Genomic DNA, 41,571 nt, shown 5'->3' on the forward strand with positions numbered 1-41,571 from the left:
TCAGGAGAACAACGATGCCGAATCCTTTATACCACCGCGACATAATTTCTATTAATGACCTTGATCGCGCAGACCTTGAGCTCGTGCTCAAAGTGGCCGCCTCTTTAAAAAAACAGCCACAGCCTGAATTTTTAAAACATAAGGTTGTGGCCAGTTGTTTTTTTGAAGCGTCTACCCGAACACGTTTATCGTTTGAAACAGCCATTCACCGCTTAGGGGCTTCGGTGGTCGGCTTCTCTGATAGCACCAATACATCATTAGGTAAGAAAGGTGAAACTCTTGCCGATACGATTTCGGTTATCAGCCAATATGTTGATGCGATAGTCATGCGTCATCCTCAAGAAGGTGCTGCTCGTCTGGCCAGCCAATTTGCAGGGCAAATTCCAGTCATCAATGCAGGAGACGGCTCAAACCAACATCCAACCCAAACATTACTCGACCTGTTTACGATTCAAGAAACGCAAGGCCGCCTTGAAAACTTGCAAGTAGCAATGGTCGGCGACCTGAAATATGGCAGAACCGTGCACTCGTTAACACAAGCACTCTCTAAATTTAAAGGTAATCACTTCTATTTTATCGCCCCCGAAGTGTTGTCGATGCCAAGCCATATTTTGCATATGCTTGAAGAAAAAGGGGCGACTTATAGCCTGCATAGTAATATCGATGAAGTGATGCCTGAAATAGATATTCTGTATATGACTCGCGTTCAAAAAGAACGTTTAGACCCTTCCGAGTACGCAAACGTCAAAGCACAGTTTATTTTACGCGCCGAAGACTTACATACAGCAAAACCGAATTTAAAAGTATTGCACCCGCTACCACGCATCGATGAAATCACTGTTGATGTCGATAACACGCCATACGCTTACTATTTCCAACAAGCAGGGAATGGTATTTATGCGCGACAAGCCTTGTTGTCTCTGGTGTTAAATAAAGAATTAGCAATCTGAGGAGAAAATAACCATGACACATGATCATAAATTACAAGTTGAAGCTATCAGCCACGGTACTGTCATCGACCATATTCCTGCTCAAATTGGTTTTAAATTGCTAAAACTGTTTAAACTTACCAAGACGGATGAGCGTATTACCATTGGGCTAAACTTACCCTCAAGCAACTTAGGCAAAAAAGACATTATCAAAATTGAAAATACTTTTTTAACGCCTGAGCAGGCTAATCAGTTAGCCATGTATGCGCCAGAAGCCACAGTTAATCGTATTGAAGATTACCAAGTAGTCGAAAAACTTGAGCTCACATTGCCAGAACACATTGATAATGTGCTTATTTGTCCGAACAGCAACTGTATTAGCCACAATGAACCCGTATCAAGTAGCTTCCGCGTGAAGAAAATTGAGAAAGAGGTCGCACTTACTTGCCGGTTCTGTGAAAAAGAATTCGATAGAGACGCCGTGATCAATAATCAGTAGCTTATTTTGTGTATATACTCGTCATACTTCAAATTGCTTGGATATTGCATTCTCTTTGCACCGACAAGCAAATTGATATATTTGGAGTATAGTATCCAATAACTCATTGAATTATTTTCTTTATGTGATGAATCGGAGTAGTTATGTCATACGAAATCAATACAGACAACGCACCAGCAGCAATTGGCCCTTATGTTCAAGGTGTCGATTTAGGCAGTATGGTTATCACTTCAGGCCAAATCCCTGTTGATCCAAAAACAGGTGAAGTACCTGAAGATATTGCGGCACAAACTCGTCAATCACTGGCTAACGTCAAAGCGATCCTAGAAAAAGCCGGTTTAAGCGCTGCGGACATCGTAAAAACGACCGTATTTGTGAAAGATTTGAATGATTTTGCAACGGTTAATGCAACCTACGAAGAATTCTTCAAACAACACAATGCACCATTCCCAGCACGTTCATGTGTTGAAGTAGCTCGCCTGCCAAAAGATGTCAAAATCGAAATCGAAGCGATTGCAGTACGTAAATAATTACGTACTTGGCAAAGCAATTCGATGATTTGAGCTGCCCTCGACTATATCGATTTGAGGGCAGTATTTTTTATTTATTCCCTCTCTTTTTATTTTTATTTCTGCGCTTTTGATATTCATACAAATTATTTTTTTCCTTGTTTTGGATCAAACAATCACTATCTATAAAAAAGCAATAACCTATATATTGTGCTTTAATTACCACACAGGACACAATATGTAGTGTTTATTCACATTTTATCCACAGACTTAGCCAACACGAAAGCGATAACAAGCATATGGCATGTTTACGTCTGTGGATAACTAATCAAGGAGTATGATTGTGGGAACGGTTGTTATTAAAAGAGATGGTTGTCAGGTCAATTTTGACCTTCCGAGAATCCAAGAAGCGGTCAAGCGTGCTGCAGCTGCCGTGAATGTTAAGGATGACGATTACTGTCTTCAGGTTGCTTCTGCTGTGGCAGAGCAACTTTGCAGCCGTGACAAAGTGGATATTCGTGAGATCCAAGATGCGGTAGAAAACCAGCTAATGGCCGGTCCGTATAAAGATTTAGCACGTGCCTATATAGAATATCGCCATGATAGAGACAGTGAACGTGAAAAACGCAGCCAGCTCACTCATGACATTCGTGGGCTTATTGAGCAAAGCAATGTTTCTCTGCTCAATGAAAATGCCAACAAAGACAGTAAAGTGATCCCAACTCAACGCGACTTGCTTGCGGGCATTGTAGCTAAACACTATGCCAAACAGCATATTTTACCTCGCGATGTGGTACAAGCTCATGAAAAAGGTGAAATTCACTATCATGACCTCGACTATGCGCCATTTTTCCCGATGTTTAACTGTATGCTGATAGACCTTGAAGGCATGCTAACTAACGGTTTTAAAATGGGCAATGCGGAAATTGAGCACCCAAAATCAATTTCAACCGCAACAGCGGTAACGGCACAAATTATTGCACAGGTTGCTAGCCATATTTATGGCGGAACGACCATCAACCGTATCGATGAAATTTTAGCGCCTTATGTCACGACAAGTTACGAAAAACACTTAAAAGTCGCTAAAGAGTGGAATATTGCAGATGCTGAAGGATATGCACAAAGCCGCACCGAAAAAGAATGTTATGATGCATTTCAATCTTTAGAATATGAAGTCAATACACTGCACACCGCAAATGGTCAAACCCCATTTGTTACCTTTGGCTTTGGCCTTGGTACATCAAAAGAAGCCCGCCTTATCCAGCAATCTATCCTCAAGAATCGCATTGCGGGATTAGGTAAAAATCGTAAAACAGCGGTTTTCCCAAAACTGGTATTTGCCATTAAAAAAGGCTTAAACCACCAGCTCGGAGATCCTAATTATGATATCAAACAACTTGCTCTGGAATGTGCCAGTAAACGCATGTATCCCGATATCCTCAATTATGACAAAGTCGTTGAAGTAACAGGTTCATTTAAAACACCAATGGGTTGCCGCAGTTTCTTAGGGACTTATGAAGAAGATGGCAAACTCATTCATGATGGACGCAATAATATCGGCGTTATTAGCCTCAACCTGCCCCGTATTGCCATTGAAGCGCAGGGAAATGAAGATGCATTTTGGGCATTACTTGATGAGCGTCTTGTCATCGCTAAAAAAGCACTGATGACCCGTATTGCTCGACTCGAAAACGTCAAAGCACGTGTTGCGCCAATTTTATATATGGAAGGTGCATGTGGTGTAAGGTTAAAAGCAGACGATAACGTTGCTGAAATATTTAAACATGGTCGAGCATCCATTTCGTTAGGATACATTGGTTTACATGAAACCATCAATGCGTTGTTTGGCAACCAAACCCATGTTTATGACAGTGAACAGCTAAGGGAAAAAGCCGTCGCCATCATCAATCGCTTACGCCAAGCGACCGACGAGTGGAAAGCCAAAACCGGTTATGGCTTTAGCTTATATAGTACCCCTAGTGAAAACCTTTGTGACCGTTTTTGCCGTATTGATACTGCCGAATTTGGCGTGATCCCCGGCGTTACAGATAAGGGTTATTACACTAACAGCTTCCACTTAGATGTTGAAAAACAAGTTAATCCTTACGATAAAATTGATTTTGAAGCACCTTACCCACCACTCGCCAACGGCGGTTTTATTTGTTATGGCGAGTATCCAAATCTACAGCACAACGTTAAAGCGCTAGAAGATGTGTGGGATTATAGCTATGAGCACGTCCCTTACTATGGTACTAACACACCAATAGATGAGTGTTATGAATGCGGCTTCTCAGGTGAATTTTCTTGTACCAGTAAAGGCTTTACCTGCCCGGCTTGCGGTAACCACGATACTAATCGAGTCTCCGTGATCCGCAGAGTTTGCGGCTATTTAGGTAGCCCTGATGCAAGGCCATTTAATGCGGGAAAACAAGAAGAAGTTAAGCGCCGAATTAAACATTTAGGTAATGGTCAGTTAGGTTAACCGATGAATTATCACCAGTATTATCCCGTTGATGTGGTCAATGGCCCCGGTACTCGCTGCACGCTGTTTGTTTCAGGTTGCGTACACCAGTGCCGTGGTTGCTATAACCAAAGTACATGGCGTGTCGATTCAGGTATTCCATTTACTCAAGAAATGGAAGATCGGATCATTGAAGATTTGCAAGACACTCGCATCCGTCGGCAAGGGCTTTCCCTCTCCGGCGGAGACCCTCTTCATCCGGCGAATTTACCCGCCATACTTAGATTAGTGAAGCGAGTCAAAGCGGTTTGCCCCGATAAGGATATCTGGTTGTGGACCGGCTATAAATTGAATGAGCTAAGCCTAGAACAGCAAAAAGTGGCTCGGCTGGTCAATACCTTAATTGATGGGAAATTCGAGCAAGATTTGTATAACCCAAGCCTAGTGTGGCGCGGTAGCAGTAATCAAGTGATCCACAAACTTCGTTAAGCCTTACGTTCCCAATGCAACTTAGTACCAAAGCCTAATTTATTATCGACCATTTTGACTTTCTGCAAGTGAAGCTGCCAAACAGGCAGTTTCGCTGTCAATGCAATCGGAAATCGCTGGCAATAAAAGTCTCGAGCGGATTGTTCTGCTTCACCTTCCAATACTCTAATATTCCCAATAAACTGCACCCCTTGGATTTTACTGACATCTTTGGTTTGTGCCGATATGGTTCCTGCAACCTGCGGATTAGCTTGCATCAATTGACCATGTTTGGAATTTGGGTCTGTCATGAAAGTCAGGCTCATTGCCTGCGCATCAAATGCATAATAACAACTGGCAGGCCAGATATCATTGTCGTGGGATGTGAATAAGGAAAAGACGTGTTGGCGTGAAAAGTAACGCTGGATATGTTGTAGGGTCTGTTCTGAGGTCATCGTGAGTTCCAATGTTAAACCGTTCAGAACACGCTCATAAAAATACCTGAGCGTGTTTAAGCTGTTCTGAACGTTGGCACTAAATTCTCACTACTATACGCTAAATCATTCGAGCTTTTGCTCTAAAAATTAGCCTAAGCTTTTATTCTAAATATCAGCTTAAGCTTTTACTCTAAATAATTCGAGTTGCAGCTAGGCGGTAAGTGAGTAAATCCCTGGGAGCGTAGATAACTACGTTACTAGGGTTTACGAACGCGACCAACAACGCTGCGGCTCGAAGTATGACGAGTAAATTATTTATAAATTGCGGCAACACCATTCATTTCATTTTCGCCACCAGCAGAGATGACACGGAACGAAGTTGCACCAGCTTCATCAGCTTTTTTGGCTAATTGTGCGGTTAAGTCATTTACACTGACTGCACCCGTTACAGAAACATAGCCAGTTGCAGGTTGGCTAGAATGTTGAACTTCTTCAGCCGCCATTGAACCAAATGAAACAGCACCTAAAGCTAAAGCAGCAGCAAATAATGTTGATTTTTTCATGATATGTTCCTTTTGTGAATTTGATTTTTAACAGGGTTTTTTACTCTCTCCCTGTGATATGGATCATATTATGCGCTTTAATCCGGAATGAAAATTAGCTTATTTTGCTATAGTTATTCAATTTATTTGAATGATAACCTATATTGAGGTTACAAATTTATGACAGCTTAATACCCTTTTTTATTTATAATTTAGTATGTTATAAACATTTACTATCAAGAGTATATTCGACTTAAACCCTGATATTTTTCCTTATATATCAGCACAGAATGATAAAATCAGCCCATTAATATAACGCTATGACACAAAATAACTGGTATTTATATCTAGTCAGAGAGAAAAATAACGCATTGTATTGTGGGATCACCACCGATGTGCAGCGTCGTTTTACACAGCATAAAGAAGGAAAAGGGGCTAAAGCATTGAAAGGCAAAGCACCACTCACATTAGCCTTTCAATGTGTAATAGGCTCTCGTTCGGCAGCGTCACAGTTGGAGTATCAAGTTAAACAATTAAGTAAAAGCAAAAAAGAAAGGCTGGTCATTGACCAGCCTAATAATCTTATTGATTATTTGCAGCGCTATACACTGTCAAAATGAGCGGAATAAGTCACACTGCCTTTGTGTTCCCCTATTTCACCATTTTCTAACCCACAAAGCATAAAGTGAGCTTGTAAGTCAGGCCATTGGCAATGAACGCCATGATTTGATGCGGGCTCAAAACCAAAACGATTGTAATAATGTGCATCGCCCAATACCACGACAGCACCATAACCAAACTCATTTAAGCTATCTAAGCCTTCATAAACCAATTTTTCGCCAATACCTCTTGGTATGCTTTACTGACTGCAAGCGGCGCTAGGCCAACCCACTGCACATCTTCGCCATTTACATCAACAGGGGTGAACCCCACATAACCAATCACTTCACCATCATCGTTAGTCGCAACTACACCAAGGGTGAGCAAACCATCTTCCCGTAAACGCTGAACGAGATCAGCTTCCGCTTCTGTCGGGAAAGTATCGCGTAACAGTGTGTCGATCCCCATCGCATCTACAGGGATTTCCACTCGGATCAACATGATGTTAACACAGGTGATTTATGCTCTGCGCCCTCATCGTCTTGCACTGTTTTGATAATATCGGCCAGTTGCAATAGTGTGAAACGCAATGGTGACGGCATATTTTCAAGCTCGAAGGCATCCATTAAGTTTTTTACATACAAACCTAATTCAGTATCACCCTCAATAACTAATCTACGCTGAAAAAATAAGGTATCAGGGTCTTCTTTACGGGCAGCAATTAAAATGAGGTCATTGGCATTACCACAAACGCTGACATCTGCCTCAGCCTGTTTTTTAACCGTTAAATTACCCTCTTGCAGGCTAATAAACCACACTAGGCCTAAGTCATTTACTTCGACTTTTAGCCATTTACCTTCAAGAAAATCGAGTTCACCTTCTTTTACCGACTCACGAAACTGCCAACTTAATAGCTGTTCAAGTACCTGACGCTGTACGGCGAATGGGGTCACTTTTAAGGGTAGCTTCAGTAACGAAGGACCTTTAGTTATCAGTTGAGAACGAATTTTACTTAACACAGTACTGACTCCCGTATCAATTGACTGTTGTCCATTTTCGCGTAACTACTTGGTTGGAGTAGCAGCTCGAATTATTTAGGATAAGATATTGTACACTCAAAATAATTAAAGTCGCATATCATATACATGTAACAACCATGCAGCTTGAAGTATGAAAAGTATCTACTCAAAATAATTTAAGCTGCGTATAGGCGACAAGTAAAGCTATCCCGATGAGCATACATAAGTATGTGCTTCGGGTCGCTGAGCGCAGGCAACAGCTATGCAGCTTAAAGTATGAAGAGTATCTTGCCAAAAAATCACACAATAGGTTAGATCCTACATCAATTTTTGCGCATATCACCAATCTTTATTTTTAATCTGTCAGTTTGATAACGAATACGGATATCCATTAACAATTTCTCTGCTCTAAATCAAAATGCATAACAGTTTCTTTGACTAGTATGTGTGCTGTTAAATTTTATACAGGGATAGGTACAATGGAATTACTCTGTCCGGCAGGTAATCTACCTGCTTTGAAAGCTGCTGTGGATAATGGTGCCGATGCCGTCTATATTGGGCTGAAAAATGATACCAACGCTCGCCATTTCGCAGGGCTCAATTTTACTGAAAAAAAACTGCATGAAGCAGAACGATATATCCATAGCAGAAAACGAAAATTGCATATTGCGATCAATACGTTTGCTCATCCCGATGGCTACCAACGCTGGCAAAACTCGGTTGATCTTGCTGCCGATCTTGGCGCTGACGCCTTGATCCTAGCGGATATTGCGATGCTAGAATACGCCGCGAATAAATATCCACACATTGAAAGGCATATATCCGTACAAGCTTCGGCAACCAATACGGAAGCTATCCGCTTTTATCAACGTAATTTCCAAGTACATCGTATTGTTCTTCCTCGCGTTTTATCCATTCATCAAGTGAAACAACTGGCTAAAAATAGCCCAGTTCCACTCGAAGTTTTTGCCTTTGGCAGCCTATGTATTATGGCTGAAGGACGTTGCTACCTCTCCTCTTACCTCACCGGGGAATCACCCAATACGGTAGGCGCTTGTTCACCAGCGAAATTTGTTCGATGGCAACAAACTGAAAATGGCATGGAATCACGGCTCAATGACGTATTGATTGATCGCTATGAAAAAAATGAAAATGCCGGTTATCCAACCCTCTGTAAAGGGCGTTATCTCGTTGATGGTCAGAAATATCACGTATTAGAGGAACCAACGAGCCTGAATACTATTGAGCTACTTCCTGATTTAATGGCAGCCAACATTGCTTCTGTCAAAATTGAAGGCAGACAGCGTAGCCCTGCTTATGTTACCGAAGTCACCCGCATATGGCGCCAAGCGATTGATCGCTATAAATCCAATCCTGAGCAATTTGTTGCTGACCCTAAATGGATGAAAGTACTCGGTAATCTTTCAGAAGGAAGTCAAACCACATTAGGCGCTTATCACCGTAAGTGGCAGTAATCGAGGAGAACATCATGCAGTATGCTTTAGGGTCAGTTCTCTATTACTGGCCAAAACAAACATTAAGCGATTTCTACCAACTCGCCATGCAAAGTGAAGCCGATATTATTTATATTGGTGAAACTGTCTGTAGTAAGCGTCGTGAGATGAAGCCCAATGATTGGATAGAACTGGCGCGTCAACTAGCAAAAAGTGGAAAGCAGATAGTACTCAGCTCACTGGCTTTATTACAAGCGCCCTCCGAATTAAAAGAAATCAGTAAGTTAGTCGATAATGGCGAATTCCTCGTTGAAGCCCATGATTTCGGTGTAATAAATATGCTAGCAGAGAAAAAGCTACCTTTTGTCGCCGGTCATGGTCTGAACTGCTATAACGCACAGACGTTGAAAATTTTACTGCGCGAAGGAATGACCCGCTGGTGTATGCCTGTTGAGCTTTCTCGTGATTGGCTAGCCAATCTACTCAATCAATGTGATGAATTGGGGATCCGCGGTAAATTTGAAGTCGAGGTGATGAGTTACGGGCATTTACCCCTAGCCTATTCTGCTCGCTGCTTCACGGCCCGTGCGGAGAATAAACAAAAAGATGAATGTGAAACCTGCTGTATAAACTACCCGCAAGGCCGCGAAGTTTTATCTCAAGAACAGCAACAAGTCTTTACCCTAAACGGGATACAGACCTTAAGCGGTTACTGCTACAACCTTGGAAATGAATTGGAATCGATGAAAGACTTGGTTGATATCGTGCGTATTTCCCCTGAAAGTGAAGCATCACTGGATATCATCGCCCAATTTAAAGCCAACGAAACAGGACTGGCACCACTGGTTATCGCCGATAAAAGCTGTAATGGCTATTGGCGACAAATCCCGGGTCTCAATATGGCACCTTAGAATAGAGAAAGGCTGGATAATATATCTAGCCTTTATAGAAAGCCATACTTCAAGTTGTAGGATTGTTGGCTGTACGCATCTTGAGTTACTTTGGAATGATGGGTTAGGATCGAATCGGAGTTCATCACCAACAATAGTGACATACTTAACCAAATAGCTCGCTATGCGATCCAATATCAATAAATGTGACTAAATTCGTATTATCCGAGAGCCGATAAACCAGAAGAAAATCACCACCAATATGAAGTTCTCTTGCTCCCTTCCACTCACTGCCTTCTAACTCATGATCAAAATATTGTGCAGGAATCGTTTTTTGGGAAAATAAAATCTCCATGATGATTACTGCCTCATTCATATCCCTACGACCTGCTTTATTATATCTTTCCCACGACTTTTTAAATGTCGATGTATAAGCAATCTGCCTTGGCTGTTTAGCTCGCTTACTGTTTAGTTTTTGCATCACTTTTTGTTAGCTCCAACATCATCTCATCAAGGGAAGAATACTGTTGTTCAATGAGTGTCGCTTCCTCTAATGCGCGAGCTGTTTTTATAGATGGTTGCTTACGTTTAATCTCAAAAGGAATACATTGCTCCTGTACAACCTGTTCTAAGAACAAACGAATAGCAGCACTAATGGTTAACCCACAGTCCTGCAAAACACTTGCAGCCTCAGCTTTTAATTGCTTATCAATACGACTACGAACATCGGTAGTTTTTAATAGAGCCGTCATAGTATACCTCTCAAAAGCCAAATTGTAGCTACGATGTAGCTACATTAATTAATGAGTATATCACCAATGTATTTTATTGTCATTGACTGGATACGCTGACAATTACTTATGAACTCTTCTACGCCAGCGATTAAAAACATGGCTCAGATGACGCAATTCCCCGTCTCGCAACATCCCGATAAATACGCCAATTACCGTGTAAATTACCCCTAATATCAGCATCATCACAATATCCATTAAGATACCGCTAAAGGGTAGTCCCATTTGGTTAATACCCGCCATCGCACTTGTCGCCCATGTTGAAGGCAAAGCTGAGGCAATCATCCGAACCCAATCTGGCATGGCTTGCAACGGCCAAATCGTGCCTGACATGTAAAATACTGGTGTGGTAATAAACGCAAGCGTCAGATAAATCATTTCCACGCTACGTAAGCATTCGGTCACTAACTTGCCAAGACCGATAACCGCCAGCAAGAACGGGAAGGTTAACATCCAAATTTGATATAATGGTGCTTCTTGACGATAACCCAGTATCCATGGCCAAAGCGCAAAAAATACCGTCGATAAAAATAACCAAATCGGAATTAATGCTGATAATGCACCAAGATAGACCGCTAGCGGTGGTTTTCCTTTTGGCGTAGAACGAATGGCAATACTCACTCGTACACAGGCAATTAAGAGGGAATGCTGTAACAACATCACCAATAAACCAGGAAAGACAATCGCTGCAAAGCTCACGCCTGGGTTATACAAAGGCTCTGTTTCGCTACGAATCGGCGTAATAATGATTTTTGCCTGCTCTTTGCTATAGCCTGCTTTCTCTAATAATTGTGTATTAAAAGTATTCAGTAACGTTTGATAGGCTTTCGATAATTCCTGCTGAATTTGACCACTCGCTAAGCGGTTCGTCGCATCACCATACACCGGTACGGTAATGTTTTTGCCGCTGAGAAGATGCTGTTCGAAATCCGTTGGAATGATAACAATGGCAAATAAATGCCTTGCTATCATATCTTGTTTTGCTTGTGCTAAATTATCATAACCATGTAGCTGAACTTTTGGTGTTGCATCGAGATCACGAATTAATTCACGGCTTGCCGTGCTGTGATCCATATCGATAACTGCAACCGGTAAATCCCATAATACCGGTTTTGCATACACTAAACTCATCACACATAAAGAGACAATCAGCAGCAGCCACATCGGTTTCTCTAGCATTCCCAAAAGGACTTTGCGAAATGTGGCAAAATACACGCTCATCAAGCTACCTCCCCTTGTGTTCCTAACCGTTTAACCAGTCGTTTTCGGATCAAGAAAGCGGTAACAATTGGATAAATCAGCAAAAATAAGCAAACTTGTACAATTCGTGAAAATGAAATTTCCCGTAAGAAAATATCAAACATGGCATTCAAGGTGTGAGTAAGTGGCTCAATATTTGAGATAATTTGTGCGGGTAAAATCATCGATAACTCAGGAACCGCCATGCCCGAAAAGGCCAACGCAATACTCACTAACATCCCGATAAGGCTATAAGCCATGATAGCGCTGGATGTAAAGCTAAACAGCAGCAAACCAATACTTTGCGCGGCAATCACATAGAAAAAGCCCACCATCATCATATAAAGCGGATTACCGACGACTTTGGCATCAAAGATTGTCACTAACGCGGCTAATTCGATGATTAATAAGGTAGTGAAAAATAGGGTATACGGTGCCATTTTACCGAGCAACGCTGTGGCAAACGGTTTCACACTTTGAAGTGTCGTGCCTCGTGACATGGTATAAATGGTGGCTGTTACCACAAAAAGCTGCAACATATGAATGGTCGCGGCGAATTGCTGATAATAGATATAACTCCCACTTGGATTAAACAAACTGTCATAAGACAAGGTGACTTGCGCTAAAGGCGGTAATGAGCGCCCCATTGATTTCGCCATTTCTTGACGATACTTGGCGTTTAGCTCCGCAACTAGGCCACTAAAATCTTGAATGGCATAACTGCCCGACGCATAAAATAAGGCATTGTAATACATCCGTAGCTCTGGCTGACGACCCCGTAAGGCATCCTCCTCAAAATTATGAGGAATATAGAGCAATGCGTAGTCTTTTGAGCTTCCTAAACGTTTTAACGATGTCTCAAGATTATCATCAATTGTTTTAACATCTGCATGAGGCCCTGCATTTAGGTCACGAATAATTTGTCTAGAAGCTGGGCTATGGTTATTGTCTACCACTGAAACAGGCAGATCCATCAATGTTCCTTCTGAAAAGTTAGCACTAACTAACGTGAATAGCATCAGAGGGAATAACCAGCTTAACCAATGAAAAACCGGGCTACGGATAGCCATTTTTGTTTCACGGCTAAACGCGTGCTCAAAACCATGCCAAGCGAACTTAAATTTCATTCCAGCACCTTTACTTATCCCAGTGCCATAGAACACTCATTCCAGGTCGCAGACCCTCAATTGGCTCAAGCGGGTAAAGACGTATTTCAAAGGTTTTTAAATCGAAATCCCCCGTTGCTCTTGTGGCACGTTTGGTTGCGTAATCCCCTTTTGGTGCAATATAGCGAATTTCGGCTTCAATCAATTTATTGCCTAATGCAGGCACATCGAGCTGAACTTTATCGCCTTTTTTGACATCGACTAAAATATCTTCTCGCAAATTATAAATAAAATAAGATTGCGGTATGCGGATCAGTGAAACTAATGGGCTGCCAGCATTAAATAGCTCACCAATTTCGGCTGGAATTGGGCCAACTTCCCCCTCTACAGGGGCTTTAACTTGTAAATCATCAAGCTGTACCTGTATTTCCGCTAATTTTTGGTCAGCTTGATTCAAGGCTGCCTCATATTGGTGGCGCAATTCAATTCGGTCACCGTGAAGCCCCTCTTCTAAGCGCGCTTTTGCCCCTTGTACCTGTTGAAAAGCCACATCTTTTGCTTTACGAGCACTATCGAGTTCGTTTGCAGAGACATAGCCTTTACCTGAAAGGCTATTGAGCCGAGCAAATTCGCGTGTCGCATTTTGATACTGTGAATTAGCTTGTGCCAATGATGCTTGCAAATCACGTAGCGTTTCTTCCCGAGTCCCGTTGATTGACAAGTCTAACTGAGCCTGTGCTTGAGCCTTCGCCGCCTGCAAAGCAGCATACTGCGCTTGCAGTTCTGGGCTTTCTAACGTCAGTAAAAGTTGACCTTTTTTGACATCATCACCCCGCTCAACATGGCGTTCAATTACTCGCCCTTTTGCCTTTGAGGTCACGATAACCTCTGGCGCATCAACTTCCCCTTGTAACAATAGGTATTGATTGTGGGAATGAAAAAGTGCAGCTGCAGCTATCAAGATCAGCATCAGCAAAATCAGTACTATTGTTCTTTTTTTCATTATTTATATGAACCTTAAATAATAACGGGGGAAACTATCATCCCTAGAGTATGACAAGAAATAGAGGTGTAACGTTAATAAATTCGTGCGCAAGATCACGAAAAGGGAGGTCTTTGTATAATATTGGAGCGATTTCATTCTTATGTCAAATAATGATGAGGTGACTTTTTTTAAATGTCGATTACTTAGCCAAGTACATGAGATACAATAGACTTATAATTTTGGTCAATATGATCCGACCCAAATAGCTGAGAGCAGTCCCCCATAATGTAAAGTATCATGAGCCGATGCTCTAAATAATTCATATTGTGGGTAGGCGACCAGCGAGGATATCTTGGGGAGCATACATAAGTATGTGACCCAGATAGCCGAGAGCAGTCAACACCCCCCACAATGTGAAGTATAACGAGCATCAGCATGTACGAATTTGACTTAATACTATTACTCCTCCAACAAATGTGCGTGTACTTAGTTGTCGCTTGGGCGCTGAGCCGAACACCTTTGGTGATCCCATTACTTAAAGTCACTATCCGCCTTCCTCATAAAGTGATGTGTTACCTGATTTTTTCCGTATTTTGTATTATCGGAACCTATTTTGGTTTGCACATTAATGACTCTATTGCGAATACACGTGCTATCGGGGCTGTTTTAGGGGGCTTACTTGGTGGCCCTGTTGTTGGATTTGCGGTTGGCTTCACCGGTGGATTACATCGTTATTCATTGGGTGGAATGAGCGCTTCCGCTTGTATGGTTTCAACGATTGTTGAAGGGTTAATTGGCGGTTTAGTTCATCGTTATTATATGAAACGCGGTGAAATTAATAAGATTTTTAATCCAGTGACAGCAAGTTGCGTCACTTTCGTTGCTGAAATCATTCAAATGATGATTATTCTTTTGTTAGCTCGCCCTTTCGACGAAGCATTAGAATTAGTCAGAAATATTGCCGCACCAATGGTTATCGCAAATACGATCGGCGCGGCTATGTTTATCCGTATCTTATTGGATAGACGCGCTATTGTAGAAAAGTACACTACCGCATTCTCTGCTCAAGCATTGAAAATAGCCCTATGTACTGAAGGTATTTTGCGCAAAGGCTTTAATGCAGATAACAGTATGAAAGTCGCCAAAATTATCTATCAAGAGTTAGAAATTGGGGCTGTCGCTATTACTGACAGAGAAAAAATTCTCGCTTTTATTGGTCTTGGCGCTGATCATCATCGACCCGGAACGCCCATTGCCTCTGACCAATCGCGACGAGCCATTGAAAATAATGAAGTTGTCTATGCCGATGGTAATGAAACACCCTATAAATGCTCCCTTAGCCCTAACTGTAAGTTAGGTTCAGCGCTCGTTATTCCATTACGAGGCGAGAACGATCGTGTCATTGGCACAATTAAGCTGTATGAAGCTAAAAATCGATTGTTCAGCTCAATTAACCGCACACTGGGTGAAGGGATTGCTAGCTTGTTTTCTGCACAAATTTTAGCGGGGCAATATGAGCGGAATAAGCAATCCCTACTCCAATCGGAAGTGAAATTACTTCATGCTCAAGTCAATCCTCACTTCTTATTTAATGTTTTAAATACGTTACAGGCTGTGATCCGAAAAGATAGCCAACAAGCAGGGCAATTGGTGCAATATATTTCGACCTTTTTCCGCAATAATTTAAAACGGCCGGAGCAAAATGCCACATTAGGTGAAGAAATTGAGCATATCAATGCTTACCTACAAATAGAAAAAGCACGTTTTCGTGAAAACCTACAAATCAATCTCGAGATTCCTGATGAAGTAAAACATGTGGAACTACCTGCATTCACCTTACAACCTCTTGTTGAGAATGCAATTAAACACGGCACCTCACAGTTATTAGAGACAGGATATATTACAATACGTAGCTATATTCGCAGTGAACATGTTTACATCGAAATTGAAGATAATGCTGGCCTGTATAAGCCGGCACAACAATCCGATGGCTTAGGAATGGGCTTAGTCGATAAGCGCCTACGGTTAAAATATGGCGAAAAATATGGCATTAACGTCGAACATGAGCTTGAAAAATTTACACGAATGCAAATCCGCTTACCCTACATTGCTGCAAAAAATAATGATTAAATAATAATATGAATGTACTAATTGTTGATGATGAACCTCTAGCACGTGAAAATGTCCGCTGCTTACTTGAAGAACATGATGATATCGAGATTATCGGTGAATGCGCGAACGCAATTGAAGCCATTGGGATTATCCATAAAAAAAAGCCTGATGTTGTTTTTCTGGATATCCAAATGCCGCGCATTACAGGCCTTGAAATGGTCAGTATGCTGGATCCCGAAGAGCGCCCTTATATCGTTTTTCTCACCGCATTTAACGAATTTGCTATCCAAGCATTTGAAGAACATGCATTTGATTACCTATTAAAGCCACTAGAAAGCGAAAGACTCAATAAAACATTAACGCGATTACGACAAGGTAGACAGAAACAAAACCTAGAGCTGCTGAGTAACAATGAGCCCCTAAAATTTATTCCCTGCACAGGGCATAGCCGTATCTATTTGATGAAATTAGATGAGGTACTGTATGTCACTTCACGTATGAGTGGCGTTTATGTGATGAGCACTCAAGGGCAAGAGGGCTTCACTGAACTCACGTTAAGAACATTAGAAATGCGTACACCATTAGTGCGCTGTCATAGGCAATATCTTGTAAACATGACCCAATTGAACGAGATACTTCTCGGCGATAGCGGCCAAGGTGAACTTGTTTTAAGTTCTGGTGAGCATATCCCTGTCAGCCGTCGTTACTTAAAGCCGTTGAAAGAAGCATTAGGGCTAATTTAATTTTATCCACCCATATTTATGGGTTAACTTTATCGATGTAAATAATCAATACCGTTGCTTATATAAATTTGATACACAAAAAACAGCATCGTTACCTTGCTCTTCATTAGTACACAACACGATTTTGAAAAAACACTTTACTGCTATTATGTTATATTTTGAACTGATTAATTTTCCATAAAAAAACCCGCTATCCATATGGAAGCGGGTTTTGTGATTTTAGAAGGCATGATTTTAGCCATGCCTATTTAAATCAAGTCATTATGCGTTATGGCTGCTGCTACGACGACGTGGAGCCGCTGTGTTAGCACCATCTTGGCTACGTGGTGCAGAGGTACTACGACCACGGCTTTCACCGCCAGCACTACTATTGCTGCTACGGCGGCTGCCTTCGCTAGCACTAGCACCACCACGACGACCATCACGCTCGCCGCCACGATCATTACGACGACCCGCAAAACCACCTTCGCTTCCACCTTCACGACGTGGACCACCACGACGCTCACCGCCACCACGGCGCTCAAATGGAGGAGCATCACCCATCAGCTGCATTTGCATTGGTTTATTCAACACGCGAGCACGGCTTAAGTGGCTTAACACTTCAGTTGGCATACCTTTTGGTAACTCAATCGTTGTATGAGTACCATATAATTTGATATTACCAATGTAACGGCTACTGATGTCTGCTTCGTTAGCAATCGCACCAACAATGTGACGAACTTCCACACCATCATCGCGACCCACTTCAATGCGGTACATTTCCATGTCACCCACATCACGACGCTCACGACGACCGCTCTCACCACGTTCAGCACGGTCAAAACTATTACCGTTGCTAGCAGCACCGCTAGTACGCTCACGACGACGATCATCACCACGACGGTCATCACGGTCATTGAATTCACGACGTGGACGACGAGGTGCATCAGGTGGCAGGATCAGCGCACGCTCACCTTGTGCCATTTTCAGCAATGCTGCTGCAAGTGTTTCGATATCACCATCTTCAGACGGAGAGATTTTCGCTAACAGAGCACGATACTGATCTAAATCGCTGCTTTCTAATTGCTGCTGAACTTTCGCTGCAAATTTTTCCTGACGACGTTGACTCAGCAGATTTGCATCTGGTAAATCAACTTCAGGGATAACCATCTTCATCGTACGCTCAACGTTGCGCAGAAGACGACGCTCACGGTTCTCAACGAACAGTAATGCGCGACCCGCACGACCCGCACGACCCGTACGGCCAATACGGTGAACATAAGATTCTGCATCCATTGGGATATCATAGTTAACGACTAAGCTGATACGCTCAACGTCAAGACCACGAGCTGCAACGTCAGTTGCAATCAGGATATCCAAACGACCGTTTTTCAAACGCTCTAGCGTTTGCTCACGCAATGCTTGGTTCATATCACCATTTAATGCCGCACTGTTATAACCGCTACGTTCAAGCGCTTCAGCCACTTCCAACGTTGCATTTTTAGTCCGAACAAAAATGATTGCCGCATCAAAATCTTCTGATTCTAAGAAACGAACCAGTGCTTCATTCTTACGCATACCATTCACAGTCCAATAGCTTTGAGTAATATCTGGACGTGTAGTAATGCTCGCTTGGATGCGAATTTCTTTAGGATCTTTCATAAAACGGCGTGTAATGCGACGAATTGGCTCTGGCATAGTTGCAGAGAACAACGCAGTTTGATGTTGAGCTGGAATTTGGCTCATGATGTTTTCAACATCTTCAATAAAGCCCATTCTCAACATTTCATCTGCTTCGTCTAATACTAAGCCTTTCAGTTTAGAAAGGTCTAAAGTACCACGCTTCAAGTGGTCAAGAAGACGACCAGGTGTACCCACAACAACTTGTGGACCTTGGCGTAATGCACGTAGCTGTACGTCATAACGCTGACCGCCATATAGGGCAACAACGTTAACACGGCTCATGTGCTTAGAAAAATCGCTCAGTGCTTCTGCTACTTGTACTGCCAACTCACGAGTTGGTGCAAGTACTAAAATTTGTGGCGCTTTTAATTCTGGGTCGATGTTGTGCAGTAATGGCAAACCAAACGCAGCAGTTTTACCACTACCTGTTTGTGCCATACCTAATACATCATTGCCATCCAGCAACAAAGGAATACATTGTTTCTGGATAGGAGATGGTTTTTCATATCCCAGGTCATTTAGTGCTGTCAAAATAGATGCTGATAAGCCTAACTCAGCAAAAGAAATATCGGTTTCAGTAGTCATGTAAAGGTGCCTCATACTTAATGGCGGCCAGTTTACATAACTCCGCGAAAATCGTTTCGGTCATTTTCATTTAAAATGTGAACTGGCTCAAATTGTGTTATTAAACGAACAAATAGGCCGTCACCCCTGAGGATGATGACTTAAAAAGTAATAATGAAATGTTCGTCAGCTATTGCTGGCCCGATTCTGAAAGGTCGTCTTGTTCTTGGCCCAATAGCGCCAATTCCAACAATGCATAGCGGTGTTCAACAAAGCTGTGAGCGTTGTTAGCTACCGTCAGTTTGAATAACGCAGTAGCGCTATCCTTATCCCCCAGACTTAGGTAATGCTTACCTAAATAGAAGTTAGTTTCACTGAGATGCTCAGCGAGCGAAGTGTTATCCGCAGAAGTTTCTTTCAACCGCTCCATCAATGTATTTTCATTGATGTTGCCAAGATAGAATTCTACAATATTCCAGCCCCATTGCCCCTTCTCCGCTTCTGTGTAGCGAGCAGCAAGATTTTCTTGTGCTATACGCGGGTCTATGTCTTTTTCTACAAGATAAAGCCATAGAGTACGAAAAGGATCATTTGGATCTATCTGATAATACGCCAGCAGATCATCCTGCGCTAGTTTGTACCGTCCACCGTAATATAATGCGATGCCACGATTCATTCGCGCGAAATTGTAAGTTGGATCAAGTTCTAAAACAGAATCAAACGCTTCATAGGCAGCATCATAATTGCCTGCCTGCGTAAAATATATCCCTAGAAAGTTAAAAACTTCAGGAATATCAGGACGTATGGCTAACGCAGTCGAAAAATCGTTACGTGCCAGAGCCCTTAAACCGAGACTATCATACAACACACCGCGCTCATATAAAAGCTGTGCGTACTCATCATCGGTTAAAGATCGGCTCGCAAGGATTTGTTCCATGCGTGCCAATATCACTTCTTGTTGTAATGAAGGTTGAAGTGGAACGGCAAAAACTTCGTTTTTTCGCCAATCTTTATTGCTACATCCAATAATAACAAAAAAGATAAGCGCAGAAACCACACGAATTAACGAGTTAAAGTCTCTCAATCGAAGACAGATACTGTTCAGCATACTCCGTCCTTACATTACCACTTTGCTCAGCAAACTTAGGCTGATAGCGCCCTCATAATTTCAGGGCGCTGGTTTCGGGTTCAGCTTACTCTGCTGAGTCTTGCTGTGCTGGTGCTTCTTCCGTTGCAACAGCTTCTTTCATGCTAAGGCGGACGCGACCTTGACGATCGATTTCCAGAACCTTAACAGGAACTTCTTGACCCATTTGCAGGTAATCCGTTACTTTTTCTACACGCTTATCAGCGATTTGAGAAATATGGACCAGACCTTCTTTACCGCCACCGATTGCAACGAAAGCACCAAAGTCTACGATACGCGTTACTTTACCTTGGTAAATACGGCCAACTTCAACTTCTGCCGTAATCTCTTCGATACGACGAATCGCTTCTTTCGCTTTCAAGCCATCAGTTGCAGCAATTTTAACCGTACCATCATCTTCGATTTCAATCGTGGTGCCCGTTTCATCCGTTAGTGCACGGATAACTGAACCACCTTTACCGATGACATCTTTAATTTTGTCTGGGCTAATACGGATTGTATAGATACGTGGTGCAAATTCAGAGATTTCTTCACGTGGACCCGTGATTGCTTGTTCCATTGTACCAAGGATGTGTAAACGCGCACCTTTAGCTTGGTTCAGAGCAACCTTCATGATTTCGCTAGTAATACCTTCGATTTTAATGTCCATTTGCAGTGCACTGATACCTTCACGGCTACCAGCAACTTTAAAGTCCATATCACCTAAGTGGTCTTCATCACCTAAGATATCGGATAGAACAACAAAATCATTACCTTCTTTAACCAGACCCATCGCAATACCAGCAACAGCGGCTTTAATTGGTACACCAGCATCCATCAGAGCCAGTGACGCACCACAAACAGACGCCATTGATGATGAACCGTTAGATTCTGTAATTTCAGAAACAACACGGATAGTATATGGGAAGTCTGCATGGTTAGGCATAACAGCCAATACACCACGTTTTGCTAGACGACCGTGACCAATTTCACGACGTTTAGGCGAACCGACCATACCAGTCTCACCAACAGAATATGGAGGGAAGTTGTAATGGAACAAGAAACGGTCAGTATATTCGCCCATTATTTGGTCGATAACTTGTGCGTCACGCTCAGTACCTAATGTTGCAGTAACCAGTGCTTGAGTTTCACCACGGGTGAAGAGCGCAGAACCGTGAGTGCGTGGAAGAACGCCAGTACGTACATCAAGTGCACGAACCATATCTTTCTCACGACCATCAATACGTGGCTCACCACGGATAACACGGCTACGAACAACTTGTTTTTCTAAGTTAGCAAGAATGTCAGAAATTTCAGAAGTATCAACGGTTTCATCTTCAGCTACCAGTGTTGCAATCACTTCATCTTTGAGCAAGTTAACTTGTGCATAACGCTCTTGTTTCTCAGTGATGAGATAAGCATCGCCCATACGGCTTTCTGCTAGTGCTGCTACACGGTCTTGCAGAGCTTGGTTAACTGGCTCTGGCTGCCAATCCCATTTCTCTTTACCGGCTACTTTTACTAGTTCGTTAATTTCTTTGATCACAATTTGTTGTTGCTCATGACCAAAAACAACGGCGCCTAACATTTGTTCTTCGCTTAATAACTCAGCTTCAGATTCAACCATTAATACTGCGTTGTCAGTACCCGCAACCACAAGGTCAAGACGGCTAGTTTTTAACTCATCAGCTGTTGGGTTCAGAACATATTGGTCATTGATGAAACCAACACGTGCTGCACCGATAGGGCCATTAAATGGAACACCTGATAGTGCTAGTGCTGCTGAAGCACCAATCATCGCAACCATGTCTGGGTTAACTTGTGGGTTAACAGAAACGACGGTGGCAATGATTTGAATTTCATTCAAAAAAGTTTCAGGAAACAGTGGACGTAATGGACGGTCAATCAGACGAGCAATCAGTGTCTCACCTTCACCTGGGCGGCCTTCACGACGGAAGAAGCTACCTGGAATACGGCCTGCTGCATAAGTACGTTCTTGGTAGTTAACAGTTAAAGGAAAGAAGCTTTGGCCTTCTTTAACTTTTTTCTGAGCAACCGCAGTAACGAATACCGCAGTATCATCCATGTTAACCATCACAGCTGCAGTTGCCTGACGAGCCATCATGCCGGTTTCAATCGTTACGGTATGTTGACCGTATTGAAATTTGCGAACAATAGGATTTAACACAATAATACCCTTTTTGTAAGGCTACCTGAGCATCTCTGGTAGCATTGGCTTACTCTTTCCACTACAAGCCTCGCGACTAATGAGAACATTGATATTCAAATGATCAATGCTCTCATTAGCCGCGCGAATCGGTTGCAGCCAAAGAGGCATTAGCTAAAACAATAAATTACGACCCATAGCTTAACATTTTAGTTAAGTATAATTCGAGTATTACTTCAACTTTAAAATAACGTTTAGAAGAAAAGGGGCCATTTGGCCCCTTTCCACTGAAACTAACAAGATTAGCGACGCAGGCCTAAACGCTCGATTAGAGTCGTGTAACGTGCGATATCTTTGCCTTTCAAGTAAGCTTGTAAGCGACGGCGCTGAGCAACCATACGCAATAGACCACGACGGCTGTGGTGATCTTTTTTGTGCTCTGAAAAGTGGCCTTGCAGGTGGTTGATTTGTGCAGTCAGCAGAGCGATTTGAACTTCGCTTGAACCAGTGTCATTTTCGCCGCGACCAAACTCAGCAACAATTTTAGCTTTCACTTCATTACTTAGAGACATAATAAACTCCAAAAAATAGATATAAATGTATGTGATGAGAGCCAATCTCTAATTTAGCATCTCACAGATTAAGCGCCGCCATTCTACGCTGCTTATAAAAGCAAAGCAATAAGAGCCACTATGCGGATTGTTCATTTTCCACAACCAAACGCTTTGGTGCAACACGAGCATCTTCACTAATATGAGCAATTCCAATAAACCGTTGCTGCTCACCACAAGTCACTCTGACCATTTCGCCTTCAGCTAAACCTTGTACATCCGCACGTACAGGCTGACCCTGTTGAAAAAATGCAGCGGTTGCCTCGGTTAAATTAATAACAGGAAAATGTACAACAGCGGTATCCATCGGCAATAGTAATGCATCTAGCAATGATTCAAAAGAACCTTCACCTTCATCAACTTTAGCCCTTAATGCAGCCAGCTGTTCCAGTGTAACCATTTTATCATAGGGATAGTTAGCGACCTGCACACGGCGTAAATAAATCACATGTGCTCCGCAGCCCAACATTTCACCTAAATCATCAATGATAGTACGAATGTAGGTCCCTTTCGAACAGTGTATTTCTAACTCTAATTCATTATTTTCTAAACGAATAAATTGCAATTCATACACTGTAATTGGGCGTGCTTCACGCTCAATAGTAATCCCTTTTCGTGCATATTCATACAAGGGGCGTCCTTGATGTTTTAATGCAGAATACATGGAAGGGACTTGAAGTGTATCACCGCGAAAATAATTTAAGGCACCATCGAGTTGGTTTTGTGTAAACTCAACGTTACGCTCACTAATAATTTCACCGTGAGAATCTGACGTATCTGTGCGTTGCCCAAGGCGAGCAATCACGCGATAACGTTTATCTGAATCGAGTAAAAACTGGGAAAACTTCGTTGCTTCACCAAGGCAAATAGGCAACATACCTGTTGCTAATGGGTCGAGTGCCCCCGTATGACCTGCCTTGTTAGCATTGAAAAAGCGCCGCACTTTTTGCAGCGCATCATTTGAAGAAATATCCGTAGGTTTATCCAGCAGCAATACGCCATGTATATCACGCCCGCTACGACGACGACCCATTATTTTTCCTCTTTATCGTCTGCGTCAGCACGACGTTTCGCATCATCACGGATGACGTTCGAAACAAGATTAGACATACGCATACCATCAACCAATGAACTATCGTATGAAAACGTTAATTCAGGAAGAATACGTAAACGCATCGCTTTTCCTAATAAAGAACGAATATAACCCGATGCTTCATTTAGTGCTTTAATACCTTCTTGAACCATATCTGACTCATGTTCTTCATGAGAAATATTTAAGAAAGTAACAAACACTTTACCATAAGCTAAATCCCGTGACAGTTCGACACCCGAAACGGTTGCCATACCAATACGGGGATCTTTAATCTCACGTTGCAAGATAATTGCAATTTCTTTTTGCATTTCTTGACCGACACGTTGAGAACGACTGAATTCTTTTGCCATCGTTATATCTCCTGACAATTTGGGGGGCTATCGCCCCCCAATTTAAACTGAATCATTGACGAAAATAAAGTTACTAGCCGTCAATTGAACGTTTAATTTCAATAATTTCGAAGACTTCAATCATATCGCCGACACGAACATCGTTGTAGTTCTTAACGCCGATACCACATTCCATACCGTTACGAACTTCACTGACGTCATCTTTAAAGCGGCGTAATGATTCTAGCTCACCTTCGTAGATAACAATGTTATCACGTAGAACACGAATTGGGTTGTTACGTTTAATCGTACCTTCAGTAACCATACAGCCTGCAACAGCACCAAATTTAGGTGATTTGAAGACATCACGAACTTCTGCAAGCCCGATGATTTGCTGTTTGTACTCAGGTGCAAGCATACCGCTCATCGCTTGTTTGATTTCATCAATCAAGCTATAGATAACCGAGTAGTAACGTAAGTCGACGCTTTCGCTGTCAATAACGCGGCGAGCAGATGCATCCGCACGAACGTTAAAGCCAAGGATAATAGCATTCGATGCCGCAGCCAGTGTTGCGTCCGTTTCGGTAATACCACCCACGCCTGAACCAATGATTTTAACTTTCACTTCATCGGTAGACAGTTTCATCAGTGATTCAGTGATAGCTTCACAGGTACCTTGAACGTCGGTTTTTAGAACGATATTCAGTTCAGAAACTTTCCCTTCTTCCATGTTCGCAAACATGTTTTCCAGTTTAGATTTCTGCTGACGAGCTAATTTAACATCACGGAATTTACCTTGACGATACAGGGCAACTTCACGTGCTTTTTTCTCGTCACGAACAACCGTTGCTTCATCACCCGCAGAAGGAACGCTTGAAAGTCCCAAAATCTCAACAGGAATAGAAGGACCCGCCGATTGAACTTCTTTGCCCAGTTCGTTGCGCATTGCACGAATACGGCCGTATTCAAATCCACATAAAACGATATCGCCTTTGTTTAATGTCCCTTCTTGAACAAGGATAGTCGCAACAGGACCACGCCCTTTATCAAGATAAGACTCAACAACAACACCGCTTGCCATACCTGCATAAACCGCTTTCAGTTCTAAAACTTCAGCTTGTAACAGGAGTGCATCAAGTAGATCGTCAATACCCGTACCCACTTTCGCAGATACACCGATAAACTGAGTATCACCACCCCATTCTTCAGAAATAACACCGTACTGAGACAGTTCATTTCTGACGCGATCAAGGTCAGCTTCTGGTTTATCAATTTTGTTCACAGCAACAACAATCGGCACACCCGCAGCTTTCGCATGCTGAATAGCTTCAATTGTTTGTGGCATTACACCATCGTCCGCAGCAACGACCAATACAACGATATCTGTTGCTTGCGCACCACGAGCACGCATTGAGGTAAACGCGGCGTGACCAGGGGTATCTAGGAAGGTAATCATACCTTTATCAGTCTGCACATGGTATGCACCGATATGCTGAGTAATACCACCGGCTTCGCCTGATGCCACTTTCGTTGAACGAATGTAGTCAAGTAAAGAAGTTTTACCGTGGTCAACGTGACCCATGATGGTAACAACGGGTGCGCGAGGTTCTTTCACTGCTGAGCCAGTATCACGGTCATTCATTACCGCTTCTTCTAACTCATTTTCACGACGAAGAATAACTTTATGACCCATTTCTTCGGCAACCATTTGCGCCGTTTCTTGGTCAATAATTTGATTGATGGTTGCCATAGCACCCATCTTCATCATCGCTTTGATAACCTGAGAGCCTTTAACTGCCATTTTATTAGCAAGTTCGCCTACAGAGATAGTTTCGCCGATGATGACATCACGGTTAACTGCAGCCGCTGGCTTAGTAAAGCTTTGCTGTAAAGAACTACCTTTACGCTGCTTTCCTTTCGTACGGCCTGAGCGTCCTGCTGCACGTTCTTCTTCGCGGTCAGCTTTCTCAGAAAGTTTATTGCCTTTTTTCTGACGAGGAGCCGCAGTACGATTACGAGAACGACGACCTTCTTCTTTCGCATCATTTTCATCTTCAGCTGCACGAGCGTGAGTTGAAGTTGTTGTATGATAATCGCTGTTTTCTTCGGTCTTAACTTCAGCAGTCCATTTTTCGCCGTTTTCCGCAGCCATTTTGCGTGCTTCCTCAGCGATGCGAAGCGCTTCTGCTTCAACTTTACGTTGAGTTTCTTCTTCGGCTTTACGCTTTAGCTCAGCAGCTTCAGCTTCACGACGTTGTTTGTCGGCATTGCTTTCATTTGCTTTGCCTGCTTTTTGATGATTTTCGCTTGGTTTCACTTTTTCTCTTTCCGCTGCTTCGCGCGTAGCTTTATCAGCTGCTTCACGTTTTGCTTTATCTTCGGCATCACGTTTAGCGTTTGCTTCTGCTTCACGTTTTGCAGTTTCTTCTGCTAATCGTGTCGCTTCAGCTTCGCGCTGTGCCTGCTCTTCCGCTTCACGCTGCGCCTGTTCTTCCGCATTCGCTTGCTCAGCGTCGCGGTTCACATAAGTGCGTTTTTTGCGGACTTCAACATTTACCGATTTGCTTTTGCCACCGGTGACGGGAACACTCAGCGTACTACGAGTTTTGCGCTGTAGTGTCAACTTGCTTGGCTGCCCCGCCACTCCGCCTTGTTCGCGGTTTAGGTGGTTCAGTAAAGCTTCTTTCTCAGACTGGCTAACAGAGTCATTTTCCGTTTTTTTGAACCCTGCTTCAGCAAATTGCTGTACCAGGCGCTCAACTGTGGTTTGAATTTCTGTTGCCAATGTTTTTACAGTTTCTGTCATGCCGTTCCTTCCTGCTACAGTGATTACGCATCGTTACCGAACCAGCAAATATTACGTGCGGCCATAATGAGTGTACCTGCTTTCTCATTATCCAGACCTTCGATATCAATCAGGTCGTCGATGCCCTGCTCAGCAAGATCTTCCAGTGTACAGATTCCACGTGTAGCCAAATTATAGGCAAGAGTACGATCCATACCGTCAAGATTCAATAAATCTTCTGCTGGCTGATTATCACCTAGGCTCTCTTTTTGAGCCAATTCAATCATGGTGAGGGCCGCTTTCGCTCTTTCACGTAAAACTTCAACGGTATCGGAGTCAAGACCGTCAATTTCTAGAAGCTCTTTAATAGGCACGTAAGCCAGTTCTTCCAACGTTGAGAAGCCTTCTTCTACCAAAGTAGCGGCAAACTCTTCGTCAATATCAAGATGCTTGGTGAATGTGTCAATAGAAGCATGTGCTTCTGCCTGATGTTTTGCAGTTAGCTCTTCTGCAGTCATGACATTCAGTTCCCACTTGTCATCACCACGGTGTATTTTCAGTAACTGAGCCGCTAAGCGAACGTTTTGTCCGTTACGCCCAATTGCTTGTGCTAAGTTACTGCTTTCTACGGCAACATCCATTGTACAGTTGTCTTCATCAACCACAATCGATGCCACATCAGCCGGAGCCATTGCATTAATAACGAATTGAGCAGGGTTATCATCCCATAACACTATGTCAATTCTTTCGCCGCCTAGTTCACTAGAAACAGCTTGTACTCTCGCACCGCGCATACCAACACAAGCACCAACTGGGTCGATACGCTTGTCATTCGTTTTTACTGCAATTTTTGCACGAGAACCTGGATCACGCGCCGCGGCTTTAATTTCTATGATTTCTTCGCCGATTTCTGGCACCTCGATGCGGAATAATTCAACCAGCATCTCAGGACGAGAACGTGTCACAAAAAGTTGTGCGCCACGTGCTTCAGGACGAACATCATACAGGACTCCACGAATGCGGTCACCTGGGCGGAAGTTTTCGCGTGGTAACATGTCTTCACGCAAAATAACAGCTTCAGCATTGTTGCCTAAGTCTAGCGTGATATTTTCACGATTAACTTTTTTCACTTGAGCAGTGATAATTTCGCCTTGCTGCTGGCGGAATTGGTCAACAACCATTGCGCGTTCAGCTTCACGAACCTTCTGAACGATAACTTGTTTCGCTGTTTGTGTCGTAATACGGTCAAACACAACAGATTCAATTTGATCTTCTACATATCCACCAAGTTGTAGCGCAGGATCTTCATACTGGGCTGCATCTAGTGTAATTTCACGCGTTGGCATGGTGACTTCATCGACAATTAACCAACGGCGGAATGTATCAAAATCACCTGATTTACGGTCGATTTCAACGCGTACTTCAATTTCTTGCTCGTATTTCTTTTTGGTTGCCGTCGCTAGCGCAGTTTCCAGAGCCTCGAAGATTTTTTCACGAGGGAGGGATTTTTCGTTAGAAACCGCTTCTACAACAGCCAGAATTTCTTTATTCATCCTAGTTGCCTCATTGAACTTAATTAAAAGTGGGGTACCAAGTTAGCTTTCTGGATGTTGCCGAGGGCGAACACCTCATCCTTACCATCTACAGTAACCGTTATCATTTCACCGTCAACGGCTTTAATTATACCTTGCCATCTGCGGCGGTTCTGCATTGCTATACGTAAAGTCAGAGACACTTCTTCACCAACAAAGCACTCATAGTGAGCGATAGTGAATAGTGGACGCTCAAGCCCTGGAGATGATACCTCAAGGTTATAAACAACGGCGATTGGATCTTCAACATCCAATACAGCGCTTACCTGATGGCTTACATCAGCACAATCATCAACATTTATGCCTTCTTCACTATCAATGAAAATGCGCAGTGTCGATGTACGCCCACGAATAAACTCTAAGCCAACAAATTCAAAGCCTAGTGCTTCCACAGGTGCTGAAATCATCTCTGTCAATTTTTGTTCTAATGTGGACAAGTCCACCCCCAGACATAAAAAAAGGGCTATAAAAGCCCAGTTATTCGGTTGTCAAATAACAAAAAACCCCGAAATTCGGGGCTTTAAGTAACTGGACCCTGTAGTGCACGGGTTCACCATTTTCTTAGTATATCGTTAAAGTCTAGATAAATCGATGAGAAATTCTGATAGCAAAATCTGATTACTGCATTCGATAACTATATCTGACAAGATATGCTGACTAAGAAAAGGTTGCGGGAGCCGGATTTGAACCGACGACCTTCGGGTTATGAGCCCGACGAGCTACCAGACTGCTCCATCCCGCGTTCGAAAACGTGACATATTCTACACAGATAACCTGTAAATCACAAGTCATCTAAAATAATGGTGCCGAGAACGGGACTTGAACCCGTACGCCCGTTTTGTAGGCACTACCACCTCAAGGTAGCGTGTATACCAATTTCACCACCTCGGCACAGAGGCGAGGTTATCAATTAAGAATCAATAACCTCAAAATTTCAACTTCTTACTACTTTTAATGATGACATTAACTGCCTTCATTCGGAATTTTTAACACTTAACGAGGAATATCACTCGTTGGTGTAGCTGGTGCTGCCGGAACGTCTGTTGGTTGCTCGACTTTTGCCGGTTCACTAATGTTTTCCCATTTACTACCAGTTCCGTATTTATTGGCAGTCATATTGCCAAGTACTAAACTGATGATGAAAAACACAGCAGCCAAAATTCCAGTCATACGGGTCATGAAGTTACCTGAACCCGATGAACCAAACAGTGTTGCAGAAGCACCCGCACCGAATGATGCACCCATATCAGCACCTTTACCTTGCTGTAACATAACTAGGCAAATAAGCCCAATAGACGCTAGCAAGAAAATAATTAAAAGAGCTACATACATTTGAGTTACCTATTCAGTTACGGCGCATAGCCTATTGCTATGACCTTTTTCACTGCACACCTACTCAATTATTCCGCGAAAGGAAACTTGAAATAAAGCCCCTTAACGGGATTGAGCAGGTGCGAATACTAACCAAAGCTGAGCTGACAAGCAAGTCTATTTTAATGTCATTTGATTATTTGCAGAAAAAATCATCAAACTATCGAAATAATGCTCAACTTCACTTATTTTAAATTTTTTGGCAGACTCATTGATATGCCAAAATAAAAAAAATCGAATTATCCCGCCGCTTTTACTGCATCAGCAATGCGATTTGCCATTGCCGTTACATCAGCTTCGTTTTCACCTTCAACCATGACACGAATGAGCGGTTCAGTGCCTGATTTACGTAGCAGAACACGGCCTTTACCTGCGAGTTCTTTCTCTACTTGCTCATTCGCCGCAATCACTTCATCACTTTGCAACGGATCATGAGAACCGGTGAAACGTACATTGACTAAAATTTGGGGTAATAATTTCATACCACTACACAAGTCATGCAGGCTCATGTGGTTACGCACGATGGCACTCAGCACTTGCAAACCAGCAACGATACCATCACCCGTCGTTGTTTTATCAAGCAAAATAATATGCCCTGAGTTTTCCGCGCCCATACGCCAGCCTTTTTCCTGTAGTTTTTCGAGCACATAGCGGTCACCTACTTTTGCGCGTTCAAAAGGAATACCCAGCTGTTTTAGGGCGATTTCTAACCCCATATTACTCATCAATGTACCAACCACGCCGCCTTTTAGCTGACCATGGCGTAATGCTTCCCTTGCGATGATATAAAGAATTTGGTCACCATCAACCTTGTTACCTTGGTGGTCAACCATAATAATACGGTCACCATCACCATCAAATGCCAAGCCAACGTCTGCTTTTTCTGCTAACACTTTTTCTTGTAGCATACGAACATCGGTAGCACCGCACTCTTCATTGATATTGATGCCATTAGGATCACAACCAATCGTGATGACTTCAGCGCCCAATTCACGAAAAACGTTAGGTGCAATGTGATAAGTTGCACCATTTGCGCAATCTAGAACCACCTTCAAGCTTGAAAGGCTTTGTTCACTTGGAAAAGTACCTTTACAGAATTCGATATAACGTCCTGCGGCGTCAACAATCCGATTCGCACGACCAAGCTCAGCAGATTCCACACAAGTAATCGGCTTTTCCATTTCAGCTTCAATAGCTTCTTCGACTTCGTCAGGTAGCTTTGTTCCATCAATGGAGAAAAACTTAATACCATTATCGTAATAAGGATTATGTGAGGCAGAAATCACAATTCCAGCCTCAGCACGAAATGTACGAGTCAGATAAGCCACCGCAGGTGTTGGCATTGGCCCTGTGAATGAAGCAGACAAACCCGCCGCCGCTAAACCCGCTTCTAAAGAAGACTCCAGCATATAGCCAGAAATGCGCGTATCTTTACCAATGATGATTTTTCGCGAACCATGACGAGCAAGCACTTTTCCCGCCGCCCAGCCTAATTTTAAAACGAAATCAGGTGTAATTGGACTGTCACCCACTTTGCCACGAATTCCATCGGTACCAAAATATTTACGGTTACTCATACGCTAACTTTTCCTTTTCTGACAGAGTCATCTGAACGACTTGCATTGCTTGCACAGTTTCTTTTACATCATGAACACGAATGATTTGAGCCCCCTGCATTGCAGCGATAACTGCGCAGCTTAGGCTGCCAGCAAGTCGATCTTGCGGTGAAACATTCAATAATTGTCCAATCATAGATTTACGCGACATTCCTGCCAATAGCGGAAGTCCTAAACTATGAAATTGCTCTAAGTTTGCCAATAATTGATAATTATGCGACAGGTTTTTACCAAAGCCAAAGCCTGGATCGAGTATTATTTGCTGCTTATTAATTCCAGCACCCACACAACGGTCTATTTGAGACATTAAATAGCGTTGGACTTCATCAACGACATTTTTATAATTTGGCGCATCTTGCATTGTTCTTGGCTGGCCTTTCATATGCATGATGCAAACAGGTAGCCCTGTATTTGCAGCAACCTCAAGCGCGTTTGGTTCATGTAGCGAGCGAATATCATTGATAATATGCATACCCGCTTTCGCAGCTTCAGCCATCACATCTGCTTTCGAGGTATCAACCGAAATCCACACATCAAAACGCTTGGCAATCGCTTCCACAATCGGTATGACTCTATCCAATTCCTCGTTAATAGAGACTTCCGCAGCACCTGGGCGAGTTGATTCACCACCAATATCAATAATTGCCGCACCTTCTTCAACCATTTTAGCGACATATTCTAGCGCATCGTGATAACGATTATGGGTGCCACCATCTGAAAATGAATCAGGAGTAACATTCAGAATCCCCATCACTTTGGGTGTGGACAGGTCAAGAACACGGCCTCTAGCTTTAATTTGCATTGTTATTTTACCTTAACGTAAAAAACCCCAGTGACCTGGGGTTTTTATTACTATCTAACTTTTCACGAAAGCTTACTGTGGTTTGCTATCGTTATTATTATCTGATGGTGTTGATTCATCAGTATTATTTGTTGGCTCTTCAGAACTGTTTTTAGGTTCTTCAGGCTGAGGTTGTTCAACATGTTTTTCTGTATTTGACGCACCTTTGCCAAATGTTCCAGTTACATTACTGACTTTTTTATCCTCATCCCAACCAGCGGGTTCACGCACTGGACGACGATTCATCAAATCATCAATCATTGGCATATCGATAGTTTCGTACTTCAACAATGCATCTTTGGTTGCATGCAAAATATCGATATTGTCTTCCAGTGTTTTGTGAGCCAACTTATAACAACGATCCAGAATAATTTTGATTTCTTCATCCACGATACGGGCTGTTTCATCAGAAATACCAGAACCATTGCCGGCAGAACGACCTAAAAATGCAGGACCTTCTTCTTTCGCATATTGCATTGGGCCTAAACGATCAGAAAAGCCCCATTGCGTTACCATGTTGCGCGCAGTACTGGTTGCAAACTGGATATCCGAAGATGCACCTGTTGTTACTTTTTCGCGACCATAAATCAGTTCTTCAGAAATACGACCTGCATAAGCAGTTGCAATCATACCTTCAAGTTTTAAGCGGCTGCGGCTAACTTCATCACCTTCAGGTAAGAAGAATGCAACACCTAACGCTTGGCCACGAGGAACGATAGTCACTTTATGGACAGGGTCATGCTCTGGCATCAAATGGCCGACAATCATATGACCACCTTCATGATAAGCCGTTGATTCTTTTTGCTCTTCGGTCATCATCAGAGAACGACGCTCTGCACCCATCCAAATTTTATCTCGTGCTTTTTCAAACTCAACCATGGAAACAACACGCTTATCAGCACGTGCAGCAAACAAGGCCGCCTCATTCACAAGGTTTGCAAGCTCCGCACCAGAGAATCCTGGGGTCGCACGCGCAAGAATGAAAGTATCAACATTTGGGTCGATAGGTACGCGACGCATATGTACTTTAAGAATTTGTTCACGACCACGGACATCAGGTAAACCAACAACGACTTGGCGGTCAAAACGACCTGGACGTAATAACGCGGGGTCAAGAACGTCTGCACGGTTAGTTGCTGCGATAACAATAATGCCTTCGTTGCCTTCAAAGCCGTCCATCTCAACAAGCATCTGGTTAAGTGTTTGTTCACGTTCATCGTGACCACCACCTAAACCTGCACCACGTTGACGACCAACAGCATCGATTTCATCGATAAAAATGATACAAGGTGCAGTTTTTTTCGCTTGTTCAAACATATCACGAACACGAGAAGCACCAACACCGACGAACATTTCGACGAAGTCAGAACCGGAAATCGTAAAGAACGGAACTTTCGCTTCACCTGCAATCGCTTTAGCCAGTAATGTTTTACCTGTTCCTGGAGGCCCTACCATCAGGACACCTTTAGGAATTTTACCGCCAAGCTTTTGGAAACGAGCAGGTTCACGTAAAAATTCTACAATTTCACCGACTTCTTCTTTTGCTTCATCACAACCCGCAACGTCAGCAAATGTTGTTTTGATCTGATCTTCTGTCAGCATGCGGGCTTTACTTTTGCCAAATGACATTGCCCCCTTACCGCCGCCACCTTGCATTTGGCGCATAAAGAAAATCCAGACACCAATCAACAGAAGCATTGGGAACCAGGAAATGAAAATTGATGTTAGTAAGCTAGGTTCTTCTGGTGGTTCGCCAACGACAGTCACATGCTTATTCAGCAAGGTGTCTAACAACTTCTCATCCTGCATAGGAAGATAAGTTGTATAGCGGCTATTATCAGCCTTTCTGACGTTCAGTTCACGACCTGTGATACGAACTTCACGTACCTGATCCTGGGCTATCTCATTGATAAACGTCGAATAATCAACTCTGCGACTATTCGAATCGCTTGGGCCAAAACTCTGGAACAAGGACATCAGAACAACTGCGATGACTAACCAGAGAATCAGGTTTTTCGCCATGTCACTCAAGGGATTAACCTCATATTACAACTGTGTTAACAAATAACGCTCAGGTTACTATAATTTTAGTCCTGTCGCTACAATGTATACTTCACGCGATCGTGCCCGCGAAGATTCGGGTTTACGAACTTTTACCTTCGTAAATAGGGAACGGATATCCCTAAGGTATTCATCAAAGCCTTCTCCCTGAAATACTTTGACAATGAAACTTCCCCCAGGTGCCAGTACTGCACGGCACATATCCAAAGCTAATTCAACCAGATACATAGAGCGAGGAATATCGACAGCAGGTGTCCCACTCATATTTGGGGCCATATCGGACATGACCACCTGTACTTTTTTATCACCAACTCGCTCTAACAAAGCAGCAAGAACTGCTTCATCACGAAAATCCCCTTGGAGGAAATCTACGCCAACGATTGGATCCATAGGCAAAAGGTCACAAGCAATAACACGACCATTCTGCCCTATTTGGCTGACGACATATTGCGACCACCCACCAGGAGCAGCCCCTAAATCAACAACGGTCATACCTGGTTTAAAAATTTTATCACCTTGCTGGATTGCCTCCAGTTTAAACCATGCACGTGAGCGTAGCCCCTTTTTCTGTGCTTGCTGAACATATTTATCACTAAAATGCTCCTGCAACCAGCGACTTGAGCTTGCCGAACGTTTTTTATTGGCCATTGCGCTTTCCAACTATACTAATAGAACTTCACCTATATTGCTGCTTCTTTACCATCAAATAGATATAATTGATGGTGATAGATATCAGATGGCGGTAGAATGAGCCGTTTTCAATACTAACCAAGCAAAAAATCGATGAATCTTAATAAAAAACAAATCCAGCACCTAAAAAGTCTCGCTCACCACTTGAATCCTGTTGTCATGATTGGCAACAATGGATTAACTGAAGGTGTGCTAGCTGAAATTGAACTCTCATTGGCACATCATGAGCTTATCAAAGTCAAAATCGCAGGCGAAGATCGTGATACTAAAAATTTGATCGCTGATGCAATTGTTCGCGAAACCGGTGCAGTAAATGTACAAGTTATTGGTAAAATCCTTGTTCTCTACCGTCCTTCGGCTGAGCGCAAAATCATTTTACCTAAATAATAATGCTTCATTTATATAAAAATGCCATTGAATGCATGTTTATATGATAAAAAAGGCCGCCTGCGGCCTTTTTCTTTAAATCTGTAAAATAATATAACCAATTCAGGCAAATAGGAATCAGATATACTCAACTTTAAGAATTTCAAACTCAACGTCTCCGCCGGGAGTTTTAATTGAGACCGCATCATCGACCTCTTTCCCCACTAAACCACGCGCAATCGGTGAATTAACAGAAATTAAATTAATTTTAATATCTGCTTCGTCATCACCCACAATACGATAAGTCAGCTCTTCATCTGTATCGACATTGAGTACTGTTACTGTCGCACCAAAGATAACACGCCCATTATTTGCTATTTTTGTGACATCAATAACTTGAGAATGGGAAAGCTTTCCTTCAATTTCTTGAATACGACCTTCACAGAAACCTTGCTGCTCACGAGCCGCATGATATTCAGCATTTTCTTTTAAGTCACCATGTGCACGTGCATCAGCAATCGATGCAATAATTTCAGGGCGACGGACAGATTTCAGATACTCGAGCTCTTCCCTTAGCTTATCCGCACCCAATACCGTCATTGGAATCTGTTTCATTGATAAATACCTCTAATTCAATCCTATATAAAAATAAGTATCTTCCTGATTTTGTAACAACAGTACACCGAACACCGCAGCAGAACTGGGGGTTCTAACAACATATAGGCTGTAAATAACTCAATCAGACTAATTCACTAACTTATCTTATCATAATGATCGCTATTTTAACTTAGAAGTTAATAGCGGGTCACCGTTTACTTTATTAGGCATTACACTTTAGTATGTACAGTATGTCCACCCTAATGCGTGAAATATATGTCATTATTAGCCTTAACCAGAAAATTGATGATCCCTTTAGGTATCGCCTTAACGGCCTCTCAAGCGCTAGCAATTCCTATCGATGATTATAAGCAGTATCTGCCCGATGGTACTAACCTCGCTCTGGTCGCGCAAAAAGTAGGCAGCACTACTCCACTTATTGATTATAATGCCCAGCAAATGGCGCTTCCTGCGAGTACACAAAAAGTCGTTACCGCCCTTGCTGCATTGCTGCAACTCGGCCCAGACTACCGTTTTGTCACTAACTTTGAAACTGATGCTAAACTCAGCAACAACACGTTGGCGGGTGATTTAGTTATTCGTTTTAGTGGCGATCCAACGTTGACACGTCAACAAATTCGAAATATGGCAAATGCGTTAAAACAAATTGGTATTCATAAAGTCGACGGCGATTTAATTGTCGATATTTCTGCTTTTACCAGTCATGACAAAGCACCTGGATGGGTCTGGAATGATATGACTCAATGTTTTAGCGCTCCACCGGCTGCCGCAATTATCGATAGAAACTGTTTTTCAGTTTCACTTTATCCTGCCGATAAAGTGGGGGAAATGGCCTATATCAAAACCGCCAATTTTTACCCAGTAAATATGTTTAGTGAAGTAAAAACACTCGGTAAAGGCTCTCCAGAAGCTCGCTATTGCGAGTTAGATGTCGTTCCAGGGGAATTGAATCGCTATACATTAACAGGCTGTTTAATGCAACGAAGTGAGCCCCTACCGCTCGCATTTGCCGTTCAAAATGGCGCAAGCTACTCAGGTGCAATCGTTAAGAACGAATTAACCACCGCAGGTATTGAGCTCACAGGCCATGTTAAAAAACGATCCTTTCCAGCGCCCCAATCGCAGGTTTTAGTTAAAACGGAATCGAAGCCGTTACATGACCTATTAAAGGTTATGCTAAAAAAATCAGACAATATGATTGCCGATACTGTGTTTCGTACTATTGGTCGTGACTATTATGGCGTACCGGGAACTTGGCGTTCAGGCTCTGATGCCGTTAGACAAGTTTTGAAGCAAAAAGCCGGTATTGATATTGGTAATACAGTCATGGTGGATGGTTCAGGGTTATCTCGCCATAATTTGATTACCCCAGCCACGATGATGGAAGTATTACAGTTCATCGCCAAGAATGATCAACAGCTCGATTTTATTTCAATGTTACCGCTAGCAGGCCATGATGGCACACTGCGATATCGTGGTGGTTTTGATGAGGCCGGTGTTAACGGGAAAGTTTCTGCTAAAACAGGCGCATTGCAAGGGGTATATAATCTGGCGGGTTTCATTACCACAGCAAGTGGTCAGCGAGTCGCATTTGTGCAATTTATTTCGGCTTATGCGGTTCCACAGAGCCAACAGCGCAGCCGCCGTGTACCACTCGTTCGTTTTGAAAGTCGCTTGTATAAAGATCTTTATCAGAAAAATTGATCTTATCTACTTCATGCTAAAATTGTCATGTCGCTGATTATACTATTCTGACCAATAAAAAAGGCGCAATTCCTAAAATCTTATCTGGAATTTTGCGCCTTTTTACATTCTAGGGAATTAGCTATTTTTTATAGATGAATTCGATCCCTTCATCATCTGCTTCATCCCAATCATCATCCCAGTCGTCATCTGTATCATCAGCTTCAGCAAGTTGCTCTTTGTGGTAATCATCCCACATGAATTCAACTTTTTCTGGTTGTTGTTCATCTTCAGTCGCAGCCATATTACGAGGCTGTGTATTCATGAACTCCATGATATCCCAGCACAAAGCTTTAACACCTTCATGGTTTACAGCAGAGATCATGTAATATTTCTCTTCCCAACCCATGGCTTTCGCAATTTCAGCTGCGCGCTCTGCGGATTCTTCTTCACCTAAGATATCCATCTTATTGAAGACTAACCAACGTGGTTTCGCCGCCAATTTTTCACTGTATTTTTCGAGCTCGCCGACAATGATCTTAGCATTCTCGACAGGATCTGATTCATCGATCGGACAAATGTCAATCAGATGAAGTAGTACGCGACAACGTTCGAGGTGTTTAAGGAATTGAATCCCAAGTCCCGCCCCTTCAGCTGCACCTTCGATCAAGCCAGGAATATCTGCAACAACAAAGCTTTGTTGGTTATCCATGCGTACAACACCTAAGCTTGGTACTAAGGTGGTAAAAGGATAATCAGCCACTTTCGGTTTCGCCGCAGAGACTGAACGGATAAATGTCGATTTACCGGCATTTGGCATGCCTAACATTCCGACATCAGCCAATAGCATCAGTTCAAGCATCAGCTCGCGCGTTTCACCTTTTGTACCCATGGTACGTTGGCGCGGTGCACGGTTTACTGAAGATTTAAAGCGGGTGTTACCTAGGCCATGAAAACCGCCTTTAGCAACCATATGACGCTGTTCATGACGCGTCATATCACTGAGCACTTCGTTGGTACCAAGATCGCGTACACGTGTTCCTACAGGCACTTTAATCGTGATATCTTGACCACGCTTACCTGTACATTCACGGCTTTGGCCATTTTGTCCACGCTCTGCGCGGAACGATTTCTCAAAACGGTAATCGATCAGTGTATTAAGGTTTTCGTCTGCCTCTAAATAGACATCACCACCATCACCACCATCACCACCGTCAGGTCCACCTTTTGGAATGTATTTTTCACGACGGAAGCTGACACAACCATTGCCACCATCTCCCGCCACGACTAATATTTTGGCTTCATCTACAAATTTCATAATTTTTTTTCTCCGTACCTAGCCATAATAGAGCTGGATGGCTGTCTTACCCAGAGATGGCGTATTCAGAATATAAAAAGCCCCGCAAAAAGTTTTGCAGGGCTTTAATTTTAAATTAAAAGTCAGAAAACTTATTCAGCTTCGATGCTGATAAATTTACGATTGTAAGGACCTTTAACTTCAAATTTAACTTTACCGTCCGCGAGAGCGAACAGAGTGTGGTCACGGCCACAACCTACGTTGCTACCTGCGTGGAACTTAGTACCACGTTGACGAACAATGATGCTACCTGCTAATACAGCTTCGCCACCGAAACGTTTTACACCCAGACGTTTTGCTTCTGAGTCGCGACCGTTACGAGTTGAGCCGCCAGCCTTTTTGTGTGCCATTAATCTGCTCTCCTAATCTTAAGCGATGACAGTGATCTTGACATCAGTGAACCACTGACGGTGACCCTGTTGTTTACGGCTATGTTTACGACGACGGAACTTGACGATTTTTATTTTCTCGCCACGACCGTGTGCAACCACTTCCGCTTTAACTTTAACGCCTTCAACGACAGGAGCGCCGATTTGGATCTCGTCGCCATTAGCAACCATCAGAACTTGATCAAATTCAACAGTTTCACCTGTTGCGATGTCCAGCTTTTCTAGGCGGACAGTTTGACCTTCGCTAACTCGGTGTTGTTTACCACCACTTTGGAAAACCGCGTACATATTAACTCCGCTTTCCGCGTACTCGCTAAATATTTCAATTCCAGAGCACGCTATAAAATATTCACAATAGGGCGCGAATTCTACGCAAAAAAGCACCAGAACACAAGCCAATAATGCAGTCAGATTATAAAAAATACGACTTTTTTATCAAGAGTCTCTTTTTGAGGCCGATTTACTATTGATAACTCAAATTGTTACTTATTTAAACATTTTTTGCATTACACCTGATAAACTCTTAATTAATAATGTTATGCTAACATCATAACTGTGATACAGGTTTCCCCTTCCATTAATTCAGGGAATGAACCAAAAACTAATAATATGAATAAATTACAATGAATTTAGAATCTATTATTGAACTGACAACCGAGGATATGTCAGCGGTAAATGAAGTCATCCTCGGCCAATTAAATTCGGATGTTGCGTTGATTAACCAACTGGGTTATTACATCGTTAGCGGAGGTGGAAAAAGGATCCGTCCAATGATCGCCGTGCTCGCGGGTCGATCCCTGGGTTATTCTGGCCACAAACATATCCAAGTAGCGGCACTGATCGAATTTATTCATACTGCGACCTTATTACATGATGATGTCGTTGATGAATCTGACATGCGTCGTGGAAAACAAACAGCCAATGCTGTTTTTGGTAATGCTGCCAGTGTGCTCGTCGGTGACTTTATTTATACTCGATCCTTTCAAATGATGACGGATCTTGACTCAATGCGTGTGCTAAAGTTGATGTCTGAAGCAACCAATGTGATTGCGGAAGGGGAAGTATTGCAGCTAATGAACTGTAATGATCCTAATATTACTGAAGAAAATTATATGCAAGTTATCTACAGTAAAACGGCTCGTTTATTTGAAGCGGCAGCACATTCATCCGCTATCTTAGCAAATGCGACTCCTGAGCAAGAAAAAGCATTACAAGATTATGGCCGCTATATTGGTACTGCATTTCAATTGGTCGACGACCTACTTGATTATGATGCTGACAATACACAATTAGGCAAAAATACGGGTGATGATCTTGATGAAGGGAAACCGACACTCCCTCTTCTCCATGCAATGCAGCATGGTAATGAAGAAGAATCAGCGTTAATTCGTCAGGCAATTGAGCAAGGTAATGGCCGCCATTTATTAGAAACCGTACTGGCTACCATGAAGCGCTGCGGTTCACTAGAGTACACCTATACCCGTGCACAAGAAGAGTCACAAAAAGCAATTGATGCTCTGAATATTATTGAGGATTCAGTATATAAAGAAGCATTAGTTGGCTTAGCGCACGTTGCTATTCAACGTCACTCATAATACTGATCAGGGGGAAATTATTTTTCCCCTTTTTCCTCCTCATCTATTTGCGCAAGAAGTGATGATAGGCCACGTCGTAAAATATATTTGACGATTTTACGACGTTCATCTTCAGTCAACTGATAATACGCTTCAGACCAAATTTGCAAGGCATCGGTTCTTTGACTCTGGTATGTCACTAAAGGCTCACTCAGGGTTAATTGCCCTTGAATTTCTCCCGGTAAACTCTCGACATAATATTCAACAGCCTTCCCTTGAACGCCTCTTTTAC

General features: G+C 42.7%; 41 protein-coding genes, 2 tRNA genes and 1 pseudogene. 13 read left to right on the forward strand and 31 right to left on the reverse strand.

The window, feature by feature from the left end; all coding sequences use genetic code 11:
- Positions 1-14 precede the first annotated feature (14 nt).
- The 5 genes from pyrB to nrdG all read left to right on the forward strand — a co-directional run bounded on the left by pyrB (position 15) and on the right by nrdG (position 4,887).
- A complete protein-coding gene (gene pyrB / locus M998_RS08810) occupies positions 15-950 on the forward strand; it encodes an aspartate carbamoyltransferase (protein ID WP_068439962.1) in 936 nt (311 codons plus the stop codon).
- A 13-nt stretch (positions 951-963) separates the two neighbouring features.
- Complete coding sequence (pyrI, locus tag M998_RS08815; protein WP_068439960.1) at positions 964-1,428, forward strand: aspartate carbamoyltransferase regulatory subunit; 465 nt, start codon at positions 964-966, stop codon at positions 1,426-1,428.
- A gap of 143 nt (positions 1,429-1,571) precedes the next feature.
- A complete protein-coding gene (ridA, locus tag M998_RS08820; protein ID WP_068439958.1) occupies positions 1,572-1,958 on the forward strand; it encodes a 2-iminobutanoate/2-iminopropanoate deaminase in 387 nt (128 codons plus the stop codon).
- A 322-nt stretch (positions 1,959-2,280) separates the two neighbouring features.
- Positions 2,281-4,419, forward strand: a complete 2,139-nt coding sequence (gene nrdD, locus M998_RS08825; RefSeq protein WP_111750976.1) for an anaerobic ribonucleoside-triphosphate reductase — start codon at positions 2,281-2,283, stop codon at positions 4,417-4,419.
- A 3-nt stretch (positions 4,420-4,422) separates the two neighbouring features.
- Positions 4,423-4,887, forward strand: a complete 465-nt coding sequence (gene nrdG / locus M998_RS08830) for an anaerobic ribonucleoside-triphosphate reductase-activating protein (protein WP_068439954.1) — start codon at positions 4,423-4,425, stop codon at positions 4,885-4,887.
- Here the strand turns inward: nrdG and M998_RS08835 are convergent.
- Together M998_RS08835 and M998_RS08840 are read right to left on the reverse strand one after the other, a co-directional pair.
- Complete coding sequence (locus tag M998_RS08835; protein ID WP_068439952.1) at positions 4,884-5,321, reverse strand: YhbP family protein; 438 nt, start codon at positions 5,319-5,321, stop codon at positions 4,884-4,886. The genes nrdG and M998_RS08835 overlap by 4 nt on opposite strands.
- A 293-nt stretch (positions 5,322-5,614) precedes the next feature.
- Positions 5,615-5,866 carry a YdgH/BhsA/McbA family protein gene (locus M998_RS08840; protein ID WP_068439950.1) on the reverse strand — a complete coding sequence of 84 codons (252 nt, stop codon included), beginning with the start codon at positions 5,864-5,866 and terminating at the stop codon, positions 5,615-5,617.
- 299 nt (positions 5,867-6,165) lie between these two features.
- On the opposite strand from M998_RS08840, the gene M998_RS08845 reads away from it, so the two are divergent.
- Positions 6,166-6,465, forward strand: coding sequence for a GIY-YIG nuclease family protein (locus M998_RS08845; RefSeq protein ID WP_068908516.1), 300 nt, complete (start codon positions 6,166-6,168; stop codon positions 6,463-6,465).
- Here the strand turns inward: M998_RS08845 and M998_RS08850 are convergent.
- Positions 6,447-6,946, reverse strand: a pseudogene (locus tag M998_RS08850) (GNAT family N-acetyltransferase). The gene M998_RS08845 and the pseudogene M998_RS08850 sit on opposite strands and share 19 nt — an antisense overlap.
- Entirely contained in the window at positions 6,940-7,464 is a 525-nt protein-coding gene (ubiT, locus tag M998_RS08855) for a ubiquinone anaerobic biosynthesis accessory factor UbiT (protein ID WP_068908517.1), read from the reverse strand. Before ubiT ends, M998_RS08850 begins: the two are co-directional and overlap by 7 nt.
- Before the next feature lie 479 nt (positions 7,465-7,943).
- Here ubiT and ubiU point away from each other — a divergent pair, with 479 nt between their 5' ends.
- Both ubiU and M998_RS08865 read left to right on the forward strand, forming a co-directional pair.
- On the forward strand, positions 7,944-8,939 hold the full coding sequence (gene ubiU, locus M998_RS08860; RefSeq protein WP_068908519.1) for a ubiquinone anaerobic biosynthesis protein UbiU: 996 nt from the start codon (positions 7,944-7,946) through the stop codon (positions 8,937-8,939).
- A 14-nt stretch (positions 8,940-8,953) separates the two neighbouring features.
- Positions 8,954-9,829 carry a U32 family peptidase gene (locus M998_RS08865; protein ID WP_068908521.1) on the forward strand — a complete coding sequence of 292 codons (876 nt, stop codon included), beginning with the start codon at positions 8,954-8,956 and terminating at the stop codon, positions 9,827-9,829.
- A gap of 145 nt (positions 9,830-9,974) precedes the next feature.
- Here M998_RS08865 and M998_RS08870 read toward each other — a convergent pair whose 3' ends face one another.
- The 5 genes from M998_RS08870 to M998_RS08890 form a co-directional block, all read right to left on the reverse strand.
- Positions 9,975-10,289 (reverse strand): type II toxin-antitoxin system YafQ family toxin, encoded by a 315-nt coding sequence (locus tag M998_RS08870; RefSeq protein WP_068908523.1) that lies wholly within the window; start codon positions 10,287-10,289, stop codon positions 9,975-9,977.
- The gene (locus tag M998_RS08875) at positions 10,270-10,560 is read right to left on the reverse strand and encodes a type II toxin-antitoxin system RelB/DinJ family antitoxin (RefSeq protein WP_068908525.1); all 291 of its coding nucleotides are present in this window, start codon (positions 10,558-10,560) and stop codon (positions 10,270-10,272) included. The genes M998_RS08870 and M998_RS08875 overlap by 20 nt, the downstream gene beginning before the upstream one ends.
- Positions 10,561-10,662: 102 nt before the next feature.
- Entirely contained in the window at positions 10,663-11,820 is a 1,158-nt protein-coding gene (locus tag M998_RS08880) for an ABC transporter permease (RefSeq protein WP_068439935.1), read from the reverse strand.
- On the reverse strand, positions 11,820-12,965 hold the full coding sequence (locus tag M998_RS08885) for an ABC transporter permease (RefSeq protein WP_068439934.1): 1,146 nt from the start codon (positions 12,963-12,965) through the stop codon (positions 11,820-11,822). Before M998_RS08885 ends, M998_RS08880 begins: the two co-directional genes overlap by 1 nt.
- Before the next feature lie 10 nt (positions 12,966-12,975).
- Positions 12,976-13,947, reverse strand: a complete 972-nt coding sequence (locus M998_RS08890; RefSeq protein WP_068439932.1) for an HlyD family secretion protein — start codon at positions 13,945-13,947, stop codon at positions 12,976-12,978.
- Positions 13,948-14,364: 417 nt separating this feature from the next.
- Between M998_RS08890 and M998_RS08895 the strand changes: the two genes are divergently transcribed.
- Positions 14,365-16,059: a sensor histidine kinase gene (locus M998_RS08895; protein WP_068439931.1), complete on the forward strand. Its 1,695-nt coding sequence runs from the start codon at positions 14,365-14,367 to the stop codon at positions 16,057-16,059.
- A gap of 8 nt (positions 16,060-16,067) precedes the next feature.
- Positions 16,068-16,784: a two-component system response regulator BtsR gene (gene btsR, locus M998_RS08900; protein WP_068439929.1), complete on the forward strand. Its 717-nt coding sequence runs from the start codon at positions 16,068-16,070 to the stop codon at positions 16,782-16,784.
- Between the two features lie 261 nt (positions 16,785-17,045).
- Here btsR and M998_RS08905 read toward each other — a convergent pair whose 3' ends face one another.
- The 17 genes from M998_RS08905 to rlmE all read right to left on the reverse strand — a co-directional run bounded on the left by M998_RS08905 (position 17,046) and on the right by rlmE (position 35,250).
- Complete coding sequence (locus tag M998_RS08905) at positions 17,046-19,031, reverse strand: DEAD/DEAH family ATP-dependent RNA helicase (protein WP_068439927.1); 1,986 nt, start codon at positions 19,029-19,031, stop codon at positions 17,046-17,048.
- A complete protein-coding gene (gene yrbN, locus M998_RS20170) occupies positions 19,021-19,101 on the reverse strand; it encodes a protein YrbN (RefSeq protein WP_111750977.1) in 81 nt (26 codons plus the stop codon). The genes M998_RS08905 and yrbN overlap by 11 nt, the downstream gene beginning before the upstream one ends.
- A 99-nt stretch (positions 19,102-19,200) precedes the next feature.
- Complete coding sequence (nlpI, locus tag M998_RS08910) at positions 19,201-20,073, reverse strand: lipoprotein NlpI (RefSeq protein ID WP_282550522.1); 873 nt, start codon at positions 20,071-20,073, stop codon at positions 19,201-19,203.
- 130 nt (positions 20,074-20,203) lie between these two features.
- Positions 20,204-22,324 carry a polyribonucleotide nucleotidyltransferase gene (pnp, locus tag M998_RS08915; protein ID WP_068908527.1) on the reverse strand — a complete coding sequence of 707 codons (2,121 nt, stop codon included), beginning with the start codon at positions 22,322-22,324 and terminating at the stop codon, positions 20,204-20,206.
- A 281-nt stretch (positions 22,325-22,605) separates the two neighbouring features.
- Positions 22,606-22,875: a 30S ribosomal protein S15 gene (gene rpsO, locus M998_RS08920; protein WP_068439922.1), complete on the reverse strand. Its 270-nt coding sequence runs from the start codon at positions 22,873-22,875 to the stop codon at positions 22,606-22,608.
- A gap of 118 nt (positions 22,876-22,993) precedes the next feature.
- Positions 22,994-23,947 (reverse strand): tRNA pseudouridine(55) synthase TruB, encoded by a 954-nt coding sequence (truB, locus tag M998_RS08925; protein ID WP_068908529.1) that lies wholly within the window; start codon positions 23,945-23,947, stop codon positions 22,994-22,996.
- On the reverse strand, positions 23,947-24,357 hold the full coding sequence (gene rbfA / locus M998_RS08930) for a 30S ribosome-binding factor RbfA (protein WP_068439918.1): 411 nt from the start codon (positions 24,355-24,357) through the stop codon (positions 23,947-23,949). Before rbfA ends, truB begins: the two co-directional genes overlap by 1 nt.
- Before the next feature lie 73 nt (positions 24,358-24,430).
- The gene (gene infB / locus M998_RS08935) at positions 24,431-27,142 is read right to left on the reverse strand and encodes a translation initiation factor IF-2 (protein ID WP_068439915.1); all 2,712 of its coding nucleotides are present in this window, start codon (positions 27,140-27,142) and stop codon (positions 24,431-24,433) included.
- Between the two features lie 23 nt (positions 27,143-27,165).
- A complete protein-coding gene (nusA, locus tag M998_RS08940; protein ID WP_068439914.1) occupies positions 27,166-28,674 on the reverse strand; it encodes a transcription termination factor NusA in 1,509 nt (502 codons plus the stop codon).
- 23 nt (positions 28,675-28,697) lie between these two features.
- The gene (rimP, locus tag M998_RS08945) at positions 28,698-29,150 is read right to left on the reverse strand and encodes a ribosome maturation factor RimP (protein WP_068439911.1); all 453 of its coding nucleotides are present in this window, start codon (positions 29,148-29,150) and stop codon (positions 28,698-28,700) included.
- A 231-nt stretch (positions 29,151-29,381) separates the two neighbouring features.
- A tRNA-Met gene (locus M998_RS08950) sits at positions 29,382-29,455 on the reverse strand.
- 59 nt (positions 29,456-29,514) lie between these two features.
- Positions 29,515-29,604, reverse strand: a tRNA-Leu gene (locus M998_RS08955).
- Positions 29,605-29,706: 102 nt separating this feature from the next.
- Positions 29,707-30,045, reverse strand: coding sequence for a preprotein translocase subunit SecG (gene secG / locus M998_RS08960; protein WP_068439909.1), 339 nt, complete (start codon positions 30,043-30,045; stop codon positions 29,707-29,709).
- Positions 30,046-30,323: 278 nt separating this feature from the next.
- Complete coding sequence (gene glmM, locus M998_RS08965; RefSeq protein WP_068439907.1) at positions 30,324-31,661, reverse strand: phosphoglucosamine mutase; 1,338 nt, start codon at positions 31,659-31,661, stop codon at positions 30,324-30,326.
- Positions 31,654-32,502 carry a dihydropteroate synthase gene (folP, locus tag M998_RS08970; RefSeq protein WP_068908530.1) on the reverse strand — a complete coding sequence of 283 codons (849 nt, stop codon included), beginning with the start codon at positions 32,500-32,502 and terminating at the stop codon, positions 31,654-31,656. Before folP ends, glmM begins: the two co-directional genes overlap by 8 nt.
- Before the next feature lie 72 nt (positions 32,503-32,574).
- Positions 32,575-34,563: an ATP-dependent zinc metalloprotease FtsH gene (ftsH, locus tag M998_RS08975; RefSeq protein ID WP_068908532.1), complete on the reverse strand. Its 1,989-nt coding sequence runs from the start codon at positions 34,561-34,563 to the stop codon at positions 32,575-32,577.
- A 57-nt stretch (positions 34,564-34,620) separates the two neighbouring features.
- Positions 34,621-35,250, reverse strand: coding sequence for a 23S rRNA (uridine(2552)-2'-O)-methyltransferase RlmE (gene rlmE / locus M998_RS08980; RefSeq protein WP_068439901.1), 630 nt, complete (start codon positions 35,248-35,250; stop codon positions 34,621-34,623).
- Between the two features lie 135 nt (positions 35,251-35,385).
- Between rlmE and yhbY the strand changes: the two genes are divergently transcribed.
- On the forward strand, positions 35,386-35,679 hold the full coding sequence (yhbY, locus tag M998_RS08985) for a ribosome assembly RNA-binding protein YhbY (RefSeq protein ID WP_068439900.1): 294 nt from the start codon (positions 35,386-35,388) through the stop codon (positions 35,677-35,679).
- 117 nt (positions 35,680-35,796) lie between these two features.
- Here yhbY and greA read toward each other — a convergent pair whose 3' ends face one another.
- Positions 35,797-36,273, reverse strand: coding sequence for a transcription elongation factor GreA (greA, locus tag M998_RS08990; RefSeq protein WP_068439898.1), 477 nt, complete (start codon positions 36,271-36,273; stop codon positions 35,797-35,799).
- Between the two features lie 288 nt (positions 36,274-36,561).
- Here greA and dacB point away from each other — a divergent pair, with 288 nt between their 5' ends.
- On the forward strand, positions 36,562-37,980 hold the full coding sequence (gene dacB, locus M998_RS08995) for a serine-type D-Ala-D-Ala carboxypeptidase (RefSeq protein WP_231906708.1): 1,419 nt from the start codon (positions 36,562-36,564) through the stop codon (positions 37,978-37,980).
- Positions 37,981-38,101: 121 nt separating this feature from the next.
- On the opposite strand, the gene cgtA is transcribed toward dacB, so the two are convergent.
- The 3 genes from cgtA to rplU form a co-directional block, all read right to left on the reverse strand.
- The gene (cgtA, locus tag M998_RS09000) at positions 38,102-39,277 is read right to left on the reverse strand and encodes an Obg family GTPase CgtA (RefSeq protein ID WP_068439894.1); all 1,176 of its coding nucleotides are present in this window, start codon (positions 39,275-39,277) and stop codon (positions 38,102-38,104) included.
- A 131-nt stretch (positions 39,278-39,408) separates the two neighbouring features.
- Positions 39,409-39,666: a 50S ribosomal protein L27 gene (gene rpmA, locus M998_RS09005; protein WP_068439892.1), complete on the reverse strand. Its 258-nt coding sequence runs from the start codon at positions 39,664-39,666 to the stop codon at positions 39,409-39,411.
- 18 nt (positions 39,667-39,684) lie between these two features.
- The gene (rplU, locus tag M998_RS09010; RefSeq protein WP_068439890.1) at positions 39,685-39,993 is read right to left on the reverse strand and encodes a 50S ribosomal protein L21; all 309 of its coding nucleotides are present in this window, start codon (positions 39,991-39,993) and stop codon (positions 39,685-39,687) included.
- 335 nt (positions 39,994-40,328) lie between these two features.
- Between rplU and ispB the strand changes: the two genes are divergently transcribed.
- Positions 40,329-41,300: an octaprenyl diphosphate synthase gene (ispB, locus tag M998_RS09015; protein ID WP_068439888.1), complete on the forward strand. Its 972-nt coding sequence runs from the start codon at positions 40,329-40,331 to the stop codon at positions 41,298-41,300.
- A gap of 17 nt (positions 41,301-41,317) precedes the next feature.
- Here ispB and M998_RS09020 read toward each other — a convergent pair.
- Positions 41,318-41,571 (reverse strand): DNA-binding protein (locus M998_RS09020; RefSeq protein WP_068908534.1); only part of this gene is annotated, 254 nt, incomplete at its 5' end.

Origin of the sequence: Providencia heimbachae ATCC 35613 (assembly GCF_001655055.1) — a bacterium.
GTDB lineage: Bacteria > Pseudomonadota > Gammaproteobacteria > Enterobacterales > Enterobacteriaceae > Providencia > Providencia heimbachae.

Excerpts from the sequence above, each read along its gene's own strand:
- M998_RS08835 (WP_068439952.1), bottom strand. The coding sequence starts at position 5,321 with ATGACCTCAGAACAGACCCTACAACATATCCAGCGTTACTTTTCACGC.
- rplU (WP_068439890.1), bottom strand. The coding sequence starts at position 39,993 with ATGTACGCGGTTTTCCAAAGTGGTGGTAAACAACACCGAGTTAGCGAA.
- M998_RS08870 (WP_068908523.1), bottom strand. The coding sequence starts at position 10,289 with ATGCAAAAACTAAACAGTAAGCGAGCTAAACAGCCAAGGCAGATTGCT.
- rlmE (WP_068439901.1), bottom strand. The coding sequence starts at position 35,250 with ATGGCCAATAAAAAACGTTCGGCAAGCTCAAGTCGCTGGTTGCAGGAG.
- M998_RS08905 (WP_068439927.1), bottom strand. The coding sequence starts at position 19,031 with ATGACTACTGAAACCGATATTTCTTTTGCTGAGTTAGGCTTATCAGCA.
- M998_RS08840 (WP_068439950.1), bottom strand. The coding sequence starts at position 5,866 with ATGAAAAAATCAACATTATTTGCTGCTGCTTTAGCTTTAGGTGCTGTT.
- M998_RS08875 (WP_068908525.1), bottom strand. The coding sequence starts at position 10,560 with ATGACGGCTCTATTAAAAACTACCGATGTTCGTAGTCGTATTGATAAG.
- infB (WP_068439915.1), bottom strand. The coding sequence starts at position 27,142 with ATGACAGAAACTGTAAAAACATTGGCAACAGAAATTCAAACCACAGTT.
- ubiU (WP_068908519.1), top strand. The coding sequence starts at position 7,944 with ATGGAATTACTCTGTCCGGCAGGTAATCTACCTGCTTTGAAAGCTGCT.
- M998_RS08845 (WP_068908516.1), top strand. The coding sequence starts at position 6,166 with ATGACACAAAATAACTGGTATTTATATCTAGTCAGAGAGAAAAATAAC.
- yhbY (WP_068439900.1), top strand. The coding sequence starts at position 35,386 with ATGAATCTTAATAAAAAACAAATCCAGCACCTAAAAAGTCTCGCTCAC.
- ispB (WP_068439888.1), top strand. The coding sequence starts at position 40,329 with ATGAATTTAGAATCTATTATTGAACTGACAACCGAGGATATGTCAGCG.
- M998_RS08880 (WP_068439935.1), bottom strand. The coding sequence starts at position 11,820 with ATGAGCGTGTATTTTGCCACATTTCGCAAAGTCCTTTTGGGAATGCTA.
- cgtA (WP_068439894.1), bottom strand. The coding sequence starts at position 39,277 with ATGAAATTTGTAGATGAAGCCAAAATATTAGTCGTGGCGGGAGATGGT.
- pyrI (WP_068439960.1), top strand. The coding sequence starts at position 964 with ATGACACATGATCATAAATTACAAGTTGAAGCTATCAGCCACGGTACT.
- folP (WP_068908530.1), bottom strand. The coding sequence starts at position 32,502 with ATGCAAATTAAAGCTAGAGGCCGTGTTCTTGACCTGTCCACACCCAAA.
- truB (WP_068908529.1), bottom strand. The coding sequence starts at position 23,947 with ATGGGTCGTCGTCGTAGCGGGCGTGATATACATGGCGTATTGCTGCTG.
- dacB (WP_231906708.1), top strand. The coding sequence starts at position 36,562 with ATGATCCCTTTAGGTATCGCCTTAACGGCCTCTCAAGCGCTAGCAATT.
- greA (WP_068439898.1), bottom strand. The coding sequence starts at position 36,273 with ATGAAACAGATTCCAATGACGGTATTGGGTGCGGATAAGCTAAGGGAA.
- M998_RS08895 (WP_068439931.1), top strand. The coding sequence starts at position 14,365 with ATGTACGAATTTGACTTAATACTATTACTCCTCCAACAAATGTGCGTG.
- yrbN (WP_111750977.1), bottom strand. The coding sequence starts at position 19,101 with ATGAAAATGACCGAAACGATTTTCGCGGAGTTATGTAAACTGGCCGCC.
- M998_RS08865 (WP_068908521.1), top strand. The coding sequence starts at position 8,954 with ATGCAGTATGCTTTAGGGTCAGTTCTCTATTACTGGCCAAAACAAACA.
- pyrB (WP_068439962.1), top strand. The coding sequence starts at position 15 with ATGCCGAATCCTTTATACCACCGCGACATAATTTCTATTAATGACCTT.
- ftsH (WP_068908532.1), bottom strand. The coding sequence starts at position 34,563 with ATGGCGAAAAACCTGATTCTCTGGTTAGTCATCGCAGTTGTTCTGATG.
- nrdG (WP_068439954.1), top strand. The coding sequence starts at position 4,423 with ATGAATTATCACCAGTATTATCCCGTTGATGTGGTCAATGGCCCCGGT.
- rbfA (WP_068439918.1), bottom strand. The coding sequence starts at position 24,357 with ATGGCAAAAGAATTCAGTCGTTCTCAACGTGTCGGTCAAGAAATGCAA.
- nusA (WP_068439914.1), bottom strand. The coding sequence starts at position 28,674 with ATGAATAAAGAAATTCTGGCTGTTGTAGAAGCGGTTTCTAACGAAAAA.
- btsR (WP_068439929.1), top strand. The coding sequence starts at position 16,068 with ATGAATGTACTAATTGTTGATGATGAACCTCTAGCACGTGAAAATGTC.
- glmM (WP_068439907.1), bottom strand. The coding sequence starts at position 31,661 with ATGAGTAACCGTAAATATTTTGGTACCGATGGAATTCGTGGCAAAGTG.
- rpsO (WP_068439922.1), bottom strand. The coding sequence starts at position 22,875 with ATGTCTCTAAGTAATGAAGTGAAAGCTAAAATTGTTGCTGAGTTTGGT.
- rpmA (WP_068439892.1), bottom strand. The coding sequence starts at position 39,666 with ATGGCACACAAAAAGGCTGGCGGCTCAACTCGTAACGGTCGCGACTCA.
- M998_RS08890 (WP_068439932.1), bottom strand. The coding sequence starts at position 13,947 with ATGAAAAAAAGAACAATAGTACTGATTTTGCTGATGCTGATCTTGATA.
- secG (WP_068439909.1), bottom strand. The coding sequence starts at position 30,045 with ATGTATGTAGCTCTTTTAATTATTTTCTTGCTAGCGTCTATTGGGCTT.
- M998_RS08885 (WP_068439934.1), bottom strand. The coding sequence starts at position 12,965 with ATGAAATTTAAGTTCGCTTGGCATGGTTTTGAGCACGCGTTTAGCCGT.
- ridA (WP_068439958.1), top strand. The coding sequence starts at position 1,572 with ATGTCATACGAAATCAATACAGACAACGCACCAGCAGCAATTGGCCCT.